The following is a 55,887-nucleotide window of genomic DNA, read 5'->3' as shown; positions in this document are numbered from 1 at the left end:
CCAGAGGCTACTCACCAGCAAACGTCGGCACTACGAGCAACGTCAGCATCAGTGACCTCGTCCAGGGCCCGCTCCCACCTCTGCCTTGGCACCATCCCCGTGTAGGAGCGACGCCATTCGCGATTCGTGGGAGCGGTTTCAACCGCGATTGCAGCGCGAAGCGCTGCCAGGGCCTCAGAATCATGCCTGCCGCGTAAAGCGCCTGAAAAAATCTCCTCCTGCACCCTAAAGTTCCCACTCCTCCCCGCCGATGGCCCAGAGTAGAGAGGAAAATACACGCACTTTGGAGTTGGTTGTATGTCGAGTATCACCTCACTAGGAGTAGGCTCCGGTCTCGACCTGAACGGTCTGTTGGGGCAGATGCAGGAAGCCGAGGAAGCCAGGCTCGAACCCATCGCACAGCAGGTCGAGTCGCAGCAGGTGCAGATCTCGGCCTACGGTGAGATCCAGAGTGCGCTCTCGGGGTTCGGCGACAGCGTCACCAATCTCAACGACCCCTCGCTCTACCAGAGCGTCACCGCTGAGGTCAGCGGTGACGCCGTGCAGGCGGCCGCCGGGCCCGAGGCGAGCCCCGGCCGCTTCGAGGTCGACGTGCAGAGCACGGCCACGGCCGGCAACCTCACCAGCGAGCGGGTCGAGTACCTCGACACCATCGTTTCCACAGAGGGCGGCGAGCTAGCGCTGACGTTCGCCAACGATGAGCTGGATCACTCGGTCGATATTGCCGCCGACAGCACTCTGGAAGACGTGCGCGACGCGGTCAACGCCGACCCCGACGCAGCGGTGAACGCCTCTATCGTGTTCGATGGCGAAGGCCACCGCCTCACCTTCATGTCCCAGGGCACCGGCGAGCAGGCATCGATCACCGGCACCAATTTCGCCGAGCTGGCGGAAGGCAACCTCGCTGATGAGCCGGGCGGCACCATTGGCCAGCCTGGGCAGGATGCCGAGCTGTCGGTCAACGGCATCGACATCACCAGCCCCACGAACCAGGTCGAAGACGCCATTCAGGGTGTGACCCTCGACCTCCAGGAGCCGGGTAGCAGTGTAATCACGGTGGCGCAGGATACTGGCAGCATCCGCGAGGCGGTCACCGGCTTCGTCGATTCCTTCAACGAGCTGCGGGACACCACCGACCGCCTTACCGACTTTGATAGCGAAGAGGGAGAGGCCGGCCCGCTGATCGGTGATAGCGCGGTACGTACCATCGAATCCAGTCTGCGCAACGAACTCAGCGCTGGCGAAATGCAGGACGGTGAGCTGTCGCTGCTCTCCGATATGGGCCTTTCGCTCAGCGTGGATGGCACTTTGGAACTGGACGAGCAGCAGCTGGACAGCGCCCTGGCGAACGATCCCGATGCCGTGGCCGGCTTTTTCGCCGGCGATGACGCCACCGCCGGGCTGGCTGGGCGGCTGGAAAGCACTACCGAGCAGCTGCTGAGCAGCAACGGTGCCCTGGAGGGCTCCATCAACAGCGCCGAGAATCGCATCGACAGCCTGGGTGAGCGCTTTGAGCGCACCGAGCAGAGCATAGAGCAGACCATCGACCGTTACCGCACCCAGTTCCAGCAGCTGGATAGCATGATGGGGCAGATGCAGCAGACCAGTAACTACCTCACTGAGCAGCTGAGTGGCATGGGTGGTGGCCAAGGCGGCGGTGGTGGCATGGGCGGAATGATGTAGCAGGACCGCCCGAGATAAGCGCTTACCGACCCCGGCTTAGTCCGGGGTTTTTTTACGCCATAGAAAAAAAGCGCCTAAAGTTACCGCGCTACTTGCCGATAATGACGTTATCAGGGTGAAGACCGCTCACAGGGAGTAATACGGCATGACCACCATCACATCACTGGGCATCGGTTCGGGCCTCGACCTCAACGGCCTGCTCGAGCAGCTCAACGAAGCTGAGCGCGGCAAGCTCGAGCCCATTGCGCGCCAGCAGGAGCAGCAGCAGGCCAAGATATCGGCCTACGGCCAGCTACAGTCGGGGCTCAACGAGTTCCAGGATGCGGTGGCCAAGGTCAACGACCCTAAGCTCTTCGAGAGCCTTTCCACCAATGTAACCGGCGGAGAGGGCGTTTCCGCTACTGCCTCTGCCGAGGCCAACGCTGGCCGCTACGAGGTGGAAGTAGTCAATGCGGCACGCGCTGGCAGCCTGGCTACCAGTAGCGTGGCCGCCAATGATCAGCCGCTGACCGCTGCCGACGCTCAGCTGACCCTCAACTTTGGCCGTATCGACCCAGATACGGGCGAACCCGCCAGCGTCACTCTGGATCTCGAGGAAGGCGCTACCCTGATCGATATCCGAAACGCCATCAACGCCTCTGACGACGCTGGGGTCACAGCCTCCATCGTCAATGACGGCAGCGGCTATCGCCTGGCGCTGAGCTCCAAGGAGACCGGCCAGGATGCCTCTATCGAGGGTCTCGAGTTCAGTGGCCTGGCCGATGGTGTGGTTCTGGATGCAGATCCGGCGACCCAGCGTGAGGGCATCGATGCCGAGCTCAACGTCAACGGCATTCTCATCACCAGTGCCAGTAACCGTATCGAAGGCGCCATCCAGGGCGTGACCCTGAACCTTGAGCCTGGCACCGAGGGCTCCACCTCCACCGTAGTGGTGGAGCAGAACACCCGCGCCGTGCGCGAGGCGGTGACCGCTTTCGTCGACGCTTATAACGATCTGAAGGAAACCATCGGCAACCTTACTGGGTATGATGCCGAGACCAACACGGCCGGTGAGCTCAACGGCGACAGCATGGTCCGTACCATCGAGTCGCGCATGCGCAGCATACTTAGCGGCGGCGTGGCCGGCGGCGAGCTCGCCACCCTCAACCAAGTTGGCATCTCGCTGCAGCGCGACGGCACCCTGGAGCTGGATAGCGACCGTCTCGATGAGCTAGTGACCGACAACATGGCCGGCCTTAGCGACTTTTTTGCCGGCGACGGCAAGGACGCCGGCATGGCGGGACAGCTCAACCAGAGCCTTGACCAGATGCTGGGCAGCAACGGCCTGGTGGAGAACACTATCAGTGGCGCTGAGAGCCGCGTCGAGAGCCTCAATGAGCGCTATGCGCGGATGGAAAAGAGCATCGAAGCGACCATTTCGCGCTATCGTATCCAGTTTGGCCAGCTCGACGCCATGATCGCCCAGATGAACCAGACCAGCGACTACCTTACCCAGCAGTTCAGTGCCATGGATGCCCAGTTGGGGCGTGGGTAGAGATAATCGTGTGTTGTGGACATCACAGCTTCGTCACGCTGGCGGCCTCCGGGCCGCCAGCGACGTTTCAAACAGACAGTTTTTGCAAAAAAACTTCCCAAGACCCTAAAGGTTTCCCATCAGCTTCCGATAGTTAGAGTAACGGCCAACGGCGCCGTTGCGGCGGGCCCGGAGGGATCGGGCCGCAACATCAAGAAGACCGGGCCCGCCAATGGAGCCCTCAACTATCAGGAAGGAATATCACCATGTCAGTGATCAATACCAACATCACTTCCATGATTGGCCAGTCCAATCTGAACAAGTCCCAGAACGCCCTGCAGACCTCCATGGAGCGTCTCTCCTCCGGCCTGCGTATCAACAGCGCCAAGGATGATGCCGCCGGTCAGGCCATCGCCAACCGCATGACCAGCCAGGTCACCGGCCTGGCCCAGGCCCAGCGTAACGCCAACGACGGTATCTCGATTGCCCAGACCGCCGAAGGCTCGCTGAACCAGGTCAACGACAACCTGCAGCGTATTCGTGAGCTGAGCGTTCAGGCGTCTAATGGCACCAACAGTCAGAATGACCTGCAGTCCATCCAGGATGAGATTGGCCAGCGTCTGGCCGAGATCGACCGGATTTCTGAAGAGACCAGCTTCAACGGCGTCGATGTGCTGGCGAGTAACCAGGGGCTGCAGATTCAGGTTGGTGCTAACGACGGTCAAACCATCACCGTTAATCTGCAAGAAATCAATGCAGAAACATTGAATCTTGGTGATTTCAACGTCAACGGTGCGCAAGCAGCAACCGGCAATGATGTATTAGCGGCTGCTCAGGATGAACCCGCTGACGGCGATACTATCGAGGTTGGTGGTACTACATATACTTATCATGATGAAGTAGACAATGACGATGGTAATGCGTTTACAGGTTGGTCTACTCTAGATGCCGCCGGTTTAGGTGGTGCGGACGATGCAGCCACAGCTGCTGCTGCAACCGAATTTAGTGAGATCGAGGAGGCTGTTGCTGATAACGACGGTGTGTTTGAAGCTTCTTTCGGTGGCGAGACTTATGAAGTTGATGCTGAGGGCGTCGTCACTGATGGAACAGACCAGATTTACGTTGAAGAAGGTGAGTTTACCGCTGACCCCGAGGTCATTGCCACTGAGGGCCCGATGGCAGCTTTGGACGCAGCCCTGAACCAGGTCGATAGCCTGCGCTCCGAGCTTGGTGCCGTTCAGAACCGTTTCGAAGACGCTATCACCAACCTCAACACCAACGAAACCAACCTGTCTGCCGCTCGTTCGCGCATCGAAGATGCCGACTACGCCGTGGAAGTGGGCGATATGACTCGCGCCCAGATCCTGCAGCAGGCTGGTACTTCTGTGCTGGCACAGGCCAACCAGATCCCGCAGAACGTGCTGTCTCTGCTGGGTTAATCTGAGGCTTGGCCGCAAGGCTGCAGTAGTAAGTAACGACGGGGGCCTAAGGGCCCCCGTTTTTTCAGAACATAAGCAGGAATGTTGAAAGATGGCTTGCACTATCTGTAGTTCGGGAAGTCACACGGCGAGGAATTGCCCGCAACCACAGCGTTGTTCAAACTGTGGTGGTGTTGGTCATAATATTCAGACATGCCCCGATGCTAGGCGATGCAGTGTTTGTGGCAGTTATCAACACGATAAGCGGACGTGTCCAGATCGATAGCTATAGGGCAGTCTGCAGCCTTGTTGAAGGCTGAGAGTCTTTCTTGCAAGGAGCAAGACATGGGATTATGGAATGAGCTGGGTGGTTCAAGCACAAGGAAAAGTGTTGCACGAAGTGTGCTAAGGGAAAGGAACTACAATATTTCAGGTGGGTCATGACTCCTGACGACTATAAGCGGGTGGTCGAGCAGCTTCAGGGGATGATCAAGGAAACACAACTTATGATTGATCGATTTGAAGCGACTGGCATGGATACGCAGATGCCAGGGGACTACAATGCGCTGCTGAGTATTCTAGACGATGCTGTGAAGCAACAGCGGGCGAATACCATGGCGATGCTGAGATAGCTTCTTTTTATTGCCGGCTTCCGGAGAAACTTCACGGACGTTACTGATTAACCATTGTCATGCCCAGTTTGATTAAATACTGGTCGCTGAAGGTGACATTCATGGATGGCTTATTATCTTTTTTTATAGTTCTATTTCCCATTGCCATCGTCTGTTTCTTGGTCTATCACCTGATAGAGTCGCTGTATAGCCGTTGGCTGCTGTGGCGTGAATTGCCCACCCTTGAGGAGTACCGTAAGGAATATCCGCACTGTCAAACGTCGAGAGGTCTGCGCTGTTGTGAGTGCAATTCGGGAGTGATTTGGCAGCATCGATTGAATGAACGAGGTAAAGCGATGTTTGAATGTCGTCACTGTGGCACTTTCCTCTATAAGAGGCCGTGAGTGACGAGTTGTGGCTACATTACACGATTACTCTGATTTACGATGGGGGAGGTGGTTACTTGCTTGGATGTATTATATTTTGAGAAATATGCTGTTGTAGAACCAATCGGGCACTTCATCTACTTTTATGTCGATATTGCCTGTCGGTGTTACTTCTGCTAGCCATATGTTCTCATTGCCTGAGTTGTCGAATATAAATGCACGATCAGAAAACCTAATAGCATCCAGCAATAGGTTGAGCGAGCGATAGTAGCGCTGACGAATTTTTTCTTCTGGCACAGAGTGGCCGCCTGCTCTTACGCGATTCTGAACACGCTGAATATTTATGTCAGGATCGTCAGTAGCAATGTAGTATAGGTAGTTTTTAAATCCTACATCCTGTGCTCTTTCTAGTGCTCTAATCTTGTCATCTGATGACATTACTGTTTCAAATGTAAAGCTTGTTTTTGAATCAATGAGTTTTTCTCGAATAAGAGATGAGGCAATAGAAGCAATATAGGAATTTGGCGGCGAGAAGGAAGGAAAAGTTATACGGTTTTCTTCAAATTTTATTTCTTTTAGCTGCTGCGTCAGGAATGCATTTTTTGTTAAGGGCAACTCATAAAAATATTGCTCAATTTCATCCTCGGATAGCTCGACTGAATAATCTTAAAAATATATGGCGCCTGCTTCTTTAGCATCGCTTTCAATGTCATTAGGGTTGATATAAACCCCTTTCATCTGAGTGGGGATGACATCCTTGATAGTGCTTTTTCCTGAACCATTTGGCCCAGCAAACATTCGCAAACGAGGTGTACTGTCCATCAGGTTACCTTCAGTTTCATGCCTGCCGATACCTTGTGCTTGGGTGGAGCTTTTTTCAAAATATGGCGGGTGCCATTGGGGTAGGTTTCGACGAGGTTGCCATCGACGACTTCTATTACCGTTTGGCCGCTGCTCAGTGATGCGTTATAGGCGCGGCGCGTATAACGTGCCGTATTCTTAGCAAAGCGCTGTTCTGCATCAAGCTTGTTTGTCATTTGGGTTGCCTCGTTACCATGGGTGTTACCTGAATATCATACAAGCGCTGGCCAGAGTATGCTAGGCAGTGGCGTGGAGTCCGCCAGACGCGCAGCGCATCCAGCGTAAGATCGCGATCTATGCCGAAGATCCGGTGGCCCAGCGCAACAACGTCAAGGCGCTGGTGGGGAGCGAGTATATCCGCCTGCGGGTTGGGGAGTGGCGGGTGATCATGGACGACCGGGGTACGGTGCTGTTGGTACTCAAAATTGGCGCCCGCGGCGATGTCTATCGGTGACGAATCACGAGGAAACGGATCATGGGTACACCACAGTTCATCCAAACCCCTGCCGGCGAGCGACTGGTGGTGCTGAGTGAACAGGACTATGCCAGGCTGCTCGAACAGGCGGAAGACCATCACGATATCCAGGCGGCGCATGAGGTTCGTGCCCGTATCGAGGCGGGTGAGGAGACATTTCCATCCAGTGTCGTCGAGGCGTTGCTCAATGGTGGGGCACCGGTAAAGGTGTTCCGTGAGCATCGGGGGCTGCGTGCAGGCGAGCTTGCTGAGCGGGCGGGGATCAGTCAGGGCTACCTGTCGGAGATCGAAGCTGGCAAGAAGAGCGGCTCGCTGGCTGTGTTGAAGCGAATCGCCGGCGTATTGGGCGTGGAGCTGAGTGATTTAGCGTGACGCCTTGAAAACCAGTGCTGGGCTGACGCTGAACCGTTCGGAGAACGCTTTGATATGTCATCGCCCTCAAGTTTCCCTGCCGCCTGCCGATAACCTGTTTATCTATCCCTGCGCGCCATCCGGCGCGCGCTTGAGGGCATGCTACGGTGCTGGTGCTCAATACCTCTATCATGTCGATGCTGGCGCGCCAGCATCTCCACGCTAGCCAGTCTGAGCTGCAGACGGCGATGCAGCGGCTGTCTTCCGGGCTGCGGATCAATAGTGCCAAGGACGATGCCGCCGGTCAGGCGATCGCCAACCGCATGACCGCGCAGATCCGCGGGCTGGCCCAGGCGCAGCGTAACGCCAATGACGGTATCTCCCTGGTGCAGACCGCCGAGGGTGCGCTGAATCAGGTCAACGATAACCTGCAGCGTATCCGCGAACTCTCGGTTCAGGCGGCCAACGGCACGCTCAGTGCACGTGATCGGGCCTCGATTCAGAACGAAGTCGATCAGCGGCTGGAAGAGATCAACCGGCTCACCGGCCAGACCGATTTCAACGGCGTCAAACCGCTGGGGCAGACGCGCTCGCTTTCGATTCAGGTCGGCGCCAATGATGGCCAGGTGATCGATATTGAGCTACCGGCGCTCGACCTTAGCGGGCTGGGCCTCGAAGATTTCAGCGTTGAGGGGGAAGACGAAGGGCGCCTGGCCCAACTCGACGAGGCGCTGCGGCGCGTTGACCGCCAGCGCAGCTATCTTGGCGCGACGCACAACCGGCTCGAAGGAGTGATCGATAACCTGGCCACCACGCAAACCAATCTGGCCGCCTCGCGGTCGCGGATCATGGACGCCGACTATGCTGTAGAGGTGTCGCGGATGGTGCGGGCGCAGATTCTCCAGCAGGCCAGCGCGGCGATTCTGGCTCAGGCCAATCAGCTGCCGAATACTATCCTTACGCTTCTGGGGCGATGATATCTTACTGATTAACTTCAATAATCCTTAAAGAATGATGGCCAAGTGCCGATAATCCCTTTGCAGCCTTGGGAGGGCTGCATGACATCAATATGCAAGGGATACCCATGAAAAAGATAATGACTGCCGGTGTTACGGCTCTGTTGCTGGCTGCTGGCACCAGTGGCGCTCAGGCGTTTGAAGATCGTGTCAGCGTAGGCGTGCTGGCCGGGACGACCGGGGTGGGGGCAGAGGTCTCGTGGCGTTTTCATGAACGCATGGGCGTTACCGCTCAATACGCCGGCGGGTTGAGCTGGAGCGGCGACTTCGATACCGACGATGTAGATTACGACGGCGATCTGGATATTTCTGCCGGCGCCATCAAGTTCGACTACTATCCGTTTGCCGGCCGCTTTTACCTGACTGCTGGCGCCATGCTGCCGGACATGGAAGCCAACGTTCGCGGGCGTTCCAAGCACAATGATAGCTTCGAGTTCGACGGCGTAACCTACGCTGCGAGCGATATCGGCAGCGTGCACGGCACATTGACCATTGCCGACGGCGTACAGCCCTATGCCGGGCTGGGCTGGCGCTCATCGCATCGCCAGGGCTTCGGGATTTTCTCCGAACTCGGGGTGATGGCGACCAGTATCGACGTGTCGCTCAGTACCTCTGAAAACTTCGAGGCGGAGGATGGTGATTTCCGTCGCGACCTGCGTCGCGAAGAGCAGCGTCTGAAAGATGAGGCCGACAAGCTGCCGTTCTACCCGGTGGCGGTGGTCGGGGTCTCTTACACCTTCTGAGTAAGCCATTCGCAGGACGATATGCCCGGGCCATGTGACCCGGGCATTGTCGTGATATAGCGGTCTCAAGTTTGGTGATAGCTTGCCGATATTCTGATATAGCAATGCTGTGAATAACAACAATACCGATATTTCATGCAGGGAGAACAGACGTTGACGCATTTCGAGACCTTTCCCACCGCCCTTGAGGTGGACGTCATTGGTGGTCTGGAGCAGGCATTGAGGCGTTTGCAGGAACGCGATGCGGGGTTGCTTGAGGCGCAGGCCAATGAGCGTACTATTACTGCCCGCCTCGGGGGATATCTGCAGGAGCTGTTTCCCGACTGGGATGTCGACTGTGAGTTCAATTGCTGGCGCGGGCCGCTGCAGCGTAGAGGCCATGTCGTGGTCTCCACCACCAGCGCCACCACCGAGGCGCCGACCATCTTTCCCGACCTGCTGATCCATCGCCGTGCCGATGGAGAAACCCTGGCGGTGATCGAAGTGCTGAAGAGCGATGCCCAGAGCGCTCGCCACCGTGAGAGGCGCAAACTTCAGCACTGTCAGACGAGGCTCGGTTGCCCCCATGCGGCAATGATCGAGATCGGCGTTGGTGAGAGGCGTGGTCGCCACCATGTGGAGATGCTCTCATGTCCATGACCGCCGGAGGCATATCCGCGCGGGATCTATTGCACGATCTCATCCCCAAGTTGAAAGCCACGGAGAGCTTCGTCAACGACACCCTGGTGGTGATGATCGATCAGGCCCCGCCCGGGGAAGAGCGCTTACGCCGGGAGCGTCAGCGGCAGGAGTTCCAGCTCAACCTGACCATGATCCGCATGAATCTGAAGCATTTGCTGAAGCGCCATGCTCATCTGCTTGACGAGGTGAGCGAGGCCGACGACCTCTCGCCCGGCCAGATGCTAAAGCTCGATGAGCATGAGCGAGTGGCGCTGGAGAGTGCCAGGGCGCTATATGAGCAGACTCAGGCGCTCCAGACGCGCTGACTGGCCTGTCTCATCCTCGCCGTAAACGCCCCTTCCCCTGCGCTTTTCAGTGTATCGGGCACGATTTGACGGATATACACTGGGGATAGCACTATTCCACCACCCTGAGAGATTACCGTGATTCCAACCGACTACCAGCAGGTCATTGAGGAGTTCGATAGCCTGATCCGCGACGCTCGTGCGCTGATGGTGCGCCTCGAGGCATCGGGGATGGACGAGACGCATCAAGCCGACTATCTCGACGTACATGCCATCTATGCCAAGGCGGTGGCTGACCAGCGTGTCTATACGTTGTCGATGCTTGATCGCGAGGGAGCCGAGGAGCGGGCGGCCTGATCCTCTCAGGCTGGCGCAATGGCTATCTCAGTCCCGGGACCAGCCTCCGCCAGCAGTGGGCTCAGGAGGTGATTTCGGCGGCGTGCCACGCTTGTTGCCATGCGGAGATCTCGTCGGCGGGCATTGGCCTGGCGATACCGTAGCCCTGCATCAGGTGGCAGCCCAGCGCCTCCAGCGCTCGGGCGTGAGCCATGCTCTCCACGCCTTCGGCGAGGACCGGGCGTTTAAACTTGCGCGCCAGGAAGATGACGCTCTCGACGATAGCGTGGTCCTCGTCGTTATCGAGCATGCGTGAAACGAAGCTGAGGTCGATCTTGATCAGGTCGACCGGCAGATTGCGCAGGTAGGAGAGGGACGAGTAGCCGGTGCCAAAATCGTCCAGTGCCAGCTCGATTCCCAGCGCCTGACAGCCTTCCATGACCTGCATTGCCGCGTCGATGTCGTCCAGTGCGGCAGATTCCAGTACTTCGATCTTGATATCGCCGGGGCCAATTTGCGGGTGTTGCCGCATGAGGTTGGCAAGCACATCGAGGAACTCGAGTCGGACCAATGACTGCGGGCTCAGGTTCACGCTGATCGGCAGCACCAGGCCGGTGTGACGCCAGGCATCTGACTGCCGCAGCGCGGCTTCCAGTACCCACTCATCAATGGCCTGCTCGAGCTCGGTGCCGGCCAGCAACGACAGGAACTCGCCGGGCGCCAGCAGGCCGCGCTGGGGATGTCGCCAACGGATCAACGCTTCCACGCCGACCAGGCGATGGGTGCTCATGTCGACTTGTGGCTGGTAGAACAGCTCGAACTCATGCCTGGCAAGCGCCTGAGTCAGTCTTGCAAGCTGCTCGCGTTGGCGGCGGATGCGCAGGTCCTGGCTAGCGTCGAACAGCTGGTAGCAGTCACCGCCGCGCTCCTTGGCCTGGTACATCGCCTGAGTGGCGTGACGCAGCAGCATATCGGCGTCGCTATCGTCCTGGGGATAGGTGGCGATACCAATGCTGGCGGTAATGCTGAGTGTTTCGCCGTCGATGATCAGCGGCTTGGCAAGGGCGTTGCGCAGGTGATCGAAAGTCTCCAGACCCGGTCCCGGTCCCTCCTCGGGGAAGATCAGCGCGAATTCGTCACCACCTACGCGGGCCAGCTTGCCGTGGTCCTTGAGCACCCCCTTGAAACGCTGGGCCAACATCACCAGCAGCTGGTCGGCGACCTGATGCCCGTGACTCTGGTTGATACTGCCGAAGTGGTCGAGGTCGAGCATGCAGACGGTCAGCGACTGGTCGAAGCCCTCGGCATAGTCGAGGAGATCCTGCAGCTGTTGGGTGAGGTGATCGCGATTGGCCAGGCCGGTGAGGGTGTCGAAGTTGGCAGCGCGGTAAAGCTCTTCGCTGTGGCGTTTGCTGCGGGTCAGGTCGGAGAATACCGCGACGTGATTGATGATCTGGCCCTGGTCGTCGAAGACCACCGAGACCGACAGCATGGCGGGAAAGGTTTCGCCGTTCTTGCGTCGGCCGGCAAATTCGCCGTGCCAGTCCTTGCCCTTCTCCAACTGGTTGATCACGGTGGGAGCGTCGGCCAATCCAGGCAGCACCGAGCCCAGCTGAGTGGCATCAATGTTGATCAACTCCTCGCGGGTGTAGCCGGTGATCGCACAGCAGGCCGGGTTGACGTCGACCACGACGTACTCGGTATCGGTGATCAGAATGCCTTCCTGGGTGTTGTCATAAACCCTCGCGGCGAGCTTGAGGCGCTCCTCGAAGGTCTTGCGCTCGCTGATGTCCGACTGGATATCGATGAAACCCGTCAGTTGGCCCTGCTCGTCGTAGAGTGCGTCACAGCGGATATGCACCCAGTAGGAGGTGCCGTCGCGGCGATAGTGAATCACCTCCTCCTCGAAGCCTTCGCCGCGCGCCAGCGCCGCCTCGATGCGGGCGTTGGCGATAGGGTCGGTGGCGGGGCCGCGGAGCAGCTCGCCGGGGCGCTTGCCGAGTGCTTCATCGCGCGTGTAGCCGGTCAAACGCTCGAAGCCTTCGTTGACCCACTCGATGCGGTCATTGGCATCGCAGATAAAGACGCTGTTGCTGGTGCGCTGGGCGACCTGCGACAGCCGCGTGATGCTCTGCTGGCCACGCTGATGTTCACGCCTCACTCGCAGCGTATCGACCAGCTGTGCGGTAGTGCTGAGCAGCGGCGACAGGAAATCCACCAGAGCATCGTCAAAACCGCCGGGGCGGTTGGCCAGCCCCAGCATGGCGACCATGCGGCCGTTGATACTGATCGGCACCCCCAGGAAGCTGGCCAGTGTCGGGTGCCCCGGTGGCAGTCCACCCTTGCGCGGGTCGTTGGCAGGATCATTGCTGATCACGGTTTGCTGGGTGCGCAGCGCGTGGCCGAACAGGGTGTCGAGATTGTGGAACTCGAGGCCATCCGGGGCCGCCTCGAGCATTGCCCGGGAGGCCTTGTCCCAGGCGATATCGGTGATCGCGTGCTCCTTTAGGTAGGGCTGATCCTCGCCATCGTAGAAAATTTCACCGATGAAGCCGAACTCACTATCGGTCAGGGCAATCACTGCCTTGAGCAGTGGCTCAAAGGCCTGATGGCCGTCGTCGCTGGCGATGAAGTGCGACTGGGCCTTGACGATAACGCTGTCGAGCTGGTGTTGGTGCTGCAGGCGCTGCTCGATGCGCTTGAGCTGGTTGGCGTTGTGCAAGGTGCCGAGTACCTGCACGGTCTTGCCATCGACCACCAGCGGCTGGCCGGTGAGCTGCACCCAGTCGTGGCCACCCCCGGTTGAGGCCAGTCTCAGCGCCACCTCGAAACCCTGTTGCTGTTCGATGGCATCGTTGAGGCCCTGGCGTAGTATCTGCTGGTCGTCTGGGTGGTAGCGCGAGATGGCGGCCTCGGGTGGCGTAGGCTCGTCGCCTTTGATGCCGAGTTGCTGGAAAACCGCTGTGCTCCAGAAGGCAAGGCCGGAACTGACATCGAGCTCCCAGACGCCGATGCCGGCATGATCCGCGGCGTCTAGGAGTCGCTTATCCAGCCGCTGTTCGAAGAAGTGAACCGCTTGCTGGGCTAACAGCAGCAGCAGGTGGCGCTGCAGCGGGCTGGCGCGGCGCGGCTGGGTGTCGAGCACGCACAGCGAGCCGATGGCGTAGCCGTCGCGGGTGATCAGCGGGGCGCCCAGGTAGTAGCGCACGAAAGGCGCCTCAATGACTTGAGGGTTTTCGGCAAAGCGCGGATCGAGGCGGGTGTCGAGCACCTCCATCGGATGGTCGTTCAAGATGGTGTGGGCGCAGAACGAGATATCGCGAGGCGTTTGGTCGAAGGGGATGCCCGTCGAGCTCTTGAACCACTGACAGCTCTCGTCCACCAGCGACAGGATCGCCATCGGGGTTTCAAGCAGTTCGGCGGCCAGCTGGGTGATGAGATCGAGCTCGGCGTCACGGCGATGGTCATGCAGCGTATATCGCCACAGTCTGTGCAGACGCTGTGCTTCATTGTCGTGTAGTTGCGGGGTCTGCATGGTTACTGCCTCGGCATCCATGTGGTCGTCGCCCAAAGGCTGGGACATTCACAGGTGTAACACATATTTACCGCCAGTTGGTCGTCAATCGTTGGTGGCCATTGACGCGCTACTGGGTAGCCGTGGCGATGTCGGTTGCCCGGATTTCTCTTTCCGTCGTAAGCGGTACATGGGGGAAATGCCCTGTAACTGATCTATCGACTCCTTGGCGCAAGTCTTTAATCTTTGGTGATAAAACATTCGTTCGTTCTGTTTTAAGCCATTGGTTGAGCCAGACCAATACGTCGCGAGGCAATTGTTCATAATACTTAAGTTGTATCAGCTGAAGCCGATAGAGCTGGAGTAGGCAAGCCACAACCAAAAAAACGCCACACACTATGTCGATTCGTCATAGTGACTTTGCAGGGAGTTTGATCTATGAAGCTGTTGCACCGAGTGCCGATGGGCATGAAATTCATGTTGGTACTGCTGCTGCCGCTACTGGCAGTCTTCTACTTTGCCGGATCGGGGGCATGGGAGCGCTGGCAACTGAGTCGCAGTATGCACCAGGTGGCGTTTCTTACCGAGGTGGCCAGCGATGCTGGCAATCTAGTGCATGCCCTGCAGGCTGAGCGGGGGCTATCGGCAGGCTTTTTGAACAGTGACGGACGTGAGTTTTCCACAGAGCTGAACACCCAGCGCCAGCGCGTGGATGAGGCGCAGGAGGCATTTGCCCATGAGGTGGCTGGCCTTCCGAGGGATGCCCTGGCACCCGAGGTCAACGAAGAGCTCGACGCGACCCTCGCCGAGCTTGGCGCCATCGCTGAACTACGCCAGCGGGTCGATGGCGGTACGTTTGGCGCCGAGGCGGCTATCGATGCTTACACCACGCTCAACAACCGGCTGATCGATATCGTGCCGGTGCTGACGCAGCTTACCGACCAGGGGCGTGTGGTGGAGCAGATAGCCGGTTACTACAACTTACTGAAAGCCAAGGATCTGGTGGGCGTCGAGCGTGCAGTGCTGGCGAGCGTGTTTGCCGCCGATGCCTTCGATGGCGAGCTTCTGCAGCGTCTGCTGGGACTGACCGGTGCCGAGGCCGCGTATATCGATGGCTTTCATGCGTTTTCTACTGCTGATCAGCGCGATGGTTATGCCGGCTATCTCGACAGTGACGTGGTACGCGATGCGCTGACGCTGCGTGAGCGCGCCATCGCAGGTGCCGAGCAGGGTGGTTTTGGTGTCGATGCCGGTGACTGGTTTCGCTTGCAGACCGAGCGCATAGGGCTGCTGAAATCGGTAGAGGATGATGTGGCTGCGGGGCTTCTGGCCGAAAGCCAGGCTCTGCGGCAGACGGCTAACCAGGCGTTGAGCGGCTATTTGCTGGTGGCTGGACTGGTAATCGGGCTGGCGCTGATGTTGGCATGGTGGATCACTCGTAGCATCGTCGCGCCGCTCAAGCGTACCCTGCATCGGATTGCCAGCAGCAAGGGTGACCTGACACAACGTCTTGAGGTGCTGGGCAGTGATGAGCTGTCGCAGCTCAACCTTGCTTACAACACGGCGAGCGACAGCACCGAGCAGATGGTGCTGTCGATCAAGCGCAACGCCGAGTCGATCAGTAGCGCCAGCGGTGAGATCGCTCAGGGCAATCAGGACCTGGCCCAGCGCACCGAGGAGCAGTCGAGCTCGCTGGTGGAGACTGCTACCAGCTTGGAGCAGGTCACCGCGACGGTGAGGCAGACCGCTGACAACGCTGAGCAGGGGCGGCAGTTGGCCGGTGAGCTTGACGCTCAAACACGCCAGGCGGGGCACACGACTGGAGACGCCAGTAGTGCCATGGAGGCGATCAAGGCGTCGAATCATAAGGTCACCAGTATTGTCACGGCGATTGACGAGATTGCCTTCCAGACGAATCTGCTGGCGCTCAACGCCTCGGTGGAAGCGGCCCGTGCTGGGGAGCACGGTAGGGGGTTCGCGGTAGTCGCCGCAGAGGTGCGAAAGCTGGCCCAACGCTGCGCCTCAGAGGCCAATGAGATTCGACGACTGGTTGCCATCAGTGTCGAGAAGATAAATGAGGGCGAGCAACTGGTAGATACCTCCAGCCAGCAGTTGAAGGTGGTGGTCGAAGGCATGTCACGCATGAGCCATTACGTCAGCGATATCGCGGCGGCCGCCATCGAGCAGTCGGCGGGTATCGAGCAGATCAATCAGGCAATGTCTCAGCTCGAGGAGGTCACACAGCAGAATGCCGCACTGGTAGAACAGGCCGCTGCGGCCAGCAAGTCGCTGGACGATCAGTCTGATGAGATGACGTCGCTGGTGGGGCGGTTCAAGGTCCGTGAAGCTACCCAGACGCCGCGGCTTGGTCATGCCATGACGGGCTGATCTGGTGAATGCTCCGCTGTAAGTACCGTTTGGCAGCAATATGCCACTGTCGGGAAACGTCAGCGTACATCTCTTGACACTGCTTGGCGGCGAGATGCGCTACAACTCAAGGTGATAATAACTATACCTTGGGGGGAGCACATGAACATTGATGGGGAACGCTTGCTGCTAGGTATTGTGCTGTGGGGGGCGGCGGCGCTGTCGGCTCCCATTGCCACGATGATGATATTACAGTTTGGCGGACTGCCAGCGCTGGGAGTGGGAGCGTTGAGCGTGACGCTGTTTGGTGCCGCATTGTTGTGTACCCACATCAATCAGCAGCTCGATGAGCTGGGGCTGGAGGATGAGCTCTCCGATGAGGAGTGGGAGGCGCATTTCGCCGAGGAGCCGCTGCAGTGTAGTGGCCTGCGGGTGTTGAGGATCGGGGAGGGCAGCCCGTTGAAGGGGCATATCAGCGAGCGCTCGGTGATTCTCAAGATCAATGGGGTGTGCCCGGCCACCGCGGACGAAGCCAACCACGCGCTGGTAGAGGGGCGCAATGAAATCGAGTGGATGGGCAGTAATCGTAAACCCTTGATGGCTCATATCACCACGCACGGTCATGAGCACGACCTGCTGGCGCAGTTCGAGCAGCTGAATCCACGCCCCGCGCCGCAGGGGGCGGCTGAAGCGCCGGCCGGCTAACCCTCCCCAGCACACAAACGGCAAGCGCATGAGCGCTTGCCGTAAGTTGCCGTGATTCGCGGTGCATACCGTTGCGTGCTGCGAATCAGTCGCTCTCGTACTCGTCGGCTTCCTCGAGGGCGTCGCGGGTAGCGTTGACGTGCACCACGTAGTCGTCGTCTTCCTGGGTCAGCTCGACGCTCTCCCACTCGATAGCGACATCCTTCTCGCCGATGCCCAGGAACCCGCCGACGCCAACGATCAGGGCCACGATCTGGCCATCTTCGTCCAGCAGCAGGTTGTCGATACTGCCGATCTCCTCGTCTTCGGCGGTGCTCCTCACCTCCTTGTCGGTCAGCTCGCTGGCATGCAGGGTGCTACCCGGCTGATCGGCCAGGAAGGTGGCATCGACGCCGGCATGGTCGGGTTCGTCGACGTGGTCATCGGCCAGCGCGCTGCCCGCGGCTAACGCCAGGGCGGGGGCCAGGGTGATGCTCAGCAGAAAAGGCTTCATCGGTTTCATCACTTGCTCCTTGTGCATCGTCTAATGAAGTGCTGCCGCTCCTGATCCAGAAGCGACGCTTTCATCATGCAAAGCAGGGCAGCGAGGTTCGATAACCCATGTTAGACAACGCTGAAGCAATACCCACGCTTACCATGGTGGTGTCTGGGAAGGGTGTTCAGCGCTCGCGAATCAGCGCAGAGGTGAGCCAGTGTGCGGCGAAGGCGTCGGCACTGAGCGGTTTGCCGAAGTGGTAGCCCTGAGCCTGCTGACAGCCCATGGCAAGCAGTGCCTGGGCCTGTTCGGCGGTCTCCACGCCCTCGGCCACGGTGTCCATCTGCAGGTTACGGGCCATGGCGATAATGGTAGTGACGATGGCGTGATCGTTGTCGTCTTCCAGCATATCGGCAACGAAGGACATGTCGATCTTGATCTTGTCGGCGGCAAAGCGTTTGAGATAGGAGAGCGACGAGTAGCCGGTGCCGAAATCGTCGATAGAGAGTCCATAGCCCAGCGACTTGAGCGCCTCGGTGATGGCAACGGCCTGGTCGGGGTCGCTCATGAAGCCGCTTTCGGTGAGCTCCAGGCCGAGCTGTGAGGCGCTAACGCTGTGCTCGGCGCAGCTACGTTGCAGAGTGGCGATCAGCTGGTGGTCGTCGAACTGGCGCGAGGCGACGTTGATGGCGAGCTGACCGGGCATTTCGAATCCGCTGTGCTTCCAGGCGGCGAGTTGCCGGCAGGTGGCGTTGATGACCCAGTTGCCGAGCGCCACGATCATGCCGCGCTCCTCGGCCAGCGGAATGAATTCGGCGGGACTTATTGCGCCGAGTTCCGGGTCGTTCCATCGACATAGCACCTCGGCGCCAACCAGGCGACCGCTGGCCAGGTCGACCTGCGGCTGGAAATTCAGGCTGAGCGAGCCATTCAGCAGGGCGCCGGCCAAGCGCTTGGCCATGTCGAGCCGCGAGGCGAGAGCTGCTTCCATGTGGGCCTCGAAGAAGCGGTAGGGCACATCCTGCTGCTTGGCTTGGTACATGGCGATGTCGCTATACTTGAGCAGTTCGCGGGGGCTGCCTGCATCGTCGGGGTAGAAGGCGATGCCGATGCTGACATCGACTTCGAAGGCTTGTTCGTCAATCTGCAGCGGTGCGTCCAGCGAGCGCAGCAGACGCGAGGCGGTATGCGTGATGCTGTACATGTCGCCGGGATCGACCAGCACCACGAACTCGTCGCCCCCCAGTCGGGCCAGATATTCGTTGTCGAGCAGTGCGCCAGAGAAACTGTTGGCCACTGCTGCCAGGACCTTGTCGCCGATGTCGTGGCCTAGGCTGTCGTTGATGTCCTTGAAGCGATTGAGATCGAGCAGCATCAGTCCAACTCGCGTGCCGTCGGCGCGCGCCACGGCACTCTGCAGGCGCTGCATGAAAGCGGTCCGATTGGGCAGGCCAGTGCCGAGATCGCGGTAGGCGAGGCGGCGGATGTGCGCCTCGTCTTCCTGGCGCTCGAGTTCGGCGGCGACCCCGGCGGCGAAGATCTGCAAAACGCTGGTGACCAGCTCGGTATCGTGCAGCGGCCGGGCGAACATTACGCCGATCAGTCCGACAGGCTGGCCAGCCGAGTTGTCCAGGCGCCGGCCGGCGTAGGCGCGTACCCAGCTGAGCGCCTCGCGACCCTCCAATGGCAGGCGCTTGCCAGCGTCGTCGTGCACGATGCTCTCGGCCTCGATCACGACATCCTCGCAGGGTGCACCGGGCAGGGTGTAGCTGAAGTTGGGCTGACGCTCACCGTCGATCACGATGGTCAGGGTGTGAGCGCGGTTCGGGTCGGCGTCGTCGAGGCGGGCGATAAAGGCCAGCTCGGCATCCAGCGCCTCGGCCATATGGTGGGTCAACTGGTCGAGAAACTCCGCGCCGCTGCGTGCCGAGACCGCCGTTGCGATCTGGAGCACGGCGCGTTGGACGCGCTGCTGCTCGAGTCGCTGGCGCAGGACATCGATGCCGAATGCCAGGTTGTCGGCCAGCTCGGATAGCAGCTGCCCCTCCTCGTCGCTGATCGGTTCGGTGTGCGGCTGGTAGAGCGCGAGGATGCCAAATACCTGGCCCCCACGTTTTAGCGGCAGGCAGACCAAGCTGCGGAAACCTTGCTGCATCGCCATGCCGCGCCAGTGGACGAAGCTCGGGTCGTTGGCCAGGTCATTGATGATTACTGGCTTGCCGCTACGCACTGCCCTGCCTGCCGGACCGAGACCGTTGCGATGATCTGTTGACCAACTCAGGGTGATGTGGTCGAGATAGCCTTGAACGTTACCCGCGGAGGCTCGGGGCTCGATGCGGCGTGTCTCGTCATGCATGGCGTAGCCCACCCAGGCCATACAGTAGCCGCCGACCTCGACGGCCAGTTGGCAAATGGCCTCCAGCAGCTGGGGCTCCTGTTCGGTATGGATCAGCGCCTCGTTGCAGCGACTGAGCAGCTTGAGCGCACGGTTGGTGCCCAGCAGCCGTCCGCGGTGAAGCAGTTCACTCTCCCGACGGGCTAGCTCTGTCCCGGCGTGTGCCGCGGTGATGCGCATGACCTCCTCGGCGTGGCGCGAGGTGTCGATGGGCCGCGAGTGCATGGCAGCGACCAGTCCCAGCGGGCGTCCGTCGGGCGCGTACATCGGCACGCCGAGATAGGCCTCGACGTTGAGCTCGACAAGGAGAGGGTCGTCAGGGAACCGCGCGCAGACATCATGCGCAAAGTGACAGGCCGCATGGCCGCTGACCCGCTCGCAAGGGGTGCCAGTCAGCGGATAGCGGGTATTCGCGATCAGCCGGTCGAGGGCCCACAGCGCTAGCGTGGTCGCATGCTCGCCGTCCTCTTCGACTCTGGCAACCATGACATAATCAACCCCGAGGATATCGCTCAGCGCGGCCACCAGCTGATCGAAGAAGGCGTCGTCGGTTGCCTTCGACAGGCTGTCGGCCAGGCGACGAAAGACGTCATGGGTTGTCACCAGGTCATTCAATCGCGTGATCCTCCGAACGCTGAACGTTGTTATCGATAGAGTGTTATCGGCGCCATCGGTAATGAACTTGAGCGCACCCGTGCGCCCGGCTAACGATCAGTATCACTATGCCACGCCATTTCATGAATGTGTCAGTGCCAAGGCCTTGATATGCCGCTGCTTGGCGTGACGCTTGTTTAGTGCGTTGCGTTATATCAGGCGGGGCGTTAGCGGCGGGGAAGTGAGTCGCGAAGTTGGGGGGAAGCGTTAAACGCTCGGGGGCGAGCACTGCAAGGGCGTCACTGCCGAATTGGTGCGGATGGGGAGACTTGAACTCCCACGCCCGAAGGCACCAGAACCTAAATCTGGCGTGTCTACCAATTCCACCACATCCGCATTCGTTACAGCAGCGTGCTCCAAGCCGCCCATATTCTACGGATGGATATAAGCAAGTCAATGCGTTATTCCGGCAGTCGTAAAAAGTGGGCCACTGCGTCGGCACAAGGCCTCTCCAGGTAGGGCACTTGGCCCAGGCAGGGTGCGTCCAGGTGCTGGGCCAGGGAGTTCAGATTCGCGGTGGCCTCGTCCATCTGCGGCTCGATCTGGTTGGCGACCCAGCCGGCCACCTCGACCCCGTCACGCCGGATGGCCTCTAGAGTGAGTCGGGCGTGGTTGATCGCGCCCAGGCGCACCCCGACCACCACAATCACCGGTAGCCGCAATAGTCCGGCGAGGCCAGCGAGATCCTCGTGGTCGTTGAGTGGTACCCGCCAGCCACCGGCCCCCTCGATCAGCGTCAGATCGCGGGCTTCGGCGAGTCGTGTGGTTAACCACTCACCCAGGTTGGCGAGTCCGAGGCTTACGCCTTCGCGCTGTGCGGCCAGGTGCGGGGCGATGGCCGGAGCGAAGGCGTAGGGATTGACCTGGGCATAGGCTGTCGTGGGGCTGGAGCCTGCCTGCAGGGTCAGCGCATCGCGGTTGCGCAGACCGTCCGATGTCATCTCGCAGCCGGAGGCAACGGGCTTCAGGCCCAGGGTACTGAGACCTTGGCGGCGCGCTAGCGCCAGCAACCCGCTGGTGATCAAGGTCTTGCCGGCGTCGGTATCGGTGCCGGTAACGAAGTAGGCGGACATTGCGTCTCCTCAATCGCGGCTGAGGTCGAGGGTCAGTAGCTGGTAGGTCACCGGCAGGCCCTGGGGCTCGCGCAGTGCCTCATGGCGCTGCCGCGCTCGGGCCAGGTCGCCGCGGGTGAGGCGGGCGCCGGGGCGGGCGGTCTGGGCGCCGACGCCCTTGATGGACGCCATCACGGTGGCCAGGTCAGGGTAGTGGAAGCGCCACTCGCTCTGATTCACCTGGGGACGCTGAAACCCGGCCAGGCGTGCCGCGATCAGGTGGCGGTCACGACTGCGCAGCGGCAGCAGGGCCGCCGGCGCGCCGGGGCGCGACCAGGCGTGGCCGATCTCCGCCAGGGTGCCAGGGGCGAGGGTGTTGATCAGGGCGCGGCCGCCCGGGCGCAGCACCCGATGCACTTCGGTCAGCACCCGGGTCAGGTCCGGGCACCACTGAATGGCCAGGTTGGAGACCACCAGGTCCAGGCTGGCATCGGCCAGCGGCAGGTCGGCGGCATCGCCACACAGCCAGTGCAGGCCGGGCTTATTGGCGTGGGTGCGTCGGGCGGCGTCGAGCATGCCGGGGGCGATGTCGAGGCCGAGAACGGAGCAGTCTGTGGCGTAGCGCTCGGCCAGACGGGCGCTCCAGTGGCCCGGGCCACAGCCCAGATCGAGCACCCGGCTGGCGCGGGTTGGCAGGCGGGCCCAGAGGGGCTTCGCCATGGCCTGCTGGGCACTGGCCAGCCGCGCATAGTCGTCGGCGGCGCGGGAGAAGGCCCGGGCGACACGGCGCTGCCAGTCAACCGGCGACGCCGGGGCGGTGGGGCAACGCAAGCTGGACGATGCGCTCATGGACAGGAGACCTCGGCGTGGCGCCCATGGCGCTGCTTGAGCACGCGGGCCATCTCGCTCAGGGCCCCGGCCAGCGCCGCCGGACGAGAGAGCATCGGGCAGTGGCCGGCGTGATCGAGAACCCTGTCGGCGTCGGCAATGGCCGCCGGGGCCAGCAGCGGGTCTCGGGCGCCGGTCAGACGGGCCACCGGGCTCGCACCATGTGTCGGGTCGGTCGAGAGTTCGAGTCTTGCCAGCCACTCCAGGCCTGCGGCCAGGGTGGCGGGGTCTGGTGGCGGACCTTCGTCAAGCAGGGTGCATAGCTGCCGATGGGCATCCCGGGGGCGGGGCTCTCCGCCGAGCTGCCAGCGCTGGAAGTGGGCCAGGGTGGCGTCGGGAGCGCGGGCAAAGGCGCGTCGAAAGGCAGCGAGCTCCGCGGTGGTAACGCCACCTGGGGTACAGAAGCTCGTGCCGGTTCCTAGCTGTATCAGACCCCGCGGCGGAGGCAGGTACGTCAGCAGCGCACCGGCCAGCAGGCCGCCCAGGGACCATCCCACCCAGATTGCCTCAGTGGGCAGCTCCGCCGCCATGGCATCGGCCAGTTCGGCCAGGCTAGCGGGTGTCGCTAGCGGGGAGCGGGTCCCATAGCCGGGCCAGTCCGGGGTCGAGACACTGACCCCGGCGCGCCAATGATCGGCCAACGGCTGCCAGATCCGCGCATCGACGCCCCAGCCGGAGAGCAGCACCAGCCGTGTCATGGGGTCGCCTCCTCGGCATTTGCGACCCGCTCATGGCCAGCGGCTTCCGCGGCCTGGCAGTTCGCCAGCCCCGCGAGCAGGGCTTCCAGGTCATCATCGCCATGAGCAGCGCAGAGTGTGATGCGCAGCCGGGCCTGGCCACGGGGCACGGTGGGTTCGCGGATGGCGCCGACCTGCAGGCCCCGCTCGGCCAGCCGTTCGGCCCAGGCCATCACCCGCCGACTGTCTCCCAGCACCAGTGGCTGGATCGGCGAAGGGCTCTCTACCAGCGGCAGGCCCAAGTCTGACGCCTCGGCGCGAAAGCGTGCGATCAGGTGGTGCAGCCGGCTGCGCCGCTCGGGCTCGTCGGCAAGCAGCTCGAGCGCCTTGAGGGTGGCCGCCGCAACCCCGGGTGGCTGGGCGGTGGTGTAGACATAGGGGCGGGCGAACTGGATCAGATGCTCGATCAGTTCGGCACTGCCTGCCACGAAGGCGCCGCCGGTGCCCAGCGCCTTGCCCAGGGTGCCGACCAGTATCGGCACGTCGTCGAGCCCGTGGGCGCGGCCTACGCAGCCGTCGCCGTGGTCACCGAGTACGCCGAGGCCGTGGGCGTCGTCGATCATCAGCCAGGCGCCGTGGTGACGGGAGATCGCGGCGAGGCCGGCAATATCGGCCACGTCGCCGTCCATGCTGAAGACGCCGTCGCTGACCACCAATCTGGGGGCAGCGGCCGGTGCGCGACCCAGCAGGCGGTCGAGGTCGCACAGGTCGCGGTGGTGAAAGCGCCGCGAGGGCGCCCCGGAGAGCGCCGCACCGTCGAGCAGCGACGCGTGGTTGAGGCGGTCCTGAAAGACCCGAGTCTCAGGGTCGCAGAGCGCCTGGAGGGCGCCGAGATTGGCCATGTAACCAGTGGAGAAGAGCAGCGCACGGGGGCGTCCGGTGAGCGCGGCCAGTCGACACTCGAGCGCTTCGTGGACGTCCAGGTGGCCATTGACCAGATGCGATGCCCGGGCACCGGCACCGAATCGGCGAGCGCCGGCAGCCATGGCTTCGGCCAGCCGCGGATCGCTGGCCAGGCCCAGATAGTCGTTGCCGGCAAAGTCACGCACCCCACGGGCGGGCCGCCAGGTGCGGCGCTGCCGCCACAGGCCGCCAGCCCGCCGCGCCTGGGCCCGCTCAGCGAGCCGCGAAGGCCAGTCGGCGCTCATGGCTCAGGCGCCACTGGCGTCGTAGGCCAGCTCGCCGGCACGGGTGGCGGCGTGGCGCGTCGCCTGACGGGCCAGATCGGCCTCGACGTCGGCCTCCACTCTCTCCTGCAGCTGGACATCGTCGGTACAGGTTTCACGGCGCTCGGGGTGTAACCCCAGCTTGTCGAACAGTGCCCGGTCGCGCTCTGCCTGAGGGTTGGCGGTGGTCAGCAGCCGCTCGCCGTAGAAAATGGAGTTGGCGCCGGCCAGGAAGGCCAGAGCCTGGGTGGACTCGTTCATCTGCTCGCGGCCGGCGGAGAGGCGCACGTGACTCTCCGGCATCAGGATGCGGGCCACGGCGATGGCGCGGATGAATTCGATGGGATCGAGATCCTCCACATCTTGGAGAGGCGTGCCCGGCACCTTGACCAGCATGTTGATGGGCACCGACTCGGGGTGCGGCGCCAGGCGCGCCAGCTGCTGGAGCAGGGCGGCACGGTCGCGGGGCGCCTCGCCCATGCCCAGGATGCCGCCGGCGCACACCTTCATGCCCGCCTCGCGCACGTGGCCCAGGGTTTCCAGGCGGTCGGCATAGCTGCGGGTGGTGATGATCTCGCCGTAATACTCCGGCGAGGTGTCCAGATTGTGGTTGTAGTAGTCGAGCCCTGCCTCGGCCAGTCGCTCAGCCTGGTTGCCGTCCACCATGCCCAGGGTCATGCAGGTCTCGAGTCCCAATGCCTTGACCCGTTTGACCATCTCCAGCACCACCGTGAGATCCTTCTCCTGCGGGCTCTTCCAGGCCGCCCCCATGCAGAAGCGGCTGGCGCCGGCCTCCTGGGCGGCCTTGGCCTGTTCCACGACCTTCTCGATCTCGAGCAGCTTCTCCTTGCCCAACCCGGTGTTGTAGTGGCCCGACTGCGGGCAGTACTTGCAGTCCTCGGGGCAGGCGCCGGTCTTGATCGAGAGCAGGGTGGAGACCTGCACGGCGTTGGCATCGAAGTGAGTGCGGTGTACTTGCTGGGCGCGGAACAGCAGGTCGTTGAAGGGCAGGGCGAATAGCGCCTGGATCTCGTCGAGGGTCCAGTCGTGGCGCACGGCAGCATCGGTAGCTAAGGTCATTGGAGAGATCCGCAGGACTGATAGGTCAGTCAACAATGTTGGGTATGGACGTTAACGACGATGATAGGGACTGTGCCGATGCTGTCAACTCGGTGTTTTGGAAAAGTTGACGAGGTGCTGCGCGAGGCGCTCCCAGGGCGCTGTCACTTCTGCCTGGCGCCGGTCGCGTCGGACGCTCCCTGGTGCGAGGCGTGTCTGGTGGCGTTGCCGTGGAATCTCCCGGCCTGCCCACGCTGCGCCGAACCGCTGCCGCCGCTGACCCCGGCAGGGATGCCCTGCGGTGCCTGCCTGACTCAGCCGCCGCGCTACGCTCGGGCGCGGGTGGCGCTGCGCTATGCCGACGAGGTCGCGCTGTTGATCCAGGGGTTCAAATTCTCCGCCTCGCCACGGGCCGGGGCCGTGCTGCTGGCCCTGCTCGAGTATCAGCTGCGTGGAGTGGAGCGCTTGCCTGAGGTGCTGGTGGCGGTCCCGTTGCATCCGCGGCGTGCCCGCCAGCGCGGTTTCGATCAGGTCGCCTGGCTCGCCGAGCGGCTGGCCCGGCGCCTTGCGCTGCCGCTGGTCAAGGCGCGTCGGCTGCGCCATACGCCGACCCAGGTGGGGCTCAGCCGGCGGGCGCGGCAGGCCAACCTGAAGGGGGCCTTTGCGGTCGATCAGCCGCTGCCAGGGCACATCGCCATACTCGACGACATCATCACCACCGGGGCGACCTGCGAAGCGCTGGCCCAGGCCTGCGTGGCGCAGGGGGCGTCGCTGATCGAGGTATGGGCGGTAGCGCGCACGCCGCGGGAGTAAGGGGGAGGCCTGGCGACCTCCACTACCTCAAAGCGAGGGACGCCGGGGGCAGGTCCTAGAGGGGGTTCTGCGCCATGGGTGAGGAGCACTGCTCCGAACGGGCTGGCCATGGATGGCCAGCACTGGCCCTGCAAGCGAAGCAGGATGCGAGAGCGCAGCAGGGCGCAGGTAGCGCCCAGGGATGGGTTTACAGCGCCCCCTCGAAGGCCTGCCGACGGATCAGTCCCGAGCGGTGCTGCTACCTGCAATAGCTTGTAGGCGAGTGCTGTTTCGGCATATGTGGCCGGCGACTGCTAAGATGCCAGGCTTTACGCTTCAGGAGCCGAGCATGGCGGATACCCCTCACCCCTTCGAACGGCTCAGCCCGGCACGCATCGTGGCGGCCGTCGAGTCGCTGGGTTTTTGGCTGCCGGGCGAGCCCTTCGCCCTCAACAGCTACGAGAATCGGGTGTTTCTGCTCAGCGACGACGAACGACGGCGCTGGGTGGCCAAGTTCTATCGTCCCGGGCGCTGGAGTGATGCCCAGATTCAGGAAGAGCACGACTTCCTGCTCGAGCTGGCCGAAGCCGAGGTGCCGGTGGCGGCGCCCTGGCAGAATGCCGAAGGGCAGACGCTGCACCACTGGGAAGGCTTTCGCCTGACGCTGTTTCCCCAGGTGCCGGGGCAGGCGCCGGAGCTGGAGAATCCCGAGCACCTGTTTGCACTGGGTGAGCTGATCGGCCGAGTGCATGCGGTCGGGGCTCGTCGTGACTTCACCAGCCGCCTGAGCCTGGATCCGCTGAGCATGGTCGAGGAGAGTCGCGCCACGGTATTGGCCGGCCCCTGGCTGACGCGTCGCCAGCGGGATGCCTATGCGCGCATCAGCGGCGAGCTGCAGCAGTTGCTGAAACAGCATGCGTGGCCGGCGCAGTCGGCCATCCGCCTGCACGGCGACTGTCATCTAGGCAATATGCTGGGGCGGGACGCCACCTTCAGCCTGGTCGATTTCGACGATGCACTGATGGGGCCACGGATTCAGGACCTGTGGATGCTGCTCACCGCCCAGACCCCCGAAGAGCTGCAGTGGCAGCTCTCGGAGATACTCGAAGGGTATGAGCAGGAGGCAGACTTCCCGCGCGGCGAACTGTCACTGATCGAGCCGCTGCGTACGCTGCGGCTGTTGCGCCACAGCGCCTGGCTCACTGCGCGCTGGGAAGATCCGGCGTTTCCGCGTGCCTTCCCCTGGGCCGCCGAGGAGGGCTACTGGGATCAGCATATTCGCAGCCTGGAGCAGCAGCGCCAGGCGCTGGAGCAGCACCCACGCTGGCTGGCGGCTCACTGATCGTCGGGGTCGGGGCGTTCGGCGGGTACCGGGTTGGCGACGCCTTCGCCGTTGGCCTGACGGCGGCGCTCATTGATCTGCGCCGAAGGGTTCTCCTGGGCCTCGAGGTCGAGCTCACTGCGCAGGCGCAGCTGGAAGACGTCCCCTGGGAGCAGTTCGGCGCGCCGGCAGTCGCTGCCGCTCCCTTCTACACAGGCCGGCACGCCGGTATTGCCGTCGAGATCCTCGGCGCTGGCCGAGAATTCGCCGCTGAAGATCTCACGCTCGTCAGCGGTCGCTTCAATGCAGGTCAGGGTCGAGGCGCTCAGGCGGATGTGCTCGCCGTTGAGCCGTGCGTCGGCGGTGATCAGGCAGTGGTTGGGCAGGTCATATTCGCCACTGGCGGCTCTGGTCGGCTTGAGCAGGACATCGGCCTGGCTGGTGGTGCTCTGATCGAGGGTCAGGGTGTCGATCACTTCGACGCTGACGGTGGCGCCGGCGGGCAGCGACAGGGTGCCGGCCTGGGCCGTCAGCGGCAGGCTCATGGCGATGGCGAACAGGGTCAGTGCGGCGCGCGTAGGCTTGATCATTCCCGGTAAACTCGCTTGGACTCGTGCAGGGTGGCGTGAGTTTATCACAGCGTCGGGCGACAGCAGCCTGGCAAGGCGTGACATGATGTCACTCTGGTCTGGTCGGCGCAGCTCTGCTGCTCGACGGGGGTGGTGGCAGGGCTTAGAATTGTAGCGCGACTCACTACAACATTGTACAAAACATAATTCCTGTATATATTTTGTATATCACAGGACAGCGTCACCCCTCGGCGTAGAGGGTGAACCAGCAAATAGGCCCCCTCATGAACGAAGAGCTCGCCAATCATTATCGTCAGATTATCGCTGGACTCGGGGAAGACCCCCAGCGCGAAGGCTTGCGCGATACGCCCAAGCGGGCCGCCAAGGCCATGCAGTTCTTGACCCGCGGCTATCACCAGTCATTGGAAGAGCTGATCAATGGGGCCGTCTTCAAGTCAGAGACCGACGAGATGGTGCTGGTCAAGGACATCGAGCTCTATTCGATGTGCGAGCATCACCTGCTGCCTTTTATTGGCAAGTGCCACATCGCCTACCTGCCCAACGGCCGCGTACTGGGGTTGTCCAAGTTTGCACGTATCGTCGATATGTATGCGCGACGTATGCAGATCCAGGAAAACCTGACCAAGCAGATTGCCGAGGCAGTGCTTCAGGTGACCGAGGCGCGTGGTGTGGCGGTGGTCATCGAAGCCAAGCACATGTGCATGATGATGCGTGGGGTCGAGAAACAGAACTCGAGCATGACCAGTTCGGTGATGCTCGGTGCCTTCCGCGACAATCAGCCGACCCGTCAGGAGTTTCTTACCCTGGTCAACGCACGCTGAATCGCCACCAGGATATCCTGTAGCGCTGACCACCGATTGCATCCGGCCGAGGAGGCCCGCCCATGCCACTGCACGCGCTTGACGATCAGCATCTTGATCACGATCTGGCGACCATCCGAATCAAGAACTTACGGTTGCGCACCCATATTGGCATCAAGGAAGACGAGATCAAGAACCGTCAGGATGTGGTGATCAATGCCACCATCCGCTATCGCGCGGCACGCGCGGTGCAGTTCAACCATATCGATCAAGCGCTCAACTACCGCACCATCACCAAGCATGTCATCGCCCACGTCGAGGGGCATCGCTTTCTGCTGCTGGAGCGAATGACCCGTGAGGTGCTGGATATCATCATGTCCTACGAGCAGGTACTGACCGCGCAGGTCGAAATCGACAAGCCCCATGCCCTGCGCTTTGCCGATTCGGTATCGATCACGCTGTCGGATACGCGTGAGACCCGCCATACTGGCTGAGCTCGGCGCGAGTCACTGAGGCGGGGTTGGTTTCCGGGGGCGAGTCGGCTTAGCATGGGGAGATACAGACGCCTGGAGATGCTGGCTTGTCACACGCCGAAACCCCCGCCGAGTCCCATCCGCCACGCAAGCGCTATGCCGGCTTTGCGGTAGCGGCCATCATTACCGCCTTCGTGGCGCTGTTCTTCGAAGGGCGTGTGCCGCCGCTGAATATCGCTGCCGCGGTGCTGGCCCTGATCGGGCTGCGCCAGATCCGCCGTGATCCACTACGCTATAAGGGGCGAGCTTTCTGCTGGCTGGCGGTGGCCTTGGCCATTGTCGTCGCGACGCTTGCGGCGCTGGTCGAACCTTCCCTGTCGCCATGATTCCCTTCATGCTGTGATCCACCCCCGCGGCCAGAATTTTCGTGGCGATAATTTCGCATCATCCCCGTGCGCTGTCGACGCAGCGCAGTGATGGAAAGGAGAACATCATGTCATCCCTGCAAGACAGTCCACTATTTCGTCCCTTCGCCTACATCGACGGCAGCTGGGTTGCCGCCGATAGCGGTGAGCAGATCGACGTCGTCAATCCGGCCAACGGCGAGACCATCGGTCGTGTGCCGCGGCTGGGGCGTGCCGAAACCGAGCGGGCGATTACTGCCGCCGAGGCTGCGTTTCCGGCCTGGCGCTCGCTGACCGCGCTCGAGCGTGCCGATATCCTGATGAAGTGGCACGACCTGATGCACGAGCATCAGCAGGAGTTGGCCACCATCATGACCCTGGAGCAGGGCAAGCCGCTCAAGGAAGCTGCCGGTGAGATCGCCTACGCAGCGAGCTTCCTGCGCTGGTTTGCCGAAGAGGCGCGGCGCATCTACGGTGAGACGATCCCCGCTGCCAGCGCCAACCAGCGGGTGGTGGTCACCAAGCAGCCGGTGGGCGTGGTGGGGGCCATCACGCCGTGGAACTTCCCGGCGGCAATGATCACCCGCAAGGCCGGCGCGGCGCTGGCCGCGGGCTGCCCGATCGTGGTCAAGCCGGCCAGCCAGACGCCGTTCTCGGCAACAGCGCTGGCGCTGCTCGCCGAGCGTGCCGGGGTGCCGCGCGGCGTCTTCAACGTGGTGCCGGGGCGCGCCTCGGAGATCGCCGCGGCGCTCACTGAATCACCGGTGGTGCGCAAGATCACCTTTACCGGTTCAACTGAGGTGGGGCGCACGCTGATGGCGCAGGCGGCCCAGCATATCCAGAAGATCTCGCTGGAGCTGGGCGGCAATGCGCCGTTCATCGTGTTCGAGGATGCCGATCTCGACGCCGCGGTGGACGGTGCCATGGCGGCCAAGTTCCGCAATGCCGGTCAGACCTGCGTGTGCACCAACCGCTTCCTGGTGCAGTCGAGCGTGGTCAATGCCTTCTGCGAGAAGTTGGCGGTGGCCATGCACAGTGAGCTGCATGTCGGCGACGGTACCGAAGACGGTATCAATATCGGCCCGCTGATCGACCATAACGCCGTCGACAAGGTCAGCGACCATGTCCACGACGCGGTGGATCACGGCGCCGAGCTGCTGCTGGGTGGCAACCCGCACCCGCTGGGTGGCAACTTCTTCACCCCGACGCTGATCAGCGCCGCCAACCACAGTATGAAGGTTGCCCGCGAAGAGACCTTCGGGCCGCTGGCGGCGGTGTTCCCCTTCGATGATGAAGAGGACGCCATCACCATGGCCAATGCCACCGAGTTCGGCCTGGCGGCCTACTTCTACTCCCGCGACCTGGGGCGGGTCTGGCGGGTGGCAGAGGCGCTGGAGTACGGCATGGTGGGCATCAACACCGGCCTGATCTCCAACCCGGCGACACCGTTCGGCGGGGTCAAGGCCTCGGGCCTGGGCCGCGAAGGCGGGCGCCAGGGGCTCGAGGAGTTCGTCGAGACCAAGTATCTGTGTATTGATCTGGGCTGACCGGGCTTCGCCCGGAGCTGGAAGCCATAGTTCATAAGCTTTAAGAACAGAAAACCCCATTGGCCTAGGCCAATGGGGTTTTCTAATAAGTACTGTTCGAGAAAACCGCTGGGCGATGGTCCAGCGTTCAATTACCTCAGTGCTTGAAGTGGCGCATGCCGGTGAAAACCATGGCAATCCCCGCCTCGTTGGCGGCGTCGATCACTTCCTGGTCACGCATCGAGCCGCCGGGCTGGATCACTGCGGTAATTCCCGCGGCGGCAGCGGCGTCGATACCGTCGCGGAACGGGAAGAAGGCATCGCTCGCCATCACCGAGCCGGGCACCGAGAAGCCCTCGTCGGCGGCCTTGATGCCGGCAATGCGGGCCGAGTAGACGCGGCTCATCTGCCCGGCGCCGACGCCTACGGTCTGGCCCTCCTTGGCGTAGACAATGGCGTTGGATTTGACGTACTTGGCGACCTTCCAGGCGAACGCCAGGTCGCGCAGCTCCTGTTCGCTAGGCACCCGCTCGCTGACTACCTTGAGCTCGTCGCGGCCGACCATGCCCAGGTCGCGATCCTGTACCAGCAGGCCGCCGGTGACGCGCTTGAAATCGTGAGCATGCTCGCGCTCGCCGGGCCAGTGCTCACCGACGTCGAGCAGGCGCACATTGGCCTTCTCGGCGACGATGGCGCGGGCCTCTTCGCTGACCCCCGGGGCGATGATCACCTCGACGAATTGGCGGTCGATGATGGCGCGCGCGGTGTCGGCATCCAGCGCAACATTGAAGGCAATGATGCCGCCGAAGGCACTGGTGGGGTCGGTGGCGAAGGCCTTGTCGTAGGCCTCGCCGGGACTTGCGCCCACCGCCACGCCGCAGGGGTTGGCGTGCTTGACGATCACGCAGGCGGTGTCGGTGAAAGCCTTGACGCACTCGAAGGCGGCATCGGTATCGGCGACATTGTTGAACGACAGTGCCTTGCCCTGCAGCTGGGTGGCGGTGGCCACGCTGGCTTCGCTGGCGTCGGCTTCGACGTAGAAGGCCGCGTTCTGGTGCGGGTTCTCGCCGTAGCGCATGCTCTGCTTCTTGTGGAACTGCAGGTTGTAGGTGCGTGGGAAGCCATCCTCGCTACCGGGCACCCGGCTACCCAGGTAGTCGGCGATGGCGGCGTCATAGCCGGCGGTATGCTCGAAGGCGCGTACCGCCAGATCGAAGCGCGTCGCCTCGCTCACGGCGCCACGCTGGGCGGCCAGCTCGCCGAGCACCCGCGAATAATCGCCGGCATCGACCACGATGGTGGTATGGGCGTGGTTCTTGGCGCAGGCGCGAACCATGGTCGGGCCGCCGATATCGATGTTCTCGATGGCGTCCTCGAGGCTGCAGTCCGGCTTGGCCACGGTCTCGGTGAAGGGGTAGAGGTTGACCACCACCATGTCGATGGGGTCGATGCCGTGTTCGGCCATGACGGCATCATCCTGGCCGCGGCGGCCGAGAATGCCGCCGTGGATCTTGGGATGAAGGGTCTTGACCCGGCCGTCCATGATCTCCGGAAAGCCGGTATGGGCAGAGACTTCGGTGACCGCGATGCCGTTCTCCTGGAGCAGACGGAAGGTGCCGCCGGTGGAGAGTAGCTCGACGCCGTGTTCGCTTAGCCCGCGGGCAAAATCGACGATACCGGTCTTGTCGGAGACGCTGAGCAGGGCGCGGCGAACGGGAAGCGAGGAGGCGGATTGGGCCATGTCGTTACTCTCGAAGTAGTGAGTCGAAAAGTGATGAGGCGATAAACACCAAGGGAGCCGTGTACGGCTCCCTTGGTGTGTCAGATCAGGTCGTACTGCTTGAGCTTCTTGCGCAGCGTGCCGCGGTTGAGACCCAGCATGTCGGCGGCACGGGTCTGGTTGCCGTCAACATGGTCCATCACCGCGGTAAGCAGCGGCGCCTCGACCTCCGCCAGCACCATGGCATAGAGGTCGGTGACCGATTCGCCGTCGAGGTGCGCGAAGTAGCGTCGCATGGCGACGTCGACCGCTTCACGCAGCGGACGATCGGTAGGGGTGGCCGACAGCGCAGGTTCGTCATCGCCGGGCAGTGCCGCTGCGAGGTCCAGGGTCTCCTGGGTCGCAGCCATCAGAGCGCTGGGTTGTGTGGGTTGCCTGCTGGTCATGCTGCACTGATTCCCTTCGACGTCATTGGCCGCATGTCGGCGGGATGACGAAACAGTTGATCCACGAAGTGTTGCTGTGCCTGGGGACTCTCCAGGCCGTTGAAACGTGCGCGTAGCGTCTTGACGGCGTCGGGGTCCGGCGCATGCCGGGCCAGATACCAGCCGAGGTGCTTGCGTGCAATGCGCACGCCCATGTGCTCGCCGTAAAACGCATGCAGGGTGGCGAGGTGGTCGAGCATCACCTCGCGGCGCTGCGTGGTGCTAGGAGCGGCGAGTCGCTGGCCGTGACTCAAGTAGTGGTCGATCTCGGCGAAAAGCCAGGGATTGCCCTGGGCGCCACGACCGACCATCACTGCATCCGCACCAGTATAGTCGAGGACGCGGGCAGCTTTCTCAGGAGAGTCGATATCGCCGTTAGCGAATACTGGAATCGACACCGCGGCCTTGATCGCGGCGATGGTGTCGTACTCGGCGTAGCCGCTGTAGCGCTGCTCGCGGGTGCGGCCGTGGACGGCCAGGGCTTGAATGCCGGCGTCCTCGGCGAGTCGGGCGATGCGTTCGCCGTTGCGGCTGGCGTCGCACCAGCCGGTGCGAATCTTCAGCGTGACCGGCACGTCCACGGCAGCGACTACGGCATCGAGAATCTCGGCCACCAGGCGCTCGTCGCGAAGCAGTGCCGAGCCAGCGGCCTTGTTGCACACCTTCTTGGCCGGACAGCCCATATTGATGTCGATGATCTCGGCGCCCTGATCGGCATTCAGGCGGGCGGCCTCGGCCAGCATGGCAGCGTCACCGCCGGCGATCTGCACCGCGCGGGGGCCAGGCTCACCGGCGTGATCCATGCGCAGTCGCGACTTGCGGGTGTGCCATAGGCTGGGATCCGAGGTGACCATCTCGCCCACCACCAGCCCAGCCCCCAGCCGCCGACAGAGCTGCCGGAAGGGGCGGTCGGTGACACCGGCCATGGGGGCCAGGATCACGCGGTTGGGCAGGCGGTGGCGGCCGATGGACGGCAGCGCCGAGGCGTCAAGAGGCATCAAGGCTCGTCGATGAATCGTTATCAAGGGGGGCATATCATACCCACCGCCTGGCCGCGGGTGAAGGTGGACATTCAGCCAGCCTGAGACGAAAGGGCAATCAGCCCGGGCGCTGGCCGCTTAGTCGCACCCAGCCCTCACGAATCGACGGCTCGTCCATGATCATGCCCTGGGCGCGATAGGCGTCGAGCACCTCGTCGGCCTGCTGGGCGAGGATCCCCGACAGCGCCAGGCGTCCGCCGGGTGCGACATGGCCGGCGATCATGGCAGCCAGTTCGACCAGCGGGCCGGCCAGGATATTGGCGACGACCACGTCGAAGGCCCGTCCGTCGTCGAGCTGCTCGGGGTAGTGCAGCGCCAGGGCCGCATCGTCCACGCCATTGCGTGCGGCATTGTCGCGGCTGGCGGTAAGCGCCTGGGGGTCGATATCGGTGCCCACCGCGTTGGCAGCACCGAGCTTGAGCGCGGCGATGGCCAGGATGCCTGAACCGCAGCCGACGTCGAGCAACTCGCGGCCATCGAGCTCGCCGGCCACTGCCAGCTCGTCGAGCCACGCCAGGCAGAGTGCCGTGGTGGGGTGGGTGCCGGTGCCGAAGGCCAGGCCGGGGTCGAGCAGCAGGTTGACGGCCTCGGGATCCGGTGCGGCATGCCAGCTGGGCACGATCCAGAGGCGTTGACCCATCTGCAGCGGAGTGAAGCCGTCCATCCACTCGCGCTCCCAATCGCGGTCGGCGAGCAGTTCGACTTCAATCTCCGGACACGGCTCGTCAGGCTGTTCGACCGCCCATGCCTGGCGGACTCGCTCGAGCATCGCCTCGACGCCCTCCAGGTCGTCGTAGAGGCCGGTGAGCACTGTCTCGTTCCATAGCGGGGTGGTGCCGCGGTCGGGTTCGAATACCGGATCGTCATGGGCGTCCTGCAGGGTGATGGCGCTGGCACCTTCATCGAGCAGCAGTTCCTCGAGACGTTCGGCGTGCTCGGGTGGGGTATGGGCCTTGAGTTGCAGCCAGGGCATCAATGGGGCTCCTGTGGCGGGTAACCAACGATAGCGGGGCGGCCAGTGGCCGCCCCGCTGGGCTTCGTACGATAATTGCCTGCGCTCGCCGACTTTACGTACGAAGCCTGGGCTACCCGGTGGTTACTGGGCGAGCTTTTTCTCGAGATAGTGGATATTCACTCCACCCTGCTGGAAGTAGCTGTCGCGCACCAGGTCCTTCTGCAGGTCGATATTGGTCTTGATGCCTTCCACCAGCAGCTCATCGAGGGCGATGCGCATGCGCGTCAGAGCGATTTCGCGATCGGCGCCCCAGGTGATCAGCTTGCCGATCAGCGAGTCGTAGTAGGGCGGCACCGTATAACCGGTATAGAGATGCGAGTCCATGCGCACCCCGAGTCCGCCGGGTGCGTGGTAGAGCGAGACCTTGCCGGGTGACGGCATGAAGGTGCGTGCGTCCTCGGCGTTGATCCGGCACTCGAATGCATGGCCGCTGAGCTGCACGTCGTCCTGGGTGATCGACAGCGGCATGCCGGCGGCGATGCGCAGCTGCTCCTTGACGATGTCCACGCCGGTGACCATTTCGGTGACCGGGTGCTCGACCTGCACCCGGGTGTTCATCTCGATAAAGAAGAACTGGCCATTCTCGTACAGGAACTCGAAGGTGCCGGCGCCGCGGTAGTTGATGGTCAGGCAGGCGTCGGTGCAGGCCTTGAGCACCCGTGCGCGGGCCTCGGGGTCGAGATGCGGCGCGGGGGCCTCCTCGAGAACCTTCTGGTGGCGGCGCTGCAGCGAACAGTCGCGATCATAGAGATGCACGGCGTTGCCCTGGCCATCGGCCAGTACCTGCACCTCGACGTGGCGCGGCTGCTCGAGAAACTTCTCCATGTAGACGGTGCCGTCGCCGAAGGCCGAGTTGGCCTCGTTCTGGGTCACGCTGATCGACGACAGCAGGTGAGCTTCGCTGTGCACCACGCGCATGCCGCGACCACCGCCGCCGGAGGCCGCCTTGATGATCACCGGATAGCCGATGCGCCGGGCGATGGCCAGCGCCTGCTGGGGGTCCTCCGGTACCGGGCCGTCGGAGCCCGGCACGGTGGGTACGCCGGCCTTCTTCATGGCCTCGATGGCGCTGACCTTGTCACCCATCAGGCGGATCGTTTCGGCGCGCGGGCCGATGAAGACGAAGCCCGAGCGTTCGACCTGCTCGGCAAAGTTGGCATTCTCGGAGAGAAAGCCGTAGCCGGGATGTATCGCGCTGGCGTCGGTGACTTCGGCGGCGCTGATCAGCGCCGGGATATTGAGGTAGGAGAGGGTCGATGAGGCCGGGCCGATGCAGACCGCTTCGTCGGCCAGTCGCACATGCATCAACTCGCGATCAGCCTTGGAATGGACCGCTACGGTCTTGATGCCCAGCTCCTTGCAGGCACGCAGAATGCGCAGGGCGATCTCGCCGCGATTGGCGATGAGTACCTTGTCCAACATGATGGTTACGCCCCTTGGAGGTTAGCTGATGATGAGCATCGGCTGGTCGAACTCGACCGGCTCACCGTCCTCGACCAGGATGGCTTCGATGATGCCGTCCTTGTCGGCTTCGATCTGGTTCATCATCTTCATGGCCTCGACGATGCATACCGGGTCGCCTTTCTTGACACTCTGGCCAACTTCCACGAACGCCTTGGCGCCGGGGGCCGGGGCGCGGTAGAAGGTGCCGACCATGGGCGAGGCAACGGCATGGCCGTCGGGCTGTGTCGGGACGCTGCTCTCTTCGGCGACCGGTGCGGCAGGCTGGGGCGCTGGCTGAGGTGCGTAGCCGTTGGGTGGCATCGCATACTGCGGCACGCTGTTCTGATAGAGGGCGCCATTGGGATGACGGCTGATGCGGACCGACTCTTCGCCTTCCTGAATTTCAATTTCGCTGATGTTGGACTCTTCCAGCAGCTCGATCAGCTTCTTGACCTTGCGAATATCCATGAATCTGTCTCGATCAGAGGTGGGGTAGCGGGGTTATGGGGTCGGCAGGTGACGCTGTCAACCTGCGCTGACTTTGTCCAGATGACGGCACGATGGTGAAAAATATCGTGATATAGGCCATTAAATACAGTGTTCGCGAAGTGTGCCGAAAAAAATCAGGCTTGTCCAGCGCGCCGCGGTGATGGCCGCCGAAGCCGGCAATTAAACGGATGTTTGACGACGATCACGTCGTGGTGGCGCGCTGCTGCTCGAGCCAGCCGAGCAGCTGTTCGAGGTGGTTGGCGAAGTCGCGACGCCCGACCTCGCCGAGAATGCGCGCATCGCGTAGTTCCTGCTCGCCGTCGAAGAACAGCAGGCTGGGGGGGCCGAACAGGCCGAAATGATCGAGCAGCTCACGGCTCTCGGCGCTGGTCTCGGTAACGTCGATCTGAATGCGCTGGAAGCTGGCCAGCTGATCCGCTGCACTGGGATAAACGCTGCGCTCCATCTGCTTGCAGGAAATGCACCAGTCGGCGGTGACATCGACGAACACCGGCTGCCCCTGCTGGCTGGCATCGGCCAGCGCCGCCTGGAAGTCCTCCAGACGGGTCACACTGACCGGTGTCGGCAACTCGACCCCGCCCTGCTCGGCCATGGCGCCTGGCGCCATGGCCAGCGGGCGCAGCGGGTCCTGGGCACCGCGGGCGGCGCCCAGGACCAGCGCGACACCCCAGATCAGCAGCATCAGACCGGCACCTTGGCGCAGCTGTGGCCAGCCGCGCGGGGCGTCGAGGCGCAGCGCGCCAAGGGCCAAGGCGGTGCCAATGGCAAGGCCAGCCCACAGCAGCAGCGCCACTGCCGGTGGCAGCAGGCGTTCGATCAGCCAGATCGCGACCCCCAGGAGCAGTATGCCGAAGGCGATCTTGACGCCGTTCATCCATACCCCGGTGCGTGGCATCAAGGTGGTGCCGAAGGTACCCACCAGCAGTAGCGGAATGCCCATGCCCAGCGCCAGCGCCAGCAGCGCGGCGCCGCCCAGCAGGGCGTCGCCGGTGGTGGAGATGAACACCAGTGCGCCGGCCAGCGGCGCCGACACGCAGGGCGACACCACCAGCACCGAGAGTGCGCCGGCCAGGGCCAGGCCGGGGGGGCCGCTACGCTGGGCGCGGGCCTGCCAGGCGTCGACTCGACTGGCCAGGCGCGGCGACATGCGCAGATTGAAGGCGCCGAGCATGGCCAGTGCGAAAACCACGAACAGTGCACTGAAGGCGATCAGCACCGGTGCCGACTGGAGCCGCGCTTGCAGGTTGAGGCCGGCACCGAACAGCCCCATCAGCACCCCGACCGCCGCATAGGTAGCGGCCATGCCGGCCACGTAGCTGGCCGAGAGCACGAAGGCGCGTCCGCGGCTGGGGTTCTGGCCGACGATGATCGACGACAGGATCGGCACCATTGGCAGTACGCAGGGGGTGAAGGTCAGCCCCAGACCGGCGAGGAAGAACAGTCCCACCATCAGCAACGGGCTGGCGCCGGCCAGCAGGGCGTTGAAACGGCCGTCCGCGCTCTGAAGGTTGGGGGCGCCTGTGCTGCCGCCAGCGTCGCCGCCGCCTGCCTGAGCATTGGCATATACCCCCGGCGGTGAGCCCGGCATCGCCTCAAGGGTAACGCGCTCGGGCGGATAGCAGAGTCCGGCATCGGCGCAGCCCTGGAAGGTCAGCGCCAGCGGCAGCGACTCGGGCAGATCGCCTTCCAGGGGAATCTCCAGCACCACCGGCTCGTAGAAGACGTAGACATCGCCGAAGAACTCATCGCTGTGAGCCTCGCCGGGGGGAATGACGGGGTCGCCGAAGGTAACCCCTTCATCGAGGCTCTCGACCTCGAAGCGGTGGCGATAGAGGTAGTAGTCGTCGGCGCTCTGCATGCCCACATAAAGGGTGTCGTCGTCCCGCCATGCGCTGGCCTCGAAGGCCTCGTGTACCGGCAGGAAATCGCGATCGGACGACCCGGAGAACCACTGTGCATGGGCGAGCGCCGGCAGCAACAGCAGGAGCCAGACGAAGGCGGTGCGAAGAGCGAGAGCGGCGAAGCGCGAGATCACAGAGCTTATCCTTAACGCGTGGGCTGGCTGGGTCGACACGTCGCCTGCCGAAGCCCTGGTCCCTTGGGTGGGTTCGATGGCGTTCGGCGAGGCGACCACATGCTAGGATAACCCAAGTAGGGGCGGGCGTTCATTGCGCTGCGGCCATTTGTCCACTTGGATCAAGGAAGCGATGCCATGTCACTGCTGGGAAGACGCAAGGCGGCGAGCGACGCGCGCCGTCGTGAGCTAGAACGCCCCGACTATGGGTGGATCTGGAAGCCGTTGCTGGCGCTGCTACTGATCTACCTGCTGGTCACCCTGGCGTTGGGGATCTGGTGGAGCCGCGAGCCGCCGCCGTTCGATGTCGAGCAGGCCACCGGCCAGCAGCGTCAGGCCCTCGAAGGTGATCAGTCAGGACTCCCCGGGGCGCGTGGCACGGTGGCCAGCGCAACCCTCAAGCAGGTGGTCGATACCTTGACCGACAAGCCCGGCGGCTATCTGCGCAACGATATCGCCCCGCCCGGCGTATGGCTCGACAACATGCCCAATTGGGAGCTCGGCGTGCTGCGCCAGTCGCGGGACTTTTCCGCCGCCATGGTGGGGTTGGCCGGCGGTGAAAACGCGCATCTCGAGGAGGCCGAGCGACGGCTGCAGGTGGGCAGCCGCGACTGGCTCTATCCCTCCGCCGAGCAGCGTTTCAGCCAGGCCTCCCAGGCGCTGGCGGCGTATCTGAGCGAGCTGGGTGAGGATGGCGCCGACGGCTTCGTGACCCATGGCGAGCAGCTGGGCGATTGGCTCGAGCGTGTCGAGGCGCGGCTGGATGATCTCACCCGTCGCCTCTCGGCCAGCATTGGCGAGCGCGACGCCAGTCGTGAGCTGGGCATCGACGCCGATGAGCGTCCCGAGGCCACGCCCTGGTACCGCGTCGACGATATCTTCTTCGAGGCGCGTGGTAGCGGCTGGGCGCTGCTGCACTTCCTGCGCGGCGTGGAACGCGACTATGCCGACCTGCTCGAGGCCGCCGAGGCCCGCGCTGACTGGCAGCAGCTGATTGCCGAGCTGGAAATGACCCAGCGGCGGATCTGGAGCCCGGTGATCCTCAACGGTTCGGGGTTTGGACTCTTCGCCAACCACTCGCTGGTGATGGCCAACTATACCGTGCGTGCGCGGGACCTGGCCGGCTCGCTGGCATCGAGGGTGGCGGCGGTTGAGGTCACTGAGGTGCACCAGGCCGAAGAGGAGCAGGCCGTCGAGCCGCCGGTGGAGGAGGTGGCGGACGACGACGAGGCCGATGAGGCAGAAGAGCTCGATGACGCCGAGAGCGAATCGTGAAATAACCCGTCATGAAACGCCAGCGGGCCGCCCAAGGGGCGGCCCGCTGACGTTCTGCTTCCGCGGTTCAGGCCTTGGCGTAGGCCGCCGCGGCCTTTTCGATCGCTGAGCGAGCCGCCTCGGCGCCTTCCCAGGACTCGACCTTGACCCACTTGCCCTTCTCGAGATCCTTGTAGTTCTCGAAGAAGTGAGCGATCTGCTGGCGCAGCAGCTCGGGGAGATCGGTGACCTCATGCACGTCGTCGTAAAGAGCGGAGAGTTTCTGGTGCGGTACGCACACCAACTTGGCGTCCTCGCCGGCCTCGTCCGTCATGTTGAGCACGCCCACCGGCCGTGCGCGAATCACGCTGCCTGGCTGGACCGGGTAGGGCGTGACGACCAGAGCATCGAGGGCGTCGCCGTCGTCGGCCAGGGTGTCGGGAATAAAGCCGTAGTTGGCCGGGTAGAACATCGGCGTGGCCATGAACCGGTCGACCAGCAGCGCATCCATGTCCTTATCGATCTCGTACTTGATCGGCGCGTGATTGGCAGGCACTTCGATGACGACGTAGACGTCGTTGGGGAGGTCCTTGCCGGCGGGGATCTTGTCGAAACTCATGGTGCAGTCCTTTCTTGACGTAGGGGGAATGCTGGGTGCTGGCGTTGGCCAGGACGCTGGCATTTATTGCAATGCGGCGAATTATACGAATAGCCTCGCGGGATTACCAATACTGGGCTTTCTCCTTTGGTGGACACGTGCTCGTCGCATAAGCGGTGTATGATAGATAGCGCTGACGCCCACGCGGTGTTCAGCTGACCAATGAGTCGTCTCGGGAGGAGCAGTGAGTTCTGAATTGTCGTTGAGCATCGGTCAGGCGTTTGTCGCCCCCGATCGCCGTCATCATCGCAGCTCCATGTCGGTTCGTGTGCCTGCCGAGCGGACTCTGCTCGAGGCCAAGGGGGCCAGTGCGCTGATCAGCGACTCCAGCTCACGCAACGCCATCGCCAAGCAGGCTGGCGATCTCAGCGTGCGAGGCTTTCTCGCCGACTACTACTCGACCCCCGACCACTGGGACGTCAAGACCTCGGCGACCCGCGTGCTGCGGGCACTCAACGGCTGGTGCTATAGCCAGAGCGGCCACGTCCAGAATGGTAGCTACATGGCGTCACTGTCGGCGATGGTCTATCGCGGTCGCGACGGTCATCTCTTCCATATGGGCGATACCCTGGTGTTTCGCCTGCGTGGCGCCGAGTTCGAACAGCTCTCCCGCGATCATGTCACCGACCTTGGCGGCTACCGTTATCCGTCGCGGGCGCTGGGGCTGGATGGCAATATCGACATCGACTACGTGTCGGTGCCGCTCAAGCAGGGCGATATCTTCCTGTTTACCACCCAGGCGGTGCGCGGCACCCTGATGCCCTCGGACTATGTGCAGCTGATTCGCTCCGATGCCAGCGACCTCAATGCCGCCTGCGAGCGCCTCGCCGACGCCGCCAGCAGCCGCGCCCAGGCGCGCGGCTACGGCGGAGAACCGTTCTGTTTCCAGCTGGTACGTATCGATCATCTGCCGGAGGCCGAGCAGGACCACCCGGGTCGCCTGTACGGCGACCTGCCGGTGCCGCCGGAGCTCGGCCCCGGTGAGCGCCTCGATGGCCTGGAGGTGCAGGAAGTGCTGTCGCGTACCGCCCAGTCACGGGTCTACCGGGTGCGCGACACCTACAGCGACCGAGAAATGGTGATGAAGGCGCCGAGCCCCGAGCTCTCCAGCCGCAACTCCTATCTCGAGCACTTCCTGCTGCAGCAGTGGGTGGTAGAGCGCGTCAACTCGCCGTTCGTGGCGCGGGTCATGGAGTCGTCGCGGCCGCGCCGCTACCTCTACTATCTGATGGCGTATGTCGACGGCGAGCGGCTCTCGGACTGGTCGCGTCGTCACCCTCAGGCCAGCCTGGCGCAGCGGCTGGATATTGCCCGCCAGCTGGGCAAGGCGGTGCAGGCGCTGCACCGGCGCGATCTGCTGCACCAGCAGATTCACCCTGACAATATCCTTATCGATCGTCATGGTCAGCTGGTGCTCGCCGACTTCAGCGCCTGTCGGCTGCGCGAGGGCGATGGCCACAAGCACTCCCGCGAGCTGGCCCGGCAGCTGGGGCTGACCGAGCACAGTGCACCGGAGTATGCCCTCGATACCGACGTGGGGCGGCGCAGCGATCAATACGCGCTGGCCTCGACGGTCTACTGGCTGCTCACCGGCGCGCTGCCCTATGAGCTGCCGCCCCACGAACTGCGTAGTCATACCGATCTCGAGCAGCTGGCCTACCGCAGCGCGCGGATGCACAACCCGGAAATCAGCCCCGCGCTGGACGAGGCGCTACGCCGCGCCCTCGACCCGCAGCGGGCGCTGCGCTTCCGGCGGCTGTCGGAGTTTCTCTATGCGCTGCGCGACCCCGCCGGCGAGCGCCGCGAGCGTACCAGCCCACGCTTGCTCAAGGAGCCGGCCAGATTCTGGCAGGGGGTAGCGGGGATCCTGCTGCTGCTGCTGGTGCTGTCGTGGCTGCTGCGCTAGCGCTCCACAACACCAGTGTGGGAGCGAATTCATTCGCGATGCAGCGCTTAGCGCTGCCCGGCTAGGCTACCCCCCAGTGTGGGAGCGAATTTATTCGCGATTGCAGCGCGAAGCGCTGCCCGGCTCGGCTGCCCCCAGTGTGGGAGCGAATTCATTCGCGATTGCAGCGCGAAGCGCTGCCCTATGCGCCTTATGCTAGGATCAACGAAATGGCCGTTACTGGGAGTTGCAGGATGAGCGAGCAGGACCCAATCCTGGCCAAACTTGTAAAGCTGGCGGCTGCGGACGGCCAGATAGAAGTGGTCTGGTTGTACGGCTCGCGTGCCAAGGGCACCCATACTGAAAGCAGTGACTACGACCTCGCGGTGGCCTTCAACGTCAATATTGAGACACCTCTGGAACGCCGCCTACGGCCAGAACTACTGGCGCAGCAGTGGGCCGATGCACTGGGGATTGCCGACGATATACTTTCCATTGTCGATATCAATCAAGCGCCGCTGCCGTTGGCCATGGCGGTAATCCGCACTGGACGTGCGATCTGTGTGCGTAGCCCGTTGCGGCTCGCCAGGGAAGAGAACCGCATTACCTCAATGTGGGAGCTCGATTATCTGTATCACCAGCGCCACTACGGCGTGTCATAACAGCATGGAAGGCCGTCGCTATGGAGCCTGAATACGTTGCATCGATGCGAGAGCACCTGGCGCGCCTGAGCGAAGAGCTGCAGCAGTTGCACGAACACCTCGTAAGCTCACAAGGGCTGCCACCGCTGGTCTATCGGGCGGCGGAGCGTAACCTCCAGCTGCTGACCGAAGCCTGCATCGGCATTGCCAAGCAAACCCTCAAGGCCAAGGGTGTCATGGCGCCGAGCGATGCACGTCAAGCCTTTGCCAAGTTGCGCAGCATGGGGCTGGATCCTACCCAGGCGGAATGGCACAAGATCATCGGCCTGCGTAATGCGTTAGTGCACGATTACCTCAATCTCGATGAACGCATAGTCCTCGACATTATTCGTGAACAGCACTATCGCGTGCTATTTGACTTTGCCGAGCAGCGGCTCAATGACCCACAGCCCCATCGCGGCTAAAGCTGCTCCCACATTTGCCAAGAGCGCCACCCCCATTGTGGGAGCGAATTTATTCGCGATGCAGCGCGCAACGCTGCCATTTCGGGCCAACCCCATCGCGAATAAATTCGCTCCTACTTTTGCCTGGGAGGCATTGCCATAACGAGGTGCCACCACCCCAGTGTAGATACTCCGTTTGGGGTCAAGCATTCATATGCTCGTCGCTGAAGAGCAACGACGAATCGAATGGCGTTTGATTCTGCATGCAGGCCCACAGGCCGGTGAGGTACTTGCGCATCACCGCACATTGGGCCTGGATCCTTTTCTTGCCCCGAGCCACCAACGCGTCGTAGAACGCCTTGGCCCGCGGATCATGTCGAACTGCACTCATGACCGGCATGTACAAAGCCGATCGTAAATAGGCATTGCCGGCTTTGCTGAGCCGCGCGGGCCGGTTCACGCTGGTGCCGGACTGCGTGAGTCGCACATCTAAGCCTGCATAGCGACTCACCTGCGGAGCCTTCAGCGTCTTGGGCAAGACACATAATTCAGCCAGTAACGCGATGGCGGTGGCGTCGCCGATGCCGATGGCAGCGGTCATGTTGGCATGATGGGCCGCCAATGTTTCACATTCGGCGATGATGGACTGCGCCGCTTGCGTAAGGCGTTGGATGCGCCGATCCAGCCACTCAATGCCTTCCTGCTCATCGTCGATCAGCAATGGCAGCGTCGCACCTTTGGCCTGCAGAGCGTGCAAGCGGTTCTTTGCTTGAGTACGTGCTGCCGTGAGACGGTTGATCTGGCGTCCCAAGTCGCGCAGCGCCAGTTGGGTTCGGGTTGGCGGCACCCAGCGTCGGGGGGTCATACGCTCGCCATATTCCGCAAGCAGCGCCGCATCCAAGCCATCTGTCTTGCTGCCACTGAGCTTCAGTTCAGCAAAGTGGCGGAAGCTCCGGGGATTGATGACGGCCACCGGAAGGCCTGCCTCGACCAAGGTGACGGCGAGGTCCAAGTAGTAGATGCCTGTTGCTTCCATGATCACGCAGGCTGGCTTAAGAGCCTGAAGCCGCTTCACCACCTTGGCATGCCCTTGGGGTGTTTGCTGGAAGGTCTCGACCTTTGAGGGCTTGCCGTCCCTGCGGCTGACCATGTCAAAGGATTTGGCGGCGATATCGATCCCTACATGCACACTCATCGACTTTTCCCCTGGGCTGGTGTTGGGTCACAATAGTCACCGGTTCCCCGACCTCGCATTTGATGTCGCCTCGACCTTGTGATGCGAAGTTCAGCCAGACTGACTTCCGGATACTCCTCGAGGTTGGCAATGAGGCGGGGAGCCTCTCTACACACGAAGTCAGTCGATGCTGCTTCCAGGAGCGGGCGGCCTCCCCGGTAACTGGTGCATAACCCTACCAACTCATATGGCGTCAACATACAAGGAGCGACTTCAGTCGCGATTGCAGTGCGCAGCGCTGCGGGCGGAAATAACCCCATCGCGAATAAATTCGCTCCCACTTTTTCTACCCCACCTCGACACGATTTCTGCCGTTCTGCTTGGCCAGATAGAGCGCCTGGTCGGCGCGGGGGTAGAGGGCGGCGAAGCTGTCGTCGGGCGGGGCGGTGTCGGTGCGACTGGTGGTGACCCCGACGCTGACGGTGAGGCTGAGCCCTTCGGTCCGGCCCGGGGCGCCGTGGAAGGCGTGCTCGGCCACCGCGCGGCGCAGGCGCTCGCAGAGTTCGGCGGCGCCGGTGGCGTCGGTATGCGGCATCAATATGCAAAACTCCTCGCCGCCGATGCGGGCTACCACGTCGGCGCGGCGCACATGCTCCCTGAGCAGCGCGGCCACGGCTACCAGCATGCGGTCGCCGGTGGGGTGGCCGTGGTCGTCGTTGACCTGCTTGAAGTGGTCGATATCGATCAGCGCCATGCTGAGCGGGGTGCCGCTGCGCAGGCCCTGGGCGAACAGCCGGCCGGCCTGGTCGAGCAGGGCGCGGCGGTTGTTGAGGCCGGTAAGCTCGTCGGTGACGCTGAGCGCCTCGACCTTACGTTTCTGGCGGTCGATCTGGTAGAGCGCAACCATCAGCGCGGTAATCACCACCATCACCAGCGTTGCCAGCGCAATCAGCCAGCGCGACAGACGCTGCATCAGCCGCTGCTGCTCGGCGGCAGAGCCGAACACGATGTGCTGCAGCTCGCTGTAGATGAAGGCCAGGCTGTCGTCGAGCTCGGTGCTCAGTGCGTCCAGCTGCGCGAGACGCTCGGGTTGGTAGGGGGCAGCGGCCAGCAGCGGCTCGGCCTCCCGCATCAGGCGGCTGAGCACGCGATATTCGTCGCGAATGTGCTGGTAGTCGGCCTCGGGGAGGGCGCTGCGCTCGAGGTACTGGTTGATGCTGCCGCGGCGGGTGGCGATGATCCACAGCCGCTCCAGGGCCTGCTGCTGATGCAGGGGCTCTGGATTGTCGACCAGGCTCTCGATGGCCTGCTGGAAATAGACGCCGTCCTGCTGGCCGCGCACCACTTCGCTGGCGAAGCCGAGGTAGTCGGCGCCCAGGTGGCGGTCGGCGTTGTTGGCGAAGCTCCACACGCTGGCGATCAGCACGACACCGATCACGCCGGATAGCAGGCACAGCGGCAGCAGCAGGCGCCGAATCAACATGCGCTGGATCAGTCGTGGCATCGGCGGCTCAGCGGGCGCGCAGCGTGGTGATTGCCCATATCCAGCGGGTCATGGGTTCGCTACCGTCGAGTACCGCCTCGATGTCGGCGGGCACCGTCAGCATCAGCGGGCCGTTGTGGTGGTCGGGGAGTGGTATGCCCTCGAAGCGCGTCACCAGCAGGTAGGTCTTCTCCTCACGCTCGGCGGGGCTCAGGAAGGTGGTGTAGTCGTCCCGGGCAATAAAGCGCAGCCGCTCACTGTCGTCGAGGCCGTGTTCGACCAGGAAGTCGTCCAGCAGCACGCCCAGGAACTCCCCCTCGAGCCCTTCGGGGTGGGCCATCTCGACCGCGTAGAGCGGCAGCGACTCGATCTCGGCCAGGGAGAGCTGGCGCTGCTGCTCGGCGTGCTCGATAGTGAGCACCGGCGTACTGTCCTGGGTGGGGGGGTGATCGCTGGGAGCAAGCTCGGCGGCCAGTAGAGACGCACTGGCCAGCAGGGCTGACAGCGGAATGGAGCACCCCAGCGTGAGGGGGACTGGCCCCCGGGTCGTTATGGCCATCGACATATTCCCTGCGTGGCGTAAAAGCTGAGGGCGCGTCTTCGCGCGCTGGCCTCATTGGATGCGCAAGCGACTCAGTAGAGCGCCTGCTCCTCGCTGATGACCTCCTTGAGCAGTTCGAGAAACAGCCGGTCGGCGTCGGAGTGCTCCGCCGGGTCGTCGGGGATATGCACGCTGGTGGTGTCGCTGATTTCACGGGCGATGCCGGCGAGCATGTCACGTTCGTTGAGGTCGGCGTGCCGGCGGGCGATCAGCAGTGACTGCTCGAGGATCGCGGGGTCCTGCAACAGTTTCTTGATGAACCCGCGTAGCTCATTGATTACGCGAGTCTTGTGAATCTCGGATGCGGACATAAGGGAGCCCTGTCGTGCGGTTGGCGGAGTCTGCGCGATGCGCTTAGCCAGACGATAGCACAGCCGGCGGGCGCGGTAAGGTCTCGCCGCGAGAGGCGGGACTGGCGATTTCAACGCTCACCGGGCATTAGCCAGCTACTCTTGTAAGAGATTTCTTACAGAAAGTGTCCTATATCTCCTAGCTAATAGAGCCATCAAGAGTATTGGACAATTCATCAATCTCGGTTACGCTTGATTACAAACGGTAGCTGAGTGAAAAAACTAGCATCTCGCAAGGCAACATAACAAGCACTGTAGTGCTGGCTAGGTTCGGCGCTGCCATGCAATACAAGGGAGCAGTACCTCATGAAATCCTCAAACGTCGCGGGCTTTCGCCGCCGTTTTCCCTCTCTGTCGCGCCACACGGCGACCCATATGACAACTCTGGTGCTGCTCGCCGGTGCGGCGCTGCCGGCGACTGCCTTGGCCCAAAGCGGCCTGGCGGGGATGTCGTCGCCGGGCAGCAGCGACCTGCGTGAGGTGGTGCAGCGTGCGGTATCGACCAACCCCCAGGTCCAGGCGGCCTATAACGGCTTCCGCGCCTCGACCAACGAAGTGGACATCGCTCGCGGCGGCTATCTGCCTAGCATTGACGTGAGTGCCGGGGTCGGGATCGAGGATCGTGAGGGTGACGGCCGCGGCAGCTTCGAGACCGACTTCGCCGAGCTTTCGCTGACCCAGATGATCTACGATGGCTTCGCCACCCGCAGCGAGGTCGAGCGTCTCGACCGCGCCAAGCTGGTGCGCTACTACGAGCTGCTGGGAGCCAGTGAAGAGGTGGCGCTGGAGGCGGCGCGGGCCTATCAGGATGTGCGCCGCTATCGCGAACTGGTGGAGCTGGCGCGAGAAAACTACCGCGAGCACATGCGCGTCTTCAATCAGATCGAGGAGCGTGTCGGCTCTGGTGCCGGGCGTCGCGTCGACCTGGAGCAGATCAGCGGGCGCCTGGCGCTGGCCGAGTCCAACCTGATGACCGAGGCCTCCAACCTGCACGACGTCAGCTCGCGCTTCCAGCGCCTGGTCGGCGATCTGCCCAGCGAGACCCTGGCCCCGGCACCGATGCTGGACGGCGAGCTGCCGGCGTCGGTCAACGACGCGGTACGCATGGCCTACGAGGGCAATCCCAACTTCCATGCCGCCATCGAGAATATCGAGTCGGCCCGCGCCGAGCAGGCCGGTACCCGCTCGGCGTTCCAGCCGCGCCTGGAGTTCCGCGCCCGCACCGGCAGCAACAACCAGAGCGACTTCACCGGCCGCCGTGACCAGCACGTCGCCGAGCTGGTGGCGACCATGAACCTCTACCGCGGTGGCAGCGACCGCGCCTCGTTCCGCCGCGCCAGCGATCTGGTCGAGCAGTCCATCGACCTGCGCGACAACGAATGCGTCAACCTGCGCCAGACCACTCAGATCGCCTATAACGACACCCAGCGGCTGCGCGAGCAGATGCAGTACCTCAACGAGCATCGCCAGTCCATCGACCGGGTCCGCGGGGCCTACCAGCAGCAGTTCGATATCGGTCAGCGCACCCTGCTCGACGTGCTCGACAGCGAGAACGAGTACTTCGAGGCCAGTCGCGCCTACATCAACGCCGAATATGACGTGGCACTGGCCGACGCCCGCACACTGGCGGCGATGGGCAAGCTGATGCCGGCGTTGGGCGTGATGCGCGACGACACCCCGACCCTGGCCGAGCTGTCCAGCGATGGCGTGACCATCAACGCCGACGATATCTGCCCGGCCACGGGGCCCTCGGGGTTCACCCTGCAGGACCTGACCGGTGACCTCAATGTGCCGGCTCCAACCCGCGCACCGGATGTGACCATCAGCGCCGATGCGCTGTTTGCCGTCAACAGCGCCGATCTGAGCCCCGCGGCGCGTGAGGAGCTCAACGACCTGGCGGCGCAGATCCGCCAGCGTGACGACCTGCGGCGGGTATTCATTGCCGGCCACGCCGACAGCACCGGCACCGACGCCATCAACGATCCGCTCTCCGAAGCGCGGGCGCGCAGCGTGGCCGACTACCTGGCCTCCCAGGGCGTCTCGCCGGGGCTGCTGGAGAGTCGCGGCTACGGCTCCAACAATCCGGTGGCCAGCAACGACAGCGCCGACGGGCGCCGCCAGAACCGCCGCGTTGAGGTGACCCTTGAGACCAACGGTGAGAATCTCGACATGACCGGCACGCCGCTGCGCAGCCGCGACCTCAGCGCGCGCTGGAGCCTCGAAGCGCCGGCCTCCGACACCGCCGAGCGCGCTGCGCCGCCGAGCGTCGAGCACGATGCGCCGGCGTTCGCCAGCCAGCCAGCGGCGCTGCGCTGGGATCAGGAAGTTGCCTCGGTCATGGCAAGCGAGCCGCGCGGTGAGGCGCTGGCCGATGCAGCGCCAGCGGCCGCCCCCGAGCTGCCGGCCGATTCCCTGGTGCAGGTGGTGGCAGTGAGCTCCGCCGAGCGTGCCGCCGAACTCGAGGCGCAGCTCAGCGCCGAGCTGGGCGGCCCGGTACGGGTCAGCAACGGCGGCCGCCTGTACAGCGTGCAGCTGGGGCCGGTGGCTCAGTCCGAGGCCGAGGCCCTGCGTGGCCGAGTGGCCGGGCTGGGATTCGCTGAAGCGTATCTGATTTCGGCCGATAACCCCTCTTGAGGGGCGCGTCGGCAACTGAACCATGCGATCGTCGTAGCGCCCGAGCCGCAGGTGTGAATGAATCAACAGGGCTGAAGGGACGACCGTGACCAGCGATGCCAAGCACGCCGTAGAGGCGGGGCGCCAGCCACCGCCGCAGGATGACCTGCTGGAATGCCTGCGAGTGGTGGCCCGCGCCCATGACCAGGAGATGGGGCGCGATGCCCTGGTGGCAGGCCTGCCGCTGGAGGAGGGCCGGCTGACGCCGGGCGTGTTCCCGCGTGCCGCCGCGCGTGCCGGCCTGGCGGCTCGTCATGCCCGTTCGCGGCTGGTGCAGCTCAACCCGGCGCTGATGCCGGTGGTGGTGCTGCTCGAGCCGGGTCGCGCCTGTGTACTGGTGTCGCTGGACGTGAAAGCCCGCAGTGCCCGAGTGGTCTTCCCCGAGATCGGCGAGGCGGCTACCGAGATCAGCCTCGATGAGCTGCAGGCGCGCTACAGCGGGCGGGTGATCTATGCCCGTCCCAAGTTCCGCTTCGACGCCCGTGGCCCGGAGGTCAACAAGCAGAAGTCACGCCACTGGTTCTGGGGCGTGATTCGCGAGAATCGCCGGCTCTATCGCGACGTGATTGCCGGTTCGGTGATGATCAACCTGTTTGCGGTGGCGATGCCGCTGTTCGTCATGAACGTCTATGACCGGGTGGTCCCCAATCAGGCCACCGAGACGCTGTGGGTGCTGGCGGTGGGGATCTTCGTGGTGCTGTGCTTCGACCTGGCGCTGCGGCTGATGCGTAACGCCTTCGTCGATCTGGCGGCGAGTCGTGCCGATGTCAAACTATCGTCGTCGATCATGCAGCGGGTGCTGGGCATGCGTCTGGAGGGCCGTCCCGCCTCCACCGGCTCGTTCGCCGCCACCCTGCAGTCGTTCGAGTCGGTGCGCGCCTTTATCGGCTCGGCCACGGTGGTGGGGTTGGTGGATCTGCCCTTCGTGCTGATGTTCGTGGCGATCATCGCCATCATCGGCGTGCCGCTGGCGATTCCCATCGTGGTGGGTATCGTCTTCGTGTTGCTCTACGCGCTGGCCGCTCAGGGCAAGCTGCACGAGCTGTCCGAGACCACCTGGCGGGTCGGTGCCCAGCGCAACGCCACCCTCGTGGAGTCGCTGGGCAATCTGGAGACGGTCAAGACGCTACGCGCCGAGAGCCGCCTGCAGGCGGTGTGGGAGAAGACCACGGCGTTTCTGTCGCGCACCTCGGCGCAGCTGCGGCTGATCAGCTCGTCGGTGTCGAGCGTGGCGCTATGGGCCCAGCATACGGTGGCGGTGGCGGTGATCATCGTTGGTGTCTACCTGATCATCGAGGGCGACCTCAGTCAGGGTGGGCTGATCGCCGCCTATCTGCTGTCGTCGCGGGCCATGGCGCCGGTCAGTCAGGCGGCGGCGCTGCTGGCGCAGTACCACCAGTCATCGACGGCCCTGGAGTCCCTCAACGGGGTGATGGACAAGCCGGTGGAGCGCCCCGAGGGCAAGTCGTTCGTGTCGCGGCCGGTGGTGCGTGGGGAGATCGAGCTCAACCGCATCACGCTGCGCTATCCGGACGAGGAGCGCGATGCGATTCGCGACATCTCGCTGAAGGTCAAGCCTGGCGAGAAAGTCGCGCTGCTGGGCCGGGTCGGCTCCGGCAAGTCGACCCTCAACAAGATGATTTTGGGGCTCTACCAGCCCACCAGCGGCGCGGTGCTGCTCGACGGCGTGGATATTCGCCAGTTCGATCCCATCGAGCTGCGCCGCCATATCGGCTATGTGCCCCAGGACGTCAGCCTGTTCTACGGCTCGCTGCGCGAAAACGTGGTGGCCGGCGGCGGCAGCGAGGGGGTCGAGGACGAAGCGCTGCTGGAGGCGCTGTCGATCAGCGGCATCAGCGAGCTGGTCGACCAGCACCCTCATGGCGTCGACCTGCCGGTGGGCGAGCGCGGTCAGATGCTCTCCGGCGGTCAGCGCCAGGGCGTGGCGATCGCCCGGGCACTGGTCCACGATCCGCAGATCCTGCTGCTCGACGAGCCGACCAGTGCCATGGACCATGCCAGCGAAGAGGCTTTCAAGAAGCGCCTGGCCGAGTACGCCGCGGCCAAGACCATGCTGGTGGTGACCCATCGCACCTCGCTGCTGTCGCTGGTGGATCGCATCGTGGTGGTCGACAACGGCAAGATCGTCGCCGACGGTCCCAAGGAGAAGGTCGTGGAAGCCCTGCGCAGCGGGCAGATCGGGAGGGCCAACTGATGGCCAAGGACAAGGTCAAGACAGCCGAGCAGCAGGGCTTCGAGGCCATCGGGCGCTTCTCCGAGGGCGGCGGCAAGCCATTCCGGCCGCTGATCGACCGGCTGTTTGCGCGCCGGGTGTCGTCGGCCCACCTCAATCGCGACTGGGCCAGCGACGCCGATTGGGCGCGCATGCAGCAGGATCCGATGCGCGCACGCGGCTTTCTCTACACCGTGCTGCTGGCCATCGTGGCGCTGATCACCTGGTCGTACTTCGCCCAGATCGATGAGGTGACCCGCGGCACCGGCCGTGTGATTCCGTCCCAACAGCTGCAGAAGGTGCAGTCCTTCGACGGCGGTGTGGTGCAGGATATCCTGGTCCGTGAAGGCCAGATGGTCGAGGCCGGTGAGCTGCTGATGCGTATCGACCCGACCCGCTTCGTGTCGAGTTTTCGCGAGAACCGCGCTCGGGCATTGACGCTGCAGGCGCGTATCGCGCGGCTGCAGGCGTTGATCACCGGCTCGCCGTTCTCGCCCTCCGATGAGCTGCAGGCCGAGGCGCCGGAGATCGTCAACCAGGAGCGCGAGCTCTATGAGAGCCGTCGCGATGAGCTGCGTGAGGTCGAGAGCATCGCCCGCGACCGGCTGCGCCAGCGTCAGGAGGAGCTGAATGAAGCACAGTCTCGACTGAGTACCGCCAGCCGTGAGCTGAGTATGGCCAGCCAGGAGCTCAACCTGACCCGGCCGCTGCTCAGCTCCGGCGCGGTGTCCGAGGTCGAGGTGCTGCGCCTCGAGCGTGAGGTGTCGCGGGCCCAGGGCGACCGCAGCCAGGCCGGCTCCCAGGTGGCGCGGCTCGAAGCGGCGGTGGAGGAGGCCGAGGCCCAACTGCGCGAGGTGACTCTCGAACGGCGCGGCGAGTGGCGCGACTCGCTGGCCGATGCGCTGGGCGAACTCTCGGCCCTGGATGAATCGAGCACCGGCCTCGAGGACCGGGTGCGGCTCGCTGAGGTGCGTGCGCCGGTGGCCGGGGTGGTGCAGCGAATGCATATCACCACCCTGGGTGGCGTGGCCCAGCCGGGCCAGGACGTGGTGGAGATCGTACCTACCGACGACCAACTGCTGGTTGAGGCGCGTATCGCCCCGCAGGACATCGCCTTCCTGCGCCCCGGACAGCCGGCCACCATCAAGCTGACCGCCTATGATTTCTCGATCTTTGGTGGGCTGGAGGCAGAGCTGGATCATATCAGCGCCGACACCATCACTGACGACAACGACAACACCTTCTATCTGGTGCGGGTGAGGACCCTGGAGGGTGGCTTCGCCGACCAGCAGGACCTGGCGATCATCCCGGGGATGACGGCGCAGGTGGATATCATGACCGGTAAGCGCACGGTCATGGAGTATCTGCTCAAGCCGATTCTGCGCGGCACCAGTAACGCCTTGACCGAGCGCTAACGCATGAAACAACACCTTTTCGTATGCCAGGAACTCGACGATATTCCGCGCTGGAAGGAGGCCTTTCCCCACCTGCGCCGCTGCACGCCGCAGCAGGCGCGGGCCCAGGCCGGCGCCGGCGATCACGTATGGGTGGCCAGCCAGATCGACGGCTGGGCCGGGCTGGTGCAGATCCTCTCCCAGCGCGGCGCGGTACTGGTGGTGCTCTCCTACACGCCGAGCTCGGTGGAAGCGTTTCAGGCGCTGAATGCTGGCGCCCGCGGCTACGCCCATGCCATCTCGACGGCGCCGCTGCTGCAGCAGATCGAGGTGGTGACCGCCAATCAGGGCATCTGGGTGTGGCCGGATCTGCTGGCCCAGGTGGTGGGCTCGACGTTCCGCGCCCTGGGCGGCGAAGCGCGCATGCGCGACGACGCCCTGAGTGCCCTCACCGAGCGTGAGCGTGCGGTGGCGTTGGCGGTAGCCTCGGGCAAGAGCAACAAGGAGGTCGCCCGTGACATGGATATCACCGACCGTACCGTCAAGGCGCATCTCGGGGCAGTATTTCGCAAGCTCAAGGTGCGCGACCGCATGCAGCTGATCCTGCTGCTGTCGCAGCGCAGCGAAACCACCACCGACGCCTGAGAGTCGCCGCTCCGTTACATTGAGTTACCTGTCCATCGGTACTATGTTCTTCCTGCTTTGCCTCTCCTAATCTGATGTCATAGCCCCATAAAAACGCTGCCGCCGCCTAAGGCGACAGCATATGACGCAGAAGGAACAGACCATGGCAATTGCAACCGTCCTCTCGATTACCGGTCAGGCCTGGGCGCGCGACGCCGACGGTAACCTGCGCGAGCTCAGCGTCGGCGACACCCTCGTCGAAGGCGAAACGCTGGTTACCTCCGATAACGGCAGCGTGCAGCTCGACTTCCTCGACGGCCTGGATCCGACCACGATCAGCGGCGGTCAGGAAATTGCCATGACCCCTGAAGTCGATGCCGACGCCCCGGTAGACGCCGCCGATAGCGAGGTCTCGGACGCCGACCTCGAAGCGCTGCTCGCCGCCATCGACGATGACGACATCGACCTGCTCGACGTGCTCGATGCCACCGCGGCCGGCGCCGGCGGCGCGGGTGCCGCCGACGGCGGCCACGGCTTCGTGCGCCTGGCGCGCATCACCGAAGGCGTCGACCCGCTGGCCTTCGAGTTCGGTACAGTGCAGGGTGGCGAATTCATTACTGCCCAGGGTGAGTCCGCACCGGTGGATGCGGCGGAAGTAGAAGAAACTATCGTTGAAGGGCCCGAACCCGAACTTGGGCTGCCCTCTATTACTTTGACCGGCGGCGATGACCTGCTCGAGGGGCTGGCCGAGGAAGGCAACACGGTTGCCACCGTCACCGCCAGCAGCGACCCGCTGGGTCAGGGGCTCACCTACGGCCTTACCGACGGCAGCGACCCGAACGGCTACTACGCCATCGACCCGGCCACCGGCACGGTGACGCTGACCGGGGCCGGCGCTGAGCACGTCAACG

53 protein-coding genes and 1 tRNA gene (1 of these 54 running past the window's edge) are annotated in these 55,887 nt (G+C 63.3%); 29 read left to right on the top strand and 25 right to left on the bottom strand.

The annotated features are described in order from the left end of the window. The 5 genes from IEI94_RS09865 to IEI94_RS09845 form a co-directional block, all read left to right on the top strand. A protein-coding gene (locus IEI94_RS09865) for a GGDEF domain-containing protein (RefSeq protein WP_224750052.1) crosses the window boundary here: on the top strand, positions 1–55 show its 3' portion. Its footprint begins 968 nt before the window's first position; 55 of the gene's 1,023 nt are visible here — the last part of the coding sequence; its start codon lies off the left edge, out of view; it ends in the stop codon at positions 53–55. A gap of 242 nt (positions 56–297) precedes the next feature. After that, positions 298–1,683 (top strand): flagellar filament capping protein FliD, encoded by a 1,386-nt coding sequence (gene fliD / locus IEI94_RS09860; protein ID WP_191167136.1) that lies wholly within the window; start codon positions 298–300, stop codon positions 1,681–1,683. A 145-nt stretch (positions 1,684–1,828) separates the two neighbouring features. Continuing rightward, a complete protein-coding gene (fliD, locus tag IEI94_RS09855; RefSeq protein WP_191167135.1) occupies positions 1,829–3,217 on the top strand; it encodes a flagellar filament capping protein FliD in 1,389 nt (462 codons plus the stop codon). A gap of 245 nt (positions 3,218–3,462) precedes the next feature. Next, on the top strand, positions 3,463–4,635 hold the full coding sequence (locus IEI94_RS09850) for a FliC/FljB family flagellin (protein ID WP_191167134.1): 1,173 nt from the start codon (positions 3,463–3,465) through the stop codon (positions 4,633–4,635). A gap of 419 nt (positions 4,636–5,054) precedes the next feature. Then, entirely contained in the window at positions 5,055–5,246 is a 192-nt protein-coding gene (locus tag IEI94_RS09845; protein ID WP_191167133.1) for a hypothetical protein, read from the top strand. Positions 5,247–5,701: 455 nt separating this feature from the next. Here IEI94_RS09845 and IEI94_RS09840 read toward each other — a convergent pair whose 3' ends face one another. The 3 genes from IEI94_RS09840 to IEI94_RS09835 are packed head-to-tail and all read right to left on the bottom strand — an operon-like array spanning position 5,702 to position 6,648. After that, a complete protein-coding gene (locus tag IEI94_RS09840; protein WP_224750051.1) occupies positions 5,702–6,226 on the bottom strand; it encodes a zeta toxin family protein in 525 nt (174 codons plus the stop codon). A 51-nt stretch (positions 6,227–6,277) separates the two neighbouring features. Further along, positions 6,278–6,433, bottom strand: a complete 156-nt coding sequence (locus IEI94_RS22600) for a hypothetical protein (protein ID WP_224750050.1) — start codon at positions 6,431–6,433, stop codon at positions 6,278–6,280. After that, the gene (locus tag IEI94_RS09835) at positions 6,433–6,648 is read right to left on the bottom strand and encodes a hypothetical protein (RefSeq protein ID WP_191167132.1); all 216 of its coding nucleotides are present in this window, start codon (positions 6,646–6,648) and stop codon (positions 6,433–6,435) included. The genes IEI94_RS22600 and IEI94_RS09835 overlap by 1 nt, the downstream gene beginning before the upstream one ends. A gap of 68 nt (positions 6,649–6,716) precedes the next feature. Here IEI94_RS09835 and IEI94_RS09830 point away from each other — a divergent pair, with 68 nt between their 5' ends. The 7 genes from IEI94_RS09830 (at position 6,717) to IEI94_RS09800 (ending at position 10,379) form a co-directional block, all read left to right on the top strand. Beyond that, complete coding sequence (locus IEI94_RS09830; RefSeq protein ID WP_191167131.1) at positions 6,717–6,926, top strand: type II toxin-antitoxin system RelE family toxin; 210 nt, start codon at positions 6,717–6,719, stop codon at positions 6,924–6,926. A 21-nt stretch (positions 6,927–6,947) separates the two neighbouring features. After that, positions 6,948–7,319 carry a helix-turn-helix domain-containing protein gene (locus tag IEI94_RS09825; protein ID WP_191167130.1) on the top strand — a complete coding sequence of 124 codons (372 nt, stop codon included), beginning with the start codon at positions 6,948–6,950 and terminating at the stop codon, positions 7,317–7,319. Between the two features lie 146 nt (positions 7,320–7,465). Further along, positions 7,466–8,275 (top strand): flagellin, encoded by an 810-nt coding sequence (locus IEI94_RS09820; protein ID WP_318153386.1) that lies wholly within the window; start codon positions 7,466–7,468, stop codon positions 8,273–8,275. A 107-nt stretch (positions 8,276–8,382) separates the two neighbouring features. After that, positions 8,383–9,057: a hypothetical protein gene (locus IEI94_RS09815; RefSeq protein ID WP_224750049.1), complete on the top strand. Its 675-nt coding sequence runs from the start codon at positions 8,383–8,385 to the stop codon at positions 9,055–9,057. Positions 9,058–9,192: 135 nt separating this feature from the next. Continuing rightward, on the top strand, positions 9,193–9,696 hold the full coding sequence (locus IEI94_RS09810) for a hypothetical protein (RefSeq protein ID WP_191167129.1): 504 nt from the start codon (positions 9,193–9,195) through the stop codon (positions 9,694–9,696). Continuing rightward, entirely contained in the window at positions 9,687–10,043 is a 357-nt protein-coding gene (locus IEI94_RS09805) for a hypothetical protein (protein WP_191167128.1), read from the top strand. The genes IEI94_RS09810 and IEI94_RS09805 overlap by 10 nt, the downstream gene beginning before the upstream one ends. A gap of 117 nt (positions 10,044–10,160) precedes the next feature. After that, positions 10,161–10,379: a hypothetical protein gene (locus IEI94_RS09800; RefSeq protein ID WP_191167127.1), complete on the top strand. Its 219-nt coding sequence runs from the start codon at positions 10,161–10,163 to the stop codon at positions 10,377–10,379. 61 nt (positions 10,380–10,440) lie between these two features. Here IEI94_RS09800 and IEI94_RS09795 read toward each other — a convergent pair whose 3' ends face one another. Further along, on the bottom strand, positions 10,441–13,941 hold the full coding sequence (locus tag IEI94_RS09795) for an EAL domain-containing protein (RefSeq protein WP_191167126.1): 3,501 nt from the start codon (positions 13,939–13,941) through the stop codon (positions 10,441–10,443). A 369-nt stretch (positions 13,942–14,310) separates the two neighbouring features. Between IEI94_RS09795 and IEI94_RS09790 the strand changes: the two genes are divergently transcribed. Next, the gene (locus IEI94_RS09790) at positions 14,311–16,260 is read left to right on the top strand and encodes a methyl-accepting chemotaxis protein (RefSeq protein ID WP_191167125.1); all 1,950 of its coding nucleotides are present in this window, start codon (positions 14,311–14,313) and stop codon (positions 16,258–16,260) included. A 141-nt stretch (positions 16,261–16,401) separates the two neighbouring features. Beyond that, entirely contained in the window at positions 16,402–16,944 is a 543-nt protein-coding gene (locus IEI94_RS09785) for a hypothetical protein (protein ID WP_191167124.1), read from the top strand. 85 nt (positions 16,945–17,029) lie between these two features. Here the strand turns inward: IEI94_RS09785 and IEI94_RS09780 are convergent, their stop codons facing one another. The 8 genes from IEI94_RS09780 to bioB all read right to left on the bottom strand — a co-directional run bounded on the left by IEI94_RS09780 (position 17,030) and on the right by bioB (position 25,391). Continuing rightward, positions 17,030–17,446, bottom strand: coding sequence for a PRC-barrel domain-containing protein (locus tag IEI94_RS09780; protein WP_191167123.1), 417 nt, complete (start codon positions 17,444–17,446; stop codon positions 17,030–17,032). Between the two features lie 157 nt (positions 17,447–17,603). Beyond that, positions 17,604–20,429: an EAL domain-containing protein gene (locus tag IEI94_RS09775; protein ID WP_191167122.1), complete on the bottom strand. Its 2,826-nt coding sequence runs from the start codon at positions 20,427–20,429 to the stop codon at positions 17,604–17,606. A 290-nt stretch (positions 20,430–20,719) separates the two neighbouring features. Then, positions 20,720–20,804: transfer RNA gene (locus tag IEI94_RS09770), tRNA-Leu, on the bottom strand. Positions 20,805–20,869: 65 nt separating this feature from the next. Then, the gene (bioD, locus tag IEI94_RS09765; RefSeq protein ID WP_191167121.1) at positions 20,870–21,541 is read right to left on the bottom strand and encodes a dethiobiotin synthase; all 672 of its coding nucleotides are present in this window, start codon (positions 21,539–21,541) and stop codon (positions 20,870–20,872) included. A 9-nt stretch (positions 21,542–21,550) separates the two neighbouring features. Then, on the bottom strand, positions 21,551–22,369 hold the full coding sequence (locus IEI94_RS09760; RefSeq protein WP_191167120.1) for a methyltransferase domain-containing protein: 819 nt from the start codon (positions 22,367–22,369) through the stop codon (positions 21,551–21,553). Continuing rightward, on the bottom strand, positions 22,366–23,106 hold the full coding sequence (locus IEI94_RS09755; protein WP_191167119.1) for an alpha/beta fold hydrolase: 741 nt from the start codon (positions 23,104–23,106) through the stop codon (positions 22,366–22,368). The genes IEI94_RS09760 and IEI94_RS09755 overlap by 4 nt, the downstream gene beginning before the upstream one ends. Next, entirely contained in the window at positions 23,103–24,293 is a 1,191-nt protein-coding gene (bioF, locus tag IEI94_RS09750) for an 8-amino-7-oxononanoate synthase (RefSeq protein ID WP_191167118.1), read from the bottom strand. Before bioF ends, IEI94_RS09755 begins: the two co-directional genes overlap by 4 nt. A 3-nt stretch (positions 24,294–24,296) precedes the next feature. Next, complete coding sequence (gene bioB, locus IEI94_RS09745; protein ID WP_191167117.1) at positions 24,297–25,391, bottom strand: biotin synthase BioB; 1,095 nt, start codon at positions 25,389–25,391, stop codon at positions 24,297–24,299. Between the two features lie 78 nt (positions 25,392–25,469). On the opposite strand from bioB, the gene IEI94_RS09740 reads away from it, so the two are divergent. Beyond that, positions 25,470–26,183, top strand: coding sequence for a ComF family protein (locus IEI94_RS09740; RefSeq protein WP_191167116.1), 714 nt, complete (start codon positions 25,470–25,472; stop codon positions 26,181–26,183). A 328-nt stretch (positions 26,184–26,511) separates the two neighbouring features. After that, the gene (locus IEI94_RS09735) at positions 26,512–27,504 is read left to right on the top strand and encodes a serine/threonine protein kinase (RefSeq protein WP_191167115.1); all 993 of its coding nucleotides are present in this window, start codon (positions 26,512–26,514) and stop codon (positions 27,502–27,504) included. Here the strand turns inward: IEI94_RS09735 and IEI94_RS09730 are convergent. After that, positions 27,498–28,073, bottom strand: coding sequence for a hypothetical protein (locus IEI94_RS09730; protein WP_191167114.1), 576 nt, complete (start codon positions 28,071–28,073; stop codon positions 27,498–27,500). The two genes, IEI94_RS09735 and IEI94_RS09730, sit on opposite strands and share 7 nt — an antisense overlap. A gap of 263 nt (positions 28,074–28,336) precedes the next feature. Between IEI94_RS09730 and folE the strand changes: the two genes are divergently transcribed. The 4 genes from folE (at position 28,337) to IEI94_RS09710 (ending at position 31,297) form a co-directional block, all read left to right on the top strand. Then, entirely contained in the window at positions 28,337–28,894 is a 558-nt protein-coding gene (gene folE / locus IEI94_RS09725) for a GTP cyclohydrolase I FolE (protein WP_191167113.1), read from the top strand. A 62-nt stretch (positions 28,895–28,956) separates the two neighbouring features. Beyond that, positions 28,957–29,367: a dihydroneopterin triphosphate 2'-epimerase gene (gene folX / locus IEI94_RS09720; RefSeq protein WP_191167112.1), complete on the top strand. Its 411-nt coding sequence runs from the start codon at positions 28,957–28,959 to the stop codon at positions 29,365–29,367. 86 nt (positions 29,368–29,453) lie between these two features. Then, positions 29,454–29,732: a DUF4190 domain-containing protein gene (locus IEI94_RS09715; protein ID WP_191167111.1), complete on the top strand. Its 279-nt coding sequence runs from the start codon at positions 29,454–29,456 to the stop codon at positions 29,730–29,732. 107 nt (positions 29,733–29,839) lie between these two features. Next, complete coding sequence (locus IEI94_RS09710) at positions 29,840–31,297, top strand: NAD-dependent succinate-semialdehyde dehydrogenase (RefSeq protein WP_191167110.1); 1,458 nt, start codon at positions 29,840–29,842, stop codon at positions 31,295–31,297. A 136-nt stretch (positions 31,298–31,433) separates the two neighbouring features. Here the strand turns inward: IEI94_RS09710 and purH are convergent, their stop codons facing one another. The 7 genes from purH to dsbD form a co-directional block, all read right to left on the bottom strand. Beyond that, a complete protein-coding gene (purH, locus tag IEI94_RS09705; protein ID WP_191167109.1) occupies positions 31,434–33,017 on the bottom strand; it encodes a bifunctional phosphoribosylaminoimidazolecarboxamide formyltransferase/IMP cyclohydrolase in 1,584 nt (527 codons plus the stop codon). Between the two features lie 80 nt (positions 33,018–33,097). Next, on the bottom strand, positions 33,098–33,442 hold the full coding sequence (fis, locus tag IEI94_RS09700; protein ID WP_191167108.1) for a DNA-binding transcriptional regulator Fis: 345 nt from the start codon (positions 33,440–33,442) through the stop codon (positions 33,098–33,100). Then, complete coding sequence (gene dusB, locus IEI94_RS09695) at positions 33,439–34,479, bottom strand: tRNA dihydrouridine synthase DusB (protein WP_191167107.1); 1,041 nt, start codon at positions 34,477–34,479, stop codon at positions 33,439–33,441. The genes fis and dusB overlap by 4 nt, the downstream gene beginning before the upstream one ends. Positions 34,480–34,579: 100 nt before the next feature. Further along, entirely contained in the window at positions 34,580–35,494 is a 915-nt protein-coding gene (gene prmA / locus IEI94_RS09690) for a 50S ribosomal protein L11 methyltransferase (RefSeq protein ID WP_191167106.1), read from the bottom strand. A 123-nt stretch (positions 35,495–35,617) separates the two neighbouring features. Beyond that, a complete protein-coding gene (gene accC, locus IEI94_RS09685) occupies positions 35,618–36,958 on the bottom strand; it encodes an acetyl-CoA carboxylase biotin carboxylase subunit (protein WP_191167105.1) in 1,341 nt (446 codons plus the stop codon). Positions 36,959–36,979: 21 nt separating this feature from the next. Beyond that, positions 36,980–37,447 (bottom strand): acetyl-CoA carboxylase biotin carboxyl carrier protein, encoded by a 468-nt coding sequence (accB, locus tag IEI94_RS09680; RefSeq protein ID WP_191167104.1) that lies wholly within the window; start codon positions 37,445–37,447, stop codon positions 36,980–36,982. A gap of 223 nt (positions 37,448–37,670) precedes the next feature. Continuing rightward, entirely contained in the window at positions 37,671–39,524 is a 1,854-nt protein-coding gene (dsbD, locus tag IEI94_RS09675) for a protein-disulfide reductase DsbD (RefSeq protein WP_318153385.1), read from the bottom strand. 177 nt (positions 39,525–39,701) lie between these two features. Between dsbD and IEI94_RS09670 the strand changes: the two genes are divergently transcribed. Beyond that, positions 39,702–40,838, top strand: coding sequence for a DUF2333 family protein (locus tag IEI94_RS09670; RefSeq protein ID WP_191167103.1), 1,137 nt, complete (start codon positions 39,702–39,704; stop codon positions 40,836–40,838). A gap of 67 nt (positions 40,839–40,905) precedes the next feature. Here IEI94_RS09670 and ppa read toward each other — a convergent pair whose 3' ends face one another. Continuing rightward, entirely contained in the window at positions 40,906–41,436 is a 531-nt protein-coding gene (gene ppa / locus IEI94_RS09665; protein WP_191167102.1) for an inorganic diphosphatase, read from the bottom strand. A gap of 295 nt (positions 41,437–41,731) precedes the next feature. Between ppa and IEI94_RS09660 the strand changes: the two genes are divergently transcribed. From IEI94_RS09660 to hepT, 3 genes are all read left to right on the top strand, one after another. After that, positions 41,732–43,381 (top strand): bifunctional protein-serine/threonine kinase/phosphatase, encoded by a 1,650-nt coding sequence (locus IEI94_RS09660; RefSeq protein ID WP_224750059.1) that lies wholly within the window; start codon positions 41,732–41,734, stop codon positions 43,379–43,381. 233 nt (positions 43,382–43,614) lie between these two features. Further along, a complete protein-coding gene (gene mntA, locus IEI94_RS09655; protein ID WP_191167101.1) occupies positions 43,615–44,022 on the top strand; it encodes a type VII toxin-antitoxin system MntA family adenylyltransferase antitoxin in 408 nt (135 codons plus the stop codon). Positions 44,023–44,042: 20 nt separating this feature from the next. Continuing rightward, positions 44,043–44,465: a type VII toxin-antitoxin system HepT family RNase toxin gene (gene hepT / locus IEI94_RS09650; protein ID WP_191167100.1), complete on the top strand. Its 423-nt coding sequence runs from the start codon at positions 44,043–44,045 to the stop codon at positions 44,463–44,465. A gap of 181 nt (positions 44,466–44,646) precedes the next feature. On the opposite strand, the gene IEI94_RS09645 is transcribed toward hepT, so the two are convergent. The 4 genes from IEI94_RS09645 to IEI94_RS09630 all read right to left on the bottom strand — a co-directional run bounded on the left by IEI94_RS09645 (position 44,647) and on the right by IEI94_RS09630 (position 48,013). Further along, on the bottom strand, positions 44,647–45,639 hold the full coding sequence (locus tag IEI94_RS09645; protein WP_191167099.1) for an IS110 family transposase: 993 nt from the start codon (positions 45,637–45,639) through the stop codon (positions 44,647–44,649). Between the two features lie 325 nt (positions 45,640–45,964). Continuing rightward, entirely contained in the window at positions 45,965–47,122 is a 1,158-nt protein-coding gene (locus IEI94_RS09640; RefSeq protein ID WP_191167098.1) for a sensor domain-containing diguanylate cyclase, read from the bottom strand. A 7-nt stretch (positions 47,123–47,129) separates the two neighbouring features. Further along, the gene (locus tag IEI94_RS09635; RefSeq protein WP_191167097.1) at positions 47,130–47,660 is read right to left on the bottom strand and encodes a hypothetical protein; all 531 of its coding nucleotides are present in this window, start codon (positions 47,658–47,660) and stop codon (positions 47,130–47,132) included. Between the two features lie 74 nt (positions 47,661–47,734). Then, positions 47,735–48,013, bottom strand: a complete 279-nt coding sequence (locus tag IEI94_RS09630; RefSeq protein WP_191167096.1) for a hypothetical protein — start codon at positions 48,011–48,013, stop codon at positions 47,735–47,737. A gap of 345 nt (positions 48,014–48,358) precedes the next feature. Between IEI94_RS09630 and IEI94_RS09625 the strand changes: the two genes are divergently transcribed. The 5 genes from IEI94_RS09625 to IEI94_RS09605 form a co-directional block, all read left to right on the top strand. After that, positions 48,359–50,686, top strand: coding sequence for a TolC family outer membrane protein (locus tag IEI94_RS09625; RefSeq protein ID WP_191167095.1), 2,328 nt, complete (start codon positions 48,359–48,361; stop codon positions 50,684–50,686). 190 nt (positions 50,687–50,876) lie between these two features. Next, the gene (locus IEI94_RS09620; RefSeq protein WP_412030908.1) at positions 50,877–52,940 is read left to right on the top strand and encodes a type I secretion system permease/ATPase; all 2,064 of its coding nucleotides are present in this window, start codon (positions 50,877–50,879) and stop codon (positions 52,938–52,940) included. Continuing rightward, a complete protein-coding gene (locus IEI94_RS09615; RefSeq protein ID WP_191167094.1) occupies positions 52,940–54,373 on the top strand; it encodes an HlyD family type I secretion periplasmic adaptor subunit in 1,434 nt (477 codons plus the stop codon). The genes IEI94_RS09620 and IEI94_RS09615 overlap by 1 nt, the downstream gene beginning before the upstream one ends. A gap of 3 nt (positions 54,374–54,376) precedes the next feature. After that, positions 54,377–54,997, top strand: a complete 621-nt coding sequence (locus IEI94_RS09610; protein ID WP_191167093.1) for a response regulator transcription factor — start codon at positions 54,377–54,379, stop codon at positions 54,995–54,997. A gap of 142 nt (positions 54,998–55,139) precedes the next feature. Beyond that, on the top strand, positions 55,140–55,887 hold a 748-nt coding region (locus tag IEI94_RS09605; protein WP_191167092.1), incomplete at its 3' end, for a retention module-containing protein.

Source organism: Halomonas sp. ML-15 (assembly GCF_014779595.1).
In the GTDB taxonomy this organism is placed as follows: domain Bacteria; phylum Pseudomonadota; class Gammaproteobacteria; order Pseudomonadales; family Halomonadaceae; genus Franzmannia.
This window is presented reverse-complemented; position numbering and strand designations above follow the sequence as displayed.

What these genes read in the sequence shown, in the direction of transcription:
- IEI94_RS09790 (WP_191167125.1), top strand. Translation starts at nt 14,311, where the DNA reads ATGAAGCTGTTGCACCGAGTGCCGATGGGCATGAAATTCATGTTGGTA.
- IEI94_RS22600 (WP_224750050.1), bottom strand. Translation starts at nt 6,433, where the DNA reads ATGGACAGTACACCTCGTTTGCGAATGTTTGCTGGGCCAAATGGTTCA.
- bioD (WP_191167121.1), bottom strand. Translation starts at nt 21,541, where the DNA reads ATGTCCGCCTACTTCGTTACCGGCACCGATACCGACGCCGGCAAGACC.
- fis (WP_191167108.1), bottom strand. Translation starts at nt 33,442, where the DNA reads ATGACCAGCAGGCAACCCACACAACCCAGCGCTCTGATGGCTGCGACC.
- IEI94_RS09710 (WP_191167110.1), top strand. Translation starts at nt 29,840, where the DNA reads ATGTCATCCCTGCAAGACAGTCCACTATTTCGTCCCTTCGCCTACATC.
- IEI94_RS09810 (WP_191167129.1), top strand. Translation starts at nt 9,193, where the DNA reads ATGCAGGGAGAACAGACGTTGACGCATTTCGAGACCTTTCCCACCGCC.
- IEI94_RS09615 (WP_191167094.1), top strand. Translation starts at nt 52,940, where the DNA reads ATGGCCAAGGACAAGGTCAAGACAGCCGAGCAGCAGGGCTTCGAGGCC.
- IEI94_RS09760 (WP_191167120.1), bottom strand. Translation starts at nt 22,369, where the DNA reads ATGAGCGCATCGTCCAGCTTGCGTTGCCCCACCGCCCCGGCGTCGCCG.
- IEI94_RS09660 (WP_224750059.1), top strand. Translation starts at nt 41,732, where the DNA reads ATGTCGGTTCGTGTGCCTGCCGAGCGGACTCTGCTCGAGGCCAAGGGG.
- IEI94_RS09640 (WP_191167098.1), bottom strand. Translation starts at nt 47,122, where the DNA reads ATGCCACGACTGATCCAGCGCATGTTGATTCGGCGCCTGCTGCTGCCG.
- IEI94_RS09850 (WP_191167134.1), top strand. Translation starts at nt 3,463, where the DNA reads ATGTCAGTGATCAATACCAACATCACTTCCATGATTGGCCAGTCCAAT.
- purH (WP_191167109.1), bottom strand. Translation starts at nt 33,017, where the DNA reads ATGGCCCAATCCGCCTCCTCGCTTCCCGTTCGCCGCGCCCTGCTCAGC.
- ppa (WP_191167102.1), bottom strand. Translation starts at nt 41,436, where the DNA reads ATGAGTTTCGACAAGATCCCCGCCGGCAAGGACCTCCCCAACGACGTC.
- bioF (WP_191167118.1), bottom strand. Translation starts at nt 24,293, where the DNA reads ATGAGCGCCGACTGGCCTTCGCGGCTCGCTGAGCGGGCCCAGGCGCGG.
- fliD (WP_191167135.1), top strand. Translation starts at nt 1,829, where the DNA reads ATGACCACCATCACATCACTGGGCATCGGTTCGGGCCTCGACCTCAAC.
- IEI94_RS09630 (WP_191167096.1), bottom strand. Translation starts at nt 48,013, where the DNA reads ATGTCCGCATCCGAGATTCACAAGACTCGCGTAATCAATGAGCTACGC.
- hepT (WP_191167100.1), top strand. Translation starts at nt 44,043, where the DNA reads ATGGAGCCTGAATACGTTGCATCGATGCGAGAGCACCTGGCGCGCCTG.
- IEI94_RS09610 (WP_191167093.1), top strand. Translation starts at nt 54,377, where the DNA reads ATGAAACAACACCTTTTCGTATGCCAGGAACTCGACGATATTCCGCGC.
- bioB (WP_191167117.1), bottom strand. Translation starts at nt 25,391, where the DNA reads ATGACCTTAGCTACCGATGCTGCCGTGCGCCACGACTGGACCCTCGAC.
- IEI94_RS09835 (WP_191167132.1), bottom strand. Translation starts at nt 6,648, where the DNA reads ATGACAAACAAGCTTGATGCAGAACAGCGCTTTGCTAAGAATACGGCA.
- IEI94_RS09825 (WP_191167130.1), top strand. Translation starts at nt 6,948, where the DNA reads ATGGGTACACCACAGTTCATCCAAACCCCTGCCGGCGAGCGACTGGTG.
- fliD (WP_191167136.1), top strand. Translation starts at nt 298, where the DNA reads ATGTCGAGTATCACCTCACTAGGAGTAGGCTCCGGTCTCGACCTGAAC.
- IEI94_RS09730 (WP_191167114.1), bottom strand. Translation starts at nt 28,073, where the DNA reads ATGATCAAGCCTACGCGCGCCGCACTGACCCTGTTCGCCATCGCCATG.
- IEI94_RS09815 (WP_224750049.1), top strand. Translation starts at nt 8,383, where the DNA reads ATGAAAAAGATAATGACTGCCGGTGTTACGGCTCTGTTGCTGGCTGCT.
- IEI94_RS09735 (WP_191167115.1), top strand. Translation starts at nt 26,512, where the DNA reads ATGGCGGATACCCCTCACCCCTTCGAACGGCTCAGCCCGGCACGCATC.
- folX (WP_191167112.1), top strand. Translation starts at nt 28,957, where the DNA reads ATGCCACTGCACGCGCTTGACGATCAGCATCTTGATCACGATCTGGCG.
- folE (WP_191167113.1), top strand. Translation starts at nt 28,337, where the DNA reads ATGAACGAAGAGCTCGCCAATCATTATCGTCAGATTATCGCTGGACTC.
- IEI94_RS09620 (WP_412030908.1), top strand. Translation starts at nt 50,877, where the DNA reads ATGGGGCGCGATGCCCTGGTGGCAGGCCTGCCGCTGGAGGAGGGCCGG.
- IEI94_RS09785 (WP_191167124.1), top strand. Translation starts at nt 16,402, where the DNA reads ATGAACATTGATGGGGAACGCTTGCTGCTAGGTATTGTGCTGTGGGGG.
- accB (WP_191167104.1), bottom strand. Translation starts at nt 37,447, where the DNA reads ATGGATATTCGCAAGGTCAAGAAGCTGATCGAGCTGCTGGAAGAGTCC.
- IEI94_RS09795 (WP_191167126.1), bottom strand. Translation starts at nt 13,941, where the DNA reads ATGTCCCAGCCTTTGGGCGACGACCACATGGATGCCGAGGCAGTAACC.
- IEI94_RS09780 (WP_191167123.1), bottom strand. Translation starts at nt 17,446, where the DNA reads ATGAAACCGATGAAGCCTTTTCTGCTGAGCATCACCCTGGCCCCCGCC.
- dusB (WP_191167107.1), bottom strand. Translation starts at nt 34,479, where the DNA reads ATGCCTCTTGACGCCTCGGCGCTGCCGTCCATCGGCCGCCACCGCCTG.
- accC (WP_191167105.1), bottom strand. Translation starts at nt 36,958, where the DNA reads ATGTTGGACAAGGTACTCATCGCCAATCGCGGCGAGATCGCCCTGCGC.
- IEI94_RS09740 (WP_191167116.1), top strand. Translation starts at nt 25,470, where the DNA reads ATGCTGTCAACTCGGTGTTTTGGAAAAGTTGACGAGGTGCTGCGCGAG.
- IEI94_RS09805 (WP_191167128.1), top strand. Translation starts at nt 9,687, where the DNA reads ATGTCCATGACCGCCGGAGGCATATCCGCGCGGGATCTATTGCACGAT.
- IEI94_RS09670 (WP_191167103.1), top strand. Translation starts at nt 39,702, where the DNA reads ATGTCACTGCTGGGAAGACGCAAGGCGGCGAGCGACGCGCGCCGTCGT.
- IEI94_RS09845 (WP_191167133.1), top strand. Translation starts at nt 5,055, where the DNA reads ATGACTCCTGACGACTATAAGCGGGTGGTCGAGCAGCTTCAGGGGATG.
- IEI94_RS09645 (WP_191167099.1), bottom strand. Translation starts at nt 45,639, where the DNA reads ATGAGTGTGCATGTAGGGATCGATATCGCCGCCAAATCCTTTGACATG.
- mntA (WP_191167101.1), top strand. Translation starts at nt 43,615, where the DNA reads ATGAGCGAGCAGGACCCAATCCTGGCCAAACTTGTAAAGCTGGCGGCT.
- IEI94_RS09635 (WP_191167097.1), bottom strand. Translation starts at nt 47,660, where the DNA reads ATGGCCATAACGACCCGGGGGCCAGTCCCCCTCACGCTGGGGTGCTCC.
- IEI94_RS09625 (WP_191167095.1), top strand. Translation starts at nt 48,359, where the DNA reads ATGAAATCCTCAAACGTCGCGGGCTTTCGCCGCCGTTTTCCCTCTCTG.
- IEI94_RS09755 (WP_191167119.1), bottom strand. Translation starts at nt 23,106, where the DNA reads ATGACACGGCTGGTGCTGCTCTCCGGCTGGGGCGTCGATGCGCGGATC.
- prmA (WP_191167106.1), bottom strand. Translation starts at nt 35,494, where the DNA reads ATGCCCTGGCTGCAACTCAAGGCCCATACCCCACCCGAGCACGCCGAA.